Origin of the sequence: Rubrivivax gelatinosus (assembly GCF_004340905.1) — a bacterium.
Lineage (GTDB): Bacteria > Pseudomonadota > Gammaproteobacteria > Burkholderiales > Burkholderiaceae_C > Rubrivivax > Rubrivivax gelatinosus.
The window spans coordinates 1-54,505 of the sequence record NZ_SLXD01000007.1 but is presented as its reverse complement, the minus strand read 5'-3'; the positions used below and the strand labels follow the sequence as shown (position 1 = coordinate 54,505).

The 54,505-nt window shown below is 70.8% G+C and carries 57 protein-coding genes and 3 tRNA genes (1 of these 60 cut by a window edge); 27 read left to right on the top strand and 33 right to left on the bottom strand.

Annotation, left to right across the window (positions count from 1 at the left end):
- The 21 genes from EV684_RS11990 to EV684_RS11885 form a co-directional block, all read left to right on the top strand.
- Positions 1 to 173 carry the end of an SRPBCC family protein gene (locus tag EV684_RS11990; protein WP_132647519.1) on the top strand. The gene continues 274 nt to the left of window position 1, outside the view, so only the last 173 of its 447 coding nucleotides appear in the window; its start codon lies off the left edge, out of view; the stop codon is at positions 171 to 173.
- A gap of 26 nt (positions 174 to 199) precedes the next feature.
- Positions 200 to 640 carry an NUDIX hydrolase gene (locus tag EV684_RS11985; protein WP_132647518.1) on the top strand — a complete coding sequence of 147 codons (441 nt, stop codon included), beginning with the start codon at positions 200 to 202 and terminating at the stop codon, positions 638 to 640.
- Positions 630 to 983 carry a hypothetical protein gene (locus EV684_RS11980; protein ID WP_132647516.1) on the top strand — a complete coding sequence of 118 codons (354 nt, stop codon included), beginning with the start codon at positions 630 to 632 and terminating at the stop codon, positions 981 to 983. Before EV684_RS11985 ends, EV684_RS11980 begins: the two co-directional genes overlap by 11 nt.
- Before the next feature lie 49 nt (positions 984 to 1,032).
- A complete protein-coding gene (locus EV684_RS11975) occupies positions 1,033 to 1,509 on the top strand; it encodes a DUF2127 domain-containing protein (protein ID WP_132647514.1) in 477 nt (158 codons plus the stop codon).
- An 8-nt stretch (positions 1,510 to 1,517) separates the two neighbouring features.
- Positions 1,518 to 2,138 (top strand): class I SAM-dependent methyltransferase, encoded by a 621-nt coding sequence (locus EV684_RS11970; RefSeq protein ID WP_132647512.1) that lies wholly within the window; start codon positions 1,518 to 1,520, stop codon positions 2,136 to 2,138.
- Positions 2,139 to 2,244: 106 nt separating this feature from the next.
- Entirely contained in the window at positions 2,245 to 2,703 is a 459-nt protein-coding gene (locus EV684_RS11965; protein WP_132647510.1) for a hypothetical protein, read from the top strand.
- On the top strand, positions 2,700 to 3,122 hold the full coding sequence (locus EV684_RS11960) for a nucleotide triphosphate diphosphatase NUDT15 (RefSeq protein ID WP_132647508.1): 423 nt from the start codon (positions 2,700 to 2,702) through the stop codon (positions 3,120 to 3,122). Before EV684_RS11965 ends, EV684_RS11960 begins: the two co-directional genes overlap by 4 nt.
- Positions 3,123 to 3,163: 41 nt before the next feature.
- Positions 3,164 to 4,210, top strand: coding sequence for a histone deacetylase family protein (locus EV684_RS11955; protein WP_132647506.1), 1,047 nt, complete (start codon positions 3,164 to 3,166; stop codon positions 4,208 to 4,210).
- A complete protein-coding gene (locus EV684_RS11950) occupies positions 4,207 to 4,803 on the top strand; it encodes a GNAT family N-acetyltransferase (RefSeq protein WP_132647504.1) in 597 nt (198 codons plus the stop codon). Before EV684_RS11955 ends, EV684_RS11950 begins: the two co-directional genes overlap by 4 nt.
- A complete protein-coding gene (locus tag EV684_RS11945; protein ID WP_132647502.1) occupies positions 4,800 to 5,207 on the top strand; it encodes a hypothetical protein in 408 nt (135 codons plus the stop codon). Before EV684_RS11950 ends, EV684_RS11945 begins: the two co-directional genes overlap by 4 nt.
- Positions 5,208 to 5,218: 11 nt before the next feature.
- The gene (locus EV684_RS11940; protein ID WP_132647500.1) at positions 5,219 to 6,217 is read left to right on the top strand and encodes a GNAT family N-acetyltransferase; all 999 of its coding nucleotides are present in this window, start codon (positions 5,219 to 5,221) and stop codon (positions 6,215 to 6,217) included.
- Between the two features lie 4 nt (positions 6,218 to 6,221).
- A complete protein-coding gene (locus tag EV684_RS11935; RefSeq protein WP_132647498.1) occupies positions 6,222 to 6,749 on the top strand; it encodes a DUF523 domain-containing protein in 528 nt (175 codons plus the stop codon).
- Between the two features lie 121 nt (positions 6,750 to 6,870).
- Entirely contained in the window at positions 6,871 to 7,269 is a 399-nt protein-coding gene (locus EV684_RS11930; protein WP_132647496.1) for a hypothetical protein, read from the top strand.
- A 41-nt stretch (positions 7,270 to 7,310) separates the two neighbouring features.
- The gene (locus EV684_RS11925) at positions 7,311 to 8,039 is read left to right on the top strand and encodes an SIR2 family NAD-dependent protein deacylase (protein WP_132647494.1); all 729 of its coding nucleotides are present in this window, start codon (positions 7,311 to 7,313) and stop codon (positions 8,037 to 8,039) included.
- A gap of 321 nt (positions 8,040 to 8,360) precedes the next feature.
- Entirely contained in the window at positions 8,361 to 9,152 is a 792-nt protein-coding gene (locus EV684_RS11920) for an EthD domain-containing protein (RefSeq protein ID WP_132647492.1), read from the top strand.
- Positions 9,153 to 9,177: 25 nt separating this feature from the next.
- Positions 9,178 to 10,080 carry a DAPG hydrolase family protein gene (locus tag EV684_RS11915; RefSeq protein WP_050985585.1) on the top strand — a complete coding sequence of 301 codons (903 nt, stop codon included), beginning with the start codon at positions 9,178 to 9,180 and terminating at the stop codon, positions 10,078 to 10,080.
- A 572-nt stretch (positions 10,081 to 10,652) separates the two neighbouring features.
- On the top strand, positions 10,653 to 11,990 hold the full coding sequence (locus EV684_RS11905) for an outer membrane beta-barrel protein (RefSeq protein WP_242478651.1): 1,338 nt from the start codon (positions 10,653 to 10,655) through the stop codon (positions 11,988 to 11,990).
- Between the two features lie 283 nt (positions 11,991 to 12,273).
- Positions 12,274 to 12,960 (top strand): TetR/AcrR family transcriptional regulator, encoded by a 687-nt coding sequence (locus EV684_RS11900; protein ID WP_165908475.1) that lies wholly within the window; start codon positions 12,274 to 12,276, stop codon positions 12,958 to 12,960.
- A gap of 75 nt (positions 12,961 to 13,035) precedes the next feature.
- A complete protein-coding gene (locus tag EV684_RS11895; RefSeq protein ID WP_132647484.1) occupies positions 13,036 to 13,254 on the top strand; it encodes a DUF3079 domain-containing protein in 219 nt (72 codons plus the stop codon).
- A gap of 100 nt (positions 13,255 to 13,354) precedes the next feature.
- Positions 13,355 to 14,248, top strand: a complete 894-nt coding sequence (locus EV684_RS24365; protein WP_132647482.1) for a tetratricopeptide repeat protein — start codon at positions 13,355 to 13,357, stop codon at positions 14,246 to 14,248.
- Positions 14,249 to 14,325: 77 nt separating this feature from the next.
- Complete coding sequence (locus tag EV684_RS11885) at positions 14,326 to 14,694, top strand: VOC family protein (RefSeq protein ID WP_132647480.1); 369 nt, start codon at positions 14,326 to 14,328, stop codon at positions 14,692 to 14,694.
- 24 nt (positions 14,695 to 14,718) lie between these two features.
- Here the strand turns inward: EV684_RS11885 and EV684_RS11880 are convergent, their stop codons facing one another.
- Positions 14,719 to 15,552, bottom strand: coding sequence for a DUF72 domain-containing protein (locus EV684_RS11880; protein ID WP_132647478.1), 834 nt, complete (start codon positions 15,550 to 15,552; stop codon positions 14,719 to 14,721).
- Between the two features lie 59 nt (positions 15,553 to 15,611).
- Here EV684_RS11880 and EV684_RS11875 point away from each other — a divergent pair, with 59 nt between their 5' ends.
- Positions 15,612 to 16,121 (top strand): hypothetical protein, encoded by a 510-nt coding sequence (locus EV684_RS11875; protein ID WP_242478675.1) that lies wholly within the window; start codon positions 15,612 to 15,614, stop codon positions 16,119 to 16,121.
- On the opposite strand, the gene EV684_RS11870 is transcribed toward EV684_RS11875, so the two are convergent.
- A complete protein-coding gene (locus EV684_RS11870; RefSeq protein WP_132647474.1) occupies positions 16,109 to 16,639 on the bottom strand; it encodes a DUF3280 domain-containing protein in 531 nt (176 codons plus the stop codon). The two genes, EV684_RS11875 and EV684_RS11870, sit on opposite strands and share 13 nt — an antisense overlap.
- Before the next feature lie 212 nt (positions 16,640 to 16,851).
- Between EV684_RS11870 and EV684_RS11865 the strand changes: the two genes are divergently transcribed.
- Together EV684_RS11865 and EV684_RS11860 are read left to right on the top strand one after the other, a co-directional pair.
- A complete protein-coding gene (locus tag EV684_RS11865; RefSeq protein WP_242478674.1) occupies positions 16,852 to 18,636 on the top strand; it encodes an ATP-binding cassette domain-containing protein in 1,785 nt (594 codons plus the stop codon).
- A 102-nt stretch (positions 18,637 to 18,738) separates the two neighbouring features.
- Positions 18,739 to 19,161, top strand: a complete 423-nt coding sequence (locus EV684_RS11860) for a DUF1810 domain-containing protein (RefSeq protein ID WP_132647472.1) — start codon at positions 18,739 to 18,741, stop codon at positions 19,159 to 19,161.
- 88 nt (positions 19,162 to 19,249) lie between these two features.
- Here the strand turns inward: EV684_RS11860 and EV684_RS11855 are convergent, their stop codons facing one another.
- Both EV684_RS11855 and EV684_RS11850 read right to left on the bottom strand, forming a co-directional pair.
- Positions 19,250 to 19,498: a hypothetical protein gene (locus tag EV684_RS11855; RefSeq protein ID WP_207184601.1), complete on the bottom strand. Its 249-nt coding sequence runs from the start codon at positions 19,496 to 19,498 to the stop codon at positions 19,250 to 19,252.
- A 76-nt stretch (positions 19,499 to 19,574) separates the two neighbouring features.
- Positions 19,575 to 20,270 (bottom strand): DAPG hydrolase family protein, encoded by a 696-nt coding sequence (locus EV684_RS11850; protein WP_132647470.1) that lies wholly within the window; start codon positions 20,268 to 20,270, stop codon positions 19,575 to 19,577.
- A 120-nt stretch (positions 20,271 to 20,390) separates the two neighbouring features.
- Here EV684_RS11850 and EV684_RS11845 point away from each other — a divergent pair, with 120 nt between their 5' ends.
- Positions 20,391 to 21,038 (top strand): TetR/AcrR family transcriptional regulator, encoded by a 648-nt coding sequence (locus tag EV684_RS11845; protein WP_375138648.1) that lies wholly within the window; start codon positions 20,391 to 20,393, stop codon positions 21,036 to 21,038.
- 43 nt (positions 21,039 to 21,081) lie between these two features.
- Here the strand turns inward: EV684_RS11845 and EV684_RS11840 are convergent.
- The 29 genes from EV684_RS11840 to EV684_RS11700 all read right to left on the bottom strand — a co-directional run bounded on the left by EV684_RS11840 (position 21,082) and on the right by EV684_RS11700 (position 52,943).
- Positions 21,082 to 21,157: transfer RNA gene (locus EV684_RS11840), tRNA-Glu, on the bottom strand.
- Positions 21,158 to 21,251: 94 nt separating this feature from the next.
- Positions 21,252 to 21,327 (bottom strand) — tRNA-Glu (locus EV684_RS11835).
- Between the two features lie 37 nt (positions 21,328 to 21,364).
- A tRNA-Ala gene (locus EV684_RS11830) sits at positions 21,365 to 21,440 on the bottom strand.
- A 52-nt stretch (positions 21,441 to 21,492) separates the two neighbouring features.
- On the bottom strand, positions 21,493 to 22,881 hold the full coding sequence (gltX, locus tag EV684_RS11825; RefSeq protein ID WP_132647466.1) for a glutamate--tRNA ligase: 1,389 nt from the start codon (positions 22,879 to 22,881) through the stop codon (positions 21,493 to 21,495).
- Entirely contained in the window at positions 22,878 to 24,083 is a 1,206-nt protein-coding gene (locus EV684_RS11820; protein ID WP_132647464.1) for an O-succinylhomoserine sulfhydrylase, read from the bottom strand. Before EV684_RS11820 ends, gltX begins: the two co-directional genes overlap by 4 nt.
- A gap of 4 nt (positions 24,084 to 24,087) precedes the next feature.
- Positions 24,088 to 25,596 (bottom strand): amidophosphoribosyltransferase, encoded by a 1,509-nt coding sequence (gene purF / locus EV684_RS11815; protein ID WP_132647462.1) that lies wholly within the window; start codon positions 25,594 to 25,596, stop codon positions 24,088 to 24,090.
- A gap of 11 nt (positions 25,597 to 25,607) precedes the next feature.
- Complete coding sequence (locus EV684_RS11810; RefSeq protein WP_132647460.1) at positions 25,608 to 26,105, bottom strand: CvpA family protein; 498 nt, start codon at positions 26,103 to 26,105, stop codon at positions 25,608 to 25,610.
- Positions 26,105 to 26,875 (bottom strand): SPOR domain-containing protein, encoded by a 771-nt coding sequence (locus EV684_RS11805; protein ID WP_132647458.1) that lies wholly within the window; start codon positions 26,873 to 26,875, stop codon positions 26,105 to 26,107. Before EV684_RS11805 ends, EV684_RS11810 begins: the two co-directional genes overlap by 1 nt.
- Positions 26,876 to 26,881: 6 nt before the next feature.
- Positions 26,882 to 28,165, bottom strand: a complete 1,284-nt coding sequence (gene folC, locus EV684_RS11800; RefSeq protein WP_132647456.1) for a bifunctional tetrahydrofolate synthase/dihydrofolate synthase — start codon at positions 28,163 to 28,165, stop codon at positions 26,882 to 26,884.
- A 55-nt stretch (positions 28,166 to 28,220) separates the two neighbouring features.
- Complete coding sequence (gene accD, locus EV684_RS11795) at positions 28,221 to 29,093, bottom strand: acetyl-CoA carboxylase, carboxyltransferase subunit beta (protein ID WP_132647454.1); 873 nt, start codon at positions 29,091 to 29,093, stop codon at positions 28,221 to 28,223.
- 14 nt (positions 29,094 to 29,107) lie between these two features.
- Positions 29,108 to 29,917 (bottom strand): tryptophan synthase subunit alpha, encoded by an 810-nt coding sequence (gene trpA, locus EV684_RS11790; RefSeq protein WP_132647452.1) that lies wholly within the window; start codon positions 29,915 to 29,917, stop codon positions 29,108 to 29,110.
- Positions 29,914 to 31,161: a tryptophan synthase subunit beta gene (trpB, locus tag EV684_RS11785; RefSeq protein ID WP_132647450.1), complete on the bottom strand. Its 1,248-nt coding sequence runs from the start codon at positions 31,159 to 31,161 to the stop codon at positions 29,914 to 29,916. The genes trpA and trpB overlap by 4 nt, the downstream gene beginning before the upstream one ends.
- Positions 31,155 to 31,811 carry a phosphoribosylanthranilate isomerase gene (locus EV684_RS11780; RefSeq protein ID WP_132647448.1) on the bottom strand — a complete coding sequence of 219 codons (657 nt, stop codon included), beginning with the start codon at positions 31,809 to 31,811 and terminating at the stop codon, positions 31,155 to 31,157. The genes trpB and EV684_RS11780 overlap by 7 nt, the downstream gene beginning before the upstream one ends.
- A 130-nt stretch (positions 31,812 to 31,941) precedes the next feature.
- The gene (gene truA, locus EV684_RS11775) at positions 31,942 to 32,766 is read right to left on the bottom strand and encodes a tRNA pseudouridine(38-40) synthase TruA (protein WP_132647446.1); all 825 of its coding nucleotides are present in this window, start codon (positions 32,764 to 32,766) and stop codon (positions 31,942 to 31,944) included.
- On the bottom strand, positions 32,759 to 35,332 hold the full coding sequence (locus EV684_RS11770; protein WP_132647444.1) for a FimV/HubP family polar landmark protein: 2,574 nt from the start codon (positions 35,330 to 35,332) through the stop codon (positions 32,759 to 32,761). The genes truA and EV684_RS11770 overlap by 8 nt, the downstream gene beginning before the upstream one ends.
- Positions 35,333 to 35,560: 228 nt before the next feature.
- Entirely contained in the window at positions 35,561 to 36,691 is a 1,131-nt protein-coding gene (gene asd / locus EV684_RS11765; protein WP_132647442.1) for an aspartate-semialdehyde dehydrogenase, read from the bottom strand.
- 94 nt (positions 36,692 to 36,785) lie between these two features.
- Positions 36,786 to 37,877, bottom strand: coding sequence for a 3-isopropylmalate dehydrogenase (leuB, locus tag EV684_RS11760; RefSeq protein ID WP_132647440.1), 1,092 nt, complete (start codon positions 37,875 to 37,877; stop codon positions 36,786 to 36,788).
- A gap of 25 nt (positions 37,878 to 37,902) precedes the next feature.
- Positions 37,903 to 38,553: a 3-isopropylmalate dehydratase small subunit gene (gene leuD / locus EV684_RS11755; RefSeq protein ID WP_132647438.1), complete on the bottom strand. Its 651-nt coding sequence runs from the start codon at positions 38,551 to 38,553 to the stop codon at positions 37,903 to 37,905.
- Positions 38,554 to 38,558: 5 nt separating this feature from the next.
- A complete protein-coding gene (locus EV684_RS11750) occupies positions 38,559 to 38,690 on the bottom strand; it encodes an entericidin A/B family lipoprotein (RefSeq protein ID WP_009855913.1) in 132 nt (43 codons plus the stop codon).
- Between the two features lie 19 nt (positions 38,691 to 38,709).
- A complete protein-coding gene (gene leuC / locus EV684_RS11745) occupies positions 38,710 to 40,134 on the bottom strand; it encodes a 3-isopropylmalate dehydratase large subunit (RefSeq protein ID WP_132647436.1) in 1,425 nt (474 codons plus the stop codon).
- A gap of 13 nt (positions 40,135 to 40,147) precedes the next feature.
- The gene (locus tag EV684_RS11740; protein ID WP_132647434.1) at positions 40,148 to 41,038 is read right to left on the bottom strand and encodes a LysR family transcriptional regulator; all 891 of its coding nucleotides are present in this window, start codon (positions 41,036 to 41,038) and stop codon (positions 40,148 to 40,150) included.
- Positions 41,039 to 41,140: 102 nt separating this feature from the next.
- Positions 41,141 to 42,001 (bottom strand): DUF481 domain-containing protein, encoded by an 861-nt coding sequence (locus tag EV684_RS11735; protein ID WP_243651146.1) that lies wholly within the window; start codon positions 41,999 to 42,001, stop codon positions 41,141 to 41,143.
- A gap of 73 nt (positions 42,002 to 42,074) precedes the next feature.
- A complete protein-coding gene (locus tag EV684_RS11730) occupies positions 42,075 to 42,536 on the bottom strand; it encodes a VOC family protein (protein ID WP_132647432.1) in 462 nt (153 codons plus the stop codon).
- A complete protein-coding gene (gene bioB, locus EV684_RS11725) occupies positions 42,533 to 43,516 on the bottom strand; it encodes a biotin synthase BioB (protein WP_132647430.1) in 984 nt (327 codons plus the stop codon). Before bioB ends, EV684_RS11730 begins: the two co-directional genes overlap by 4 nt.
- Positions 43,517 to 43,520: 4 nt before the next feature.
- Positions 43,521 to 45,551, bottom strand: a complete 2,031-nt coding sequence (accC, locus tag EV684_RS11720) for an acetyl-CoA carboxylase biotin carboxylase subunit (protein ID WP_132647428.1) — start codon at positions 45,549 to 45,551, stop codon at positions 43,521 to 43,523.
- 125 nt (positions 45,552 to 45,676) lie between these two features.
- Positions 45,677 to 47,209, bottom strand: a complete 1,533-nt coding sequence (locus tag EV684_RS11715) for an acyl-CoA carboxylase subunit beta (RefSeq protein WP_132647426.1) — start codon at positions 47,207 to 47,209, stop codon at positions 45,677 to 45,679.
- 17 nt (positions 47,210 to 47,226) lie between these two features.
- Complete coding sequence (meaB, locus tag EV684_RS11710) at positions 47,227 to 48,207, bottom strand: methylmalonyl Co-A mutase-associated GTPase MeaB (protein WP_132647424.1); 981 nt, start codon at positions 48,205 to 48,207, stop codon at positions 47,227 to 47,229.
- A 27-nt stretch (positions 48,208 to 48,234) separates the two neighbouring features.
- Positions 48,235 to 50,406, bottom strand: coding sequence for a methylmalonyl-CoA mutase (gene scpA / locus EV684_RS11705; RefSeq protein WP_132647422.1), 2,172 nt, complete (start codon positions 50,404 to 50,406; stop codon positions 48,235 to 48,237).
- Positions 50,407 to 50,543: 137 nt separating this feature from the next.
- Positions 50,544 to 52,943: a chemotaxis protein CheW gene (locus EV684_RS11700; protein WP_165908474.1), complete on the bottom strand. Its 2,400-nt coding sequence runs from the start codon at positions 52,941 to 52,943 to the stop codon at positions 50,544 to 50,546.
- A gap of 404 nt (positions 52,944 to 53,347) precedes the next feature.
- On the opposite strand from EV684_RS11700, the gene EV684_RS11695 reads away from it, so the two are divergent.
- Together EV684_RS11695 and EV684_RS11690 are read left to right on the top strand one after the other, a co-directional pair.
- Complete coding sequence (locus tag EV684_RS11695; protein ID WP_132647418.1) at positions 53,348 to 54,004, top strand: GntR family transcriptional regulator; 657 nt, start codon at positions 53,348 to 53,350, stop codon at positions 54,002 to 54,004.
- A gap of 67 nt (positions 54,005 to 54,071) precedes the next feature.
- Positions 54,072 to 54,505 (top strand): ATP-grasp domain-containing protein (locus EV684_RS11690; RefSeq protein WP_207896857.1); only part of this gene is annotated, 434 nt, incomplete at its 3' end.

Below are 54,505 nucleotides of genomic sequence, written 5' to 3'. Positions count from 1 at the left end.
TGCCCGGCGAGATGCGCACCACGGTCAGCTTCGCGACGGTCAGCTGCGGCACGGCGCTGGCCGTGCAGCAGAGCGGCATCCCGGACGCGATCCCGCTGGAGATGTGCCACCTGGGCTGGCAGGAGTCGCTGGCCCAGCTCGCCTGGCTGGTGGAGCCCGAGATCCCGGCCTGAGCGGCGGGATCGGTTAGCGTCGCCGCATGGCACGCTTCTCCCTGATCCCCGAAGTCCACCTCGTGCTCGTGCGCGATGGCCACGTGCTGCTGCTGCAGCGCGCCAACACCGGTTATGCCGACGGTCTGTACAGCCTGGTCGCCGGCCACGTCGACGGTGGCGAACCGGCACGCGCCGCGATGGCGCGCGAAGCGCTCGAGGAGGCCGGCCTCGTCATCGCACCCGAGGACCTGCGCCTGGTGCACCTGATCCACCGCCGCAGCGACAACGAACGTCTGTCGATGTTCTTCGCCGCCGAGCGCTGGCAGGGCGAGCCCGAGAACCGCGAGCCGCACAAATGCAGCGAGCTCGCCTGGTACCCGCTGCAGGCGCTGCCCGAGGCGATGGTGCCCTACGTGCGCCACGCGCTGGCTCGCATCGCCGACGGCGAGCCGTACTCCGAGTTCGGCTGGGACGATGGGCGCTGAACACGCGCCCCCCGCCCGGGTGCGCATCGGTGGCCTCGACGGCGCCGGGCTGCTGGCCGAGCTGCAGCGTGCCGGCGTCGCGCTGAACGAGCGTGCGCTGGCGCTGCTGGCATCGCCGGCCTTCCAGGACCTTGTGCCGCAGCAGACGGTCGTGCCGGGCATCGACGACGTCGCCGGGCTGGGTTTCGCGCAAGGCGCCACCTGGCCCGAGCTGCTGGCCGCCGCCGCACGCCGCGGCTGGCATCCGGCACCGCTGGCGCTGGCGCCCTGGCTGCGCGGCGACCAGAGCGACGACCTGCACGTCTGGGATCCGGCCGACCGGCTGGCCTTCGCGATCGATTGAACCTCGCCCAGGGGGGCCGCCAGCCTCGGGCGGCGGTCAGAATCCCGCAATGCCCAGAGCGTCGAGCGCCCGCCGAGCCATCCGCACCATCGCCGCCATCGAGGCCGCCAAGGGCGTGGTGGTGCTGCTTGCCGCCACCGGGCTGCTGTCGCTGCTGCACGCCGACCTCGGCGCGCTGGCAGCGCGGCTGGTGCGCTACTCGCACCTGAACCCGGCGTCGCACTACCCGCGGATCTTCATCGACGCGGCCTCGCAGCTGCAGACGCCGCGGCTGCTGTGGCTGGCGCTGGGCGCGATCGCCTACGCCGTGCTGCGCCTGCTGGAGGGCTGGGGGCTGTATCACGAACGGGCCTGGGCCGAGTGGCTGGCCGCCGGCAGCGGCGCGGTCTACGTGCCGATCGAGCTGGCCGAAGTGCTGCACCAGCCCACGGCCCTCGGCCTGGGCGTGATGGCGGCCAACATCGCCGTCGTCGGGGTGATGGTGATGGCGCTGCGGGCGCGGCGCGCGGCGGCACACGTTCGCTGAGGAAGGCCATGCACGACGCGCACGAACTCAACCGCCGCTCCTACGACGCCATCGCCGCCGACTGGGAGGACGCACGGACGAGCCTGTCGGACGCCGAAGCGCGGCTGCTCGACGGCCTGCTCGACGGGCTGCCCACCGGGGCGCGGGTGCTCGACCTGGGTTGCGGCACCGGGCGGCCGATGGCCGAGGCGGTGGCCGCGCGCGGGCTGCAGGTCACCGGCATCGACCAGTCGGCGGCGATGCTGGCGCGCTCGCGCGCTCGCCTGCCGGGCCACGACTGGCGGCTGGCACGGCTGGAGGACTTCGAGCCCGACGGGCCTTACGCCGCGGCACTGGCCTGGGACTCGCTGTTCCACGTCCCGCGGGAAGCCCACGCCGGCATCCTGCGCCGCGTGCGCGCCGCGCTGGCGCCCGGCGCAGGCTTCATGCTGACGGTGGGCGGCTCGGCGCACCCGGCCTTCACCGACACGATGTTCGGCCACGAGTTCTTCTACGACTCGCACCCGCCCGAGACCGCCTGCGCGCTGCTCGAGGCCGAAGGTTTCGCCGTCGTGCTGCACGAGTTCCTGAACCGGCCGACCGAGGGCCGCGACAAAGGCCGCGTCGCGATCGTCGCGCGGGTCGCCTGAAGCGGGGTCACACCGAGTCACGGCCGGGCTATCCTGCGCGCCGCGGCCCGCGCCGCCGGGGCCGACAGTCGGCGCCGGGCGCGAGCCGCCAACCCACCACACCGCGATGAAGCTCCGTAACGCCGCCCGCGCGGCCGCCGCGCTGGCCCTGGCCGGCACCGTCTGCGCCCCCGCGCTGGCCAGCCCCGCACTCGATGCCGTGTCGACCTGCATGACCGACAACACCACCGGCAAGGACCGCAAGGACCTGACGCGCTGGATCTTCATCGCGATGGCCACGCACCCGAGCCTCGAGGACCTGAGCCAGGTCAGCATGGCCGCGGCCGACGAGTCGCAGCGCCGCGTCGCCGAGATCGTCACCCAGCTCGTCACCGTGCGCTGCGCCGACCCGGTGCGGGCGCTGATGAAGGCCGAAGGCGGCGAGTCGCTGGGCAAGGCCTTCGAGGTGCTGGGCCGGGTCGCGTTCATGGAGCTGACGACCAACCCCGCGGTGGCCCAGTCGCTGCAGGGCTACATGCGTTACCTCGACCGCCAGCGTTTCGAGCAGGCGTTCGCGCCGCGTTGAACACGCCGCGACAAGAAGCGCCGCGCGTCGGCGTCGGCGTCATCGTCGTGCGCGACGGCCTCGTGCTGCTGGGCCGGCGCCTGGGCGCGCACGGCCTGGGCACCTGGGCGCCGCCGGGCGGCCACCTGGAGTTCGGCGAGACGCCGGAGGACTGCGCGCGCCGCGAGCTGCAGGAGGAGACCGGCCTGGTCGCGCGCGAGGTGCTGGCCGCGACCTGGGTGAACAACGTCTTTGCCGACGTCGGCCGGCACTACGTGACGCTGATCACCGTCGTGCCCGCGGCCGACGGCGAGCCGCGCGCGATGGAGCCCGAACGCTGCGCCGAATGGCGCTGGTTCTCGTGGGACGCGCTGCCCCAGCCGCTGTTCGCGCCGGCGGCCAGCGTGCACGCCTCGGGCTGGCGGCCACCGGGCGTCTGACGCGGCGTAGCATCGGCGGCTTTGCCTCGTCTGCCTGCGCGATGCTGATCTACGCCAACCCCCGCCACGCGGCCCACGACGGGCGCCAGGAGATGTTCCGCGGCAAGCTCGTGCCCTGCCACGAGGTGCCGGCGCGGCTGGAGCACGTGCTGGCCGAACTCGGCCGCCGGCCGCTGGGCGAGATCCAGGCGCCGCCGCCGCTGCCGCGGGCGCTGCTGGAGTCGGTGCACTCGCCGCGCTACCTGCGTTTCCTCGAGACCGCCTGGGACGATTGGCTGGCGCTGGACCCGGCCCACGCCGCGCTCGACGCGCTGCCCTCGGTCTGGCCGGTGCGCGGTTTCCGTGCCGATGTCGAGCCCGAGAACTTCGCCGCCCGGCTGGGCCTGTACTCCTTCGACGCCGGCACGCCGCTGACCGCCGGCACCTGGGCCGCGGCCGAAGCCGGCGCGGCATGCGCCGCGGCGGCGGCCACGGCGGTGACCGGCGGCGCCCGCGCCGCGCTGGCGCTGACGCGCCCGCCGGGCCACCACGCCGGCCACGATTTCTTCGGCGGCTACTGCTTCGTCAACAACGCCGCGGTCGCCGCGCAGGCGCTGCGCGACGGCGGTGCACACCGCGTCGCGGTGCTCGACGTCGACTACCACCACGGCAACGGCACGCAGAGCCTGTTCTACGAACGTGCCGACGTGCTCACGGTGTCGATCCACGGCGACCCGCGCACCGAATACCCGTTCTACCTCGGCCACGCCGACGAGACCGGCGCCGGCCATGGCCTGGGCTGCAACCTGAACCTGCCGCTGCCCGCCGGCACCGACTTCGCCGGCTGGCGCCAGGCGCTGGACGCGGCGCTGGCGCGCATCGCCGCCTTCGCGCCCGACGCGCTGGTCGTCGCGCTCGGTGTCGACACCTACGAGGGCGACCCGATCTCGCGTTTTCGCCTCGCCAGCGCCGACTACCTGAGGGTCGGCGCGGCCGTCGCCGGCGCCGGGCTGCCGACGGTGTTCACGCTCGAAGGCGGCTACGCCGTCGCGGCGATGGGCGTCAACGTCGTCAACGTGCTCGAAGGCTTCGAGACGGCGGCCCGGTGAACGCCACCGACCCGCTGTTCACGACACCGCGTCTGGCGGTGCGGGCACTCGCGGCCGGCGAAGTGCCGGCCTTGCAGGCGCTGCTGGAGGCCTGCAGCGACTTCTACGTCCTGGTCGGCGGCTTGCCGCCGGGGCCGGACGAAGCCGCCGAGATGTTCGCCGAACGCCCGCCCGAGCACCTGAGCTGGACGCGCCACTGGTGCGCCGGCGCCTTCGAGCCCGACGGCGCGCTGGCCGGGGTGCTGCTGGTGATCGCCGACCTCGGCACGCCGGGCTGCTGGCACACGGCGCTGTTCCTGCTGCACCCGCGCCAGCGCGGCACCGGCGCCGCGGCCGAGCTGCACGCGGCGCTCGAAGCCTGGGCGCGGGAGCAGGGCGCACGCTGGCTGCGCCTGGGTGTCGTCGTCGGCAACGAACGCGCCGAACGTTTCTGGCGCCGCTGCGGCTACGAGGCCCTGCGCACGCGGCCGGTGGAGGCCGCCGACGGCAGCACGCGCACGACGACGGCGATGCTCAAGTGCCTGGGCGACGCCGGCGTCGGCGAGTACCTCGAACGCGTGCCGCGCGACCAGCCCGGCTCGACGCTGCCATGAGCCTGCATCCGATCGGCGCCGTCGGCAGCCTGGTCCTGGAGGCCGTGGGCTGGCTCGTCGACCGCCTGCGCGCCTTCGCCTGGCGCGACCTCGAAGGCCGGCACCACGAGTTCCGCCACGTCCCGATCGACATCGTCGAAGGCAACGGCGCCGAACGCTGGCTGCGCCTGGACCACGTGCGCCGCGTCGTGCCCGACCTGCCGCTGTTCCCGTCGCTGCGCCACCGCCACCCGCGCGGGCTGCGGCGTGACGACGACGGCGGTGTCGAACGCATCGAGGCGCGCACGCTGCGCCGCGAGCTGACGCAGGCCCAGGCGCTGCGCACGCGGCGTTTCCTGGTCTGGCTGGACCGCGTCGTCATCGACCCCGCCGAACGCCGCGAGCGCATGCGTTCTCCCTCCTGAACCCTTCCCCTATGCAACTGCTGCCCGCCACCGCCGACGACCGCGAACTGATCGCGGCACTCGTCGCGCACTCCAACGCCGAAGTCGCCGCGCGTTTCGGCCTGACCCAGGCCAACTGCCCGAAACACCCGTCGTTCTGCACGCCGGAATGGATCGCCGAGGACAACGCGCGCGGCCAGCGCTACGTGCTCGCACGCGTCGACGGCGAGGCCGCCGGCTGCGTCGCGCTGGACTACCCGGCCGAACCGGGCACCGTCCACCTGAACCGGCTGTCGGTGCTGCCGCCGTGGCGCCGGCGCGGTGTCGGCCGCGCGCTGACCGAGGCCGTGCTCGCCGCCGCTGCCGGCTGGGGCGCCAAGCGCGTGAGCATCGGCGTCATCGCCGCGCACGGCGAACTGGTGCGCTGGTACGAGCGCCTGGGGTTCGTCGCCGGCCCGACGCGGCGTTTCGAGCACCTGCCGTTCGAGGTGCTGTACCTGACGCACGAACTGGCGCCCGTCGAGCCGGCGACGCTGTTCGAGACCGAACGCCTGCACTGCCGGCGCTGGCGGCCCGAGGACCACGAAGCGCTGCAACAGGTCTACGGCGACGCCGACGCGATGCGCTGGGCCGGCGACGGCCGCGGCATCACGCCGGCCGAATGCGAGGCCTGGCGGCGTGTCACCGCGATCAACGACGCGACACGCGGCTACGGCATGGCGACGCTGGAGCGCCGCGGCGACGGCCGCATCGTCGGTTTCTGCGGCCTGGTGCACCCGGGCGGCCAGGTCGAGCCCGAGGCCAAGTACGCCTTCGCGCGCGAACACTGGGGCCAGGGCCTGGCCAGCGAGGCGCTGCAAGGCCTGTTGGCCTGGGCCGACAAGCACGGCATCGGCCCGGTCATCGCCACCGTCGCCGAGCCCAACCTCGCGTCCCGGCGCGTCATCGAGAAGGCCGGCATGCACTGCGTCGAACGCCGCGACGAAGACGACGGCATCCCGACGCTGGTCTACGCCCGCCCGGCCGGCTGAGGCGATGGCACTGCCGGCCCGCGTGCTCGTCAGCGCCTGCCTGCTCGGCGACGCGGTGCGCTGGGACGGCGGCCACAAGCGCCTGGACGCCGCCGTGCTGCGGCGCTGGCAGGCCGAAGGCCGGGTCGTCGGCTTCTGCCCCGAATGCGCCGCCGGCCTGCCGGTGCCGCGGCCACCGGCCGAGATCGAACCCGGCGCCGACGCGGCCGCGGTGCTGGCCGGGCGGGCGCGTGTCGTCGCGCGCGACGGCCAGGATGTGAGCGCCGCCTTCGTCGCCGGCGCCGAGGCCGCGCTGCGGGCCGCGCACGAAGCCGGCGCCACCGTCGCGCTGCTGAAGGACGCCAGCCCCTCGTGCGGCAGCACCTGCGTGCACAACGGCTGTTTCGCCGGCGCGACGGTGTCGGGCCGCGGTGTCGCTGCCCAGCGGCTGGTCGCCGCCGGACTGGCCGTCTTCGCGGAGAACGAGGTAGAGGCCGCGGACGGGTGGCTTCGAGCGCTCGACCGCGAGCTGGCGCCGCCGGCGCGCTGCTGAGCACGCGCCCACCACGACACGCCCTCACGGGCGGGGGCACCACACCCCCCGGCGGTGGAGTGCCCGCAGGCCAGCACGTGGCGACCATGGGAGCCCCACCGCTTCGCCGAGGTCGATACCCATGATCACCAGAACCGCACGCGCCGCCTGGACGGTCCTGCTGCTGGCCGCTTCGCAGGCCGCCACCGCGCAGTCGCTCTACACCGGCAGCGTCGAACGCGACGGCTCCAGGCTGGTCCTGCGCAGCTGCGATCTGATCGCCCATCGTTTCGTGCTCCTCGACGCCCCCGGGCACGAGAACACCCTGAGCCGGGAACTGCCCGAACGGCTGGGCAGCGGGCGCGATCAGGTCGTCGTGTCGGTCGTCGCCCAGTATTCGGAGGCGGATGGTCGCAGCGTGCTCAGCGTCACCCGGGTCACGGACGTGGCGCGCGGTGCACCGTGCCGGCTGCTTGACGCGCTGGACGCGCGTTTCCAGGAGGCGGAAGCGGCGGCGCAGCCACCGGCGAAGGCACGTTGATCGACGCGGTGCGGCCGGTCGCTGAGGCCGACAATCGCCGCATGGCACTCGACCTTTCGCGCTACCGCCGCATCGTCTTCCTCACCGGCGCCGGCATCTCGGCCGCGTCGGGGCTGCGCACCTACCGCGGCCCGGGCGGCATCTGGGACGACGCCGAGGTCGCCGAGTGCGCCCACGTGCACACGCTGCAGCGCCAGCCACGGCGCACCTGGGCGCTGTTCGGCGGCATGCGCGAGCCGGTGGCGGCCGCCGCGCCCAACGCCGCGCACCTCGCGCTGGCGCGCTTCGAGGCCACGCTCGGCCCCGAGCACGACTTCCTGCTGATCACGCAGAACATCGACGGCCTGCACCAGCGCGCCGGCAGCCGGCGGGTCGTCGAGCTGCACGGCAACGTCAGCACGACGCGCTGCAGCCACGACGGCTGCACGCTCGTGCCTTATCCGGACACGACGACGCACGCCGGCACGGTGCCGCACTGCCCGCACTGCGGTTCGGCACTGCGCCCGGACATCGTGCTCTTCGGCGAGATGCTGCCGATGCAGGCCCTGCGCCAGGTGCAGCAGGCGCTGCAGGACTGCGACCTCTTCGTCGCCGTCGGCACCTCGGGCACCGTGACCCCGGCGGCCGAGTTCGTGCGCGGCGCGCGCTACGCCGGCGCCCACACCGTCTACCTCAACCTCGAGCCGATGCACCCGCGCCACCCGGCTTTCGCCGAAGAGCTGATCGGCCCGGCCGAGGAACTGCTGCCCCGCTGGCTGGGCACCGCCTAAGCGCGAGCCCATAGCGGCCCTTGCGCGCAGCCTCCGGCCCAGGCGCCGGGCGCTGCGCGCTGCGCCGCGCATTCGCAGCGCCCCGTCGGGCGCCATGCCGCCCCGGGCACGCCTCCCCCACGCACTCGTCAAGCGCTGCGGCGCATGCCGCGGGGCCACGCGCCTTCGCGATGGAGCAACTCGGGCTTGCGAAAGCGTGTTGACCCCGCGATGCAACAGGCATACGATGGCCTCACCAATCGTTCTCACGGGTACGATTGGTAATTACGGGCTTAGCTGACAACCCAAAAAGCTCGGCCTTCATTCATGAGGTGAAATGACATGCTGAAACTACTCGCCGCCTCGCGTAGACGGCCCGGCCTGACGCGAGCGGACTACCAACGCTATATCGAGTTCTATCACGGCACGCTCGCGCGGGAACATCGCTCGTCGCTCCGCGCCTATATCCAGAACCACGTCATCGACAGCGCGTTCGGGACGCTGCAGGATTCTACGCACCAGCAGATCGCGGATCGCGACGCGGTCGTCGAACTGATGTTCGACACCTTCCCGGACATGATCAACGCGCTCGAACCGAAGGAGCCGACGCCGGTGGGCCCGGACGGCCAGTTCTTCGCCGACGAATGCAACAGCATCACCGTCATGGCCGAAGAGGAAGAAATTCCGGTGGCCTGTCCGACGCCGTCGTTCAACCCCGGCCTGGCGGGACTCAAGAACCAGGGCGGGATGAAGGTCATGCATTTCGTCATGCGTGACGACAGCATCTATCCGGAAGACTTCCAGAAGTACTGGCGCGAAGCCCACGACGAAGCGCTGGACAAGGCACCGTATGCCAAGAGCCAGCTCCGCCGCTGCCAGGCCAACTGGCGTTTGCGCCTGAACGACAACGACGCCGCGGCGCGCAAGCACTTCAAGCAGGTGAATCCGCCGGTCTACAACCTGGTGTCTTGCCACTGGTACGACACGATGGAACAGGCAGGCGCCTTCCGCGAATACCACGAGGCACTGCAGAAGTCCTCGCGCAAGTTCGCCAACTGGTCGAAGTCGTTCTTCCTGATGACCAAGCAGATCGTCATCATCCGCGACACCGACGGTTATCGCCCGGCGGCCTGAGGGCCACTCAACGGAGTATCAAGAAATGGCAACCAGCGAAACTCTGCGCGAGCTCGCCGTGCAGCAGACCTACACGGAGTATCTCGCCCACACCAAGGTCAAGGCCTCGCTCCTCGAACTGACCGAGGAAGAACGCGCGCGGCCCTTCGCGAAATATCTCTTCGACGAGATCCCGCAGCCCGATCCCAAGGCCATGGCGGTGATGGACCAGCCCTGCGACCCCGACAAGGCGCTGCTCCCCGAGGACATGAACCGCCTGCTCGACCCGGGCTACCTCGAGGTCGAGGCCGGCTGGTGCATCCTGCGCAACGGCGCCGGCTTCATCGCCAACAAGTCGGTGTACCCGGACGTCACCGCCGACATGATCGACTGGTGGTTCGCCTGGCACCCGCTGGAGGACCTGCGCTACCGCATCTGGTACCCGCCGCAGCACGCCGGGATCATGGTCAGCCCCGAGAACCGCAAGCGCCTGCTCGACGAGTCGATCCCGATGTCGCAGCGCAACTGGGGCGTCACGCACCACGTCACCGAGAACTGCAACTGCGGCATGGACAACGTGGACATCCACTTCAAGTCGCCCGAGGACTTCGGCTTCGACATGGCGCGCTGGAAGCGCCCGGCCGTCGCCACGGTGGCCTGCGGCCAGGGCTGGGCGGTGTCGGTGAACAAGACCGACGACAGCGTCACGGCGCCGGCGATGATGTGCCACATCTTCCGCGAGACGCCCCAGGGGCTGGAGCACCGCACCCGCTTCTGGATGGGCTACCGCCTCGTCGGCAAACGTCCCGAGCTGACGCTGCCGCCCGGCGTGCGCGTCCCGGCGGAAAGCGTGCAAGGCCTTGCACGACACAACGTCAGCGAGTTCACGCGCTATGCGCAATTCCTCCCGAGAATCTACAAGGAACTCGGCGGAAAGATGCTCGCCTGAACGATCGCGAGATATTCCGGCGGCCTTTTTTCGGGAAGGTTAAAAGGTCTTAAAGCGCCCCTTCTAGGGCTATTCACAGGCTGTGGAACGCTGCTGCGTCCCACAGCCTTTTTTTCGTCCTCAATCGCCGCCGGATATCACCACGCGCCGCCCAGCCGTTTGCGGCGGCTCAAATTCCAAATGTCAACGCTTGACATTTGGCGCGCGATACAGAGCTTTCAGCATCTTATCGTACCCGCCAGAACGATACATCGACACGTTGTCGCCGGCGGTCCCCGGCGGTCAGCTGTGGAGATTCGAAGAATTGCATTCGCGACCCGCACCAATTTCCACAAAGGCGCGGGCGCCTGGTCAGAAAAATATTCTTGAAATCGACCAGCGGGTATCCGGCGGCAGCGTCGGCACCAGCTGGAACCGCGGGGAAGAGCCGTCGACCTGCACGACCGGAAAACAACCGGCGACGCCGCAGGAAAACAGCACAACAGCCGAAAGATCGCCAACCCGCGGCCCCGGATACGGGCATCGAAAGGCGACGACGGCATCAAGAAGCATGAAGCAAGAGGTAGATGATCATGAACGCCAGCATTCGACGCGCCGTCTTCGGCGTGACATTGACCGTGGCCGCGGCCGCGGCCCAGGCGGAGGGTGACGGGAACAAGCCATATCGCATGTTCGAGAACCCAGAACCGCACACCGGAATTTCCTCTTCAGGTTATGTCTGGCTGGGCTTCTCGACCAACAGCAACAGCCATCACGATACCGCCACGGGCGCCAACAGCACCGGCCCGATGGTCGGCCCGGCAGACGAAGGATTGCAATTCAACCGTGTCCAATGGACGCTGGAACGACGCCTGAAAGCCAATCTCCTGTCGCGAATGGGCCCGCTCCCCGGCCCGACCTCGACCGAATGGGACTGGGGCATGCGCATGGACATGGTCTATGGCCGTGACGGCATCCACACCCTGGTCAATGGTTTCGACGCCGATTGGGGCGTCAATCGTGCGCCGAGCGACGACCCGAATGGCAAGACGCGCCAGAACTACCTCGGGTTCGCCAACCTGTACGCGCAGATCTATGCGCCCTACGGCGACGGAGCCGTTCTGACGATCGGCCGCTTCATGAGCGGCATCGGCCACCTGCTGCCGACCACCGGCGGCTACGACCCGAGCCAGTTCTATTCGCGAACCTACGCTTTCGCCTCGCAACCGATCGAAGTCGTCGGCGTCCTGGCCTCGGCGAACGTGATGCGCGGCGATCACGGCCTGCTCGCAGCCGAACTCGGCGTCGTCAACGGCCGGGCCAACTGGCAGGACAACAACAACGACAAGAGCGTCATCGGCGCGCTGCGCTGGCGCAGCACGGACATGCGCTGGCGCGTCGACTACGCGTTCATGACCGGCGACGAACAGACCGAGCCCGGTTATCCGACGCAGATGCCGTTCCACCGCATCAGCTCGCCGCGAGACCAGAACCGCCAGCACCACTCGCTGACACTGCTCTACAACGCCAGCGAGGCGCTGGGCATGCACGTCGAGTACCTGCGCGGCCGCCAGGACGCCGACGGCAAGGCCGACACCGTCGACATCTTCGACGGCGCGAACTACAAGGGCGGCGCCTATTACGGCATCAACGCCGGCCTGCGGTACCGGCTTTCGCCGCAGATGACCGCGGGATTCCGTGCCGAGGTCTTCAACGATCTCGACGGCGTGGCGACCTTCCCCAACACGATGGCCCGCGGCCGCTTCCACGGCGTCACCACCGGCATCTCGTACACGCTGACACCGAACGTCGTGCTGCGGCCGGAACTGCGTTACGACTGGCAGACCGATCGCGGCGCCCTCAAGGCCTTCGGCGACCACACCAAGCAGCAGCAGACCACGCTGTCGGTCGACGCGCGGATCTACTTCTGACGCTGCCGTCGGCCCTGGCCGCCACCTCCGGGCCTATCGCCCCGGGTGCGGTCCGGGGTGCGGTCCGGGGTGCGCTCCGGGGCGCGCCCCGGGATGGCCGCCACGAGGCAGCCGATACAATTCCGCCGGACCGGAGCCTGGACGAAATCGTCCGCAACAGGCTCCGCCTCCGGCCCGGACGCCCATGCGCCGTCGCGGTGCCGGGTTCCGCCGTCAGGTTGTTCATGCGCGACGCCAGGTCGCACGCCGGCGTCGCAGCGCGCATGGACTTGCCGAGACCGAGATGGAACCCTCCCCGCCGAAGAACGTCAGCCCACGACGAACCCGTCGTCCGGGGCGGCCGACCGTCGCCGAGGCGGAACACAAGTCGGCGGAGTTGCTGGAGATCGCGGCCGAGGTCTTCCTGGAGCACGGCTACCGCAACACGAAGATCGCCGACATCATCGCCCGGCTCGGCGGCTCCAAGGGCACGCTGTACGCGCGTTACGCGACCAAGGGCGAACTGTTCGGCGCGGTCATCGAGCACCAGATCGAGCAGGTGGAGCAGGTGTTCAGCAGCCAGCTGGCGGGCGGCGCCGGCCTGATCGAGGTGATGACGGCCTTCGGGCACACCTTGTTCGCGACGATGTACGACCCGCGCATGGGCTCCCTGTTCAGGATACTGGTCGAGGAAGCCGCCGAGTTCCCCGAACTCGCGCTGAAGCTGCTGCGTTCCGGGCCGCTGCGCGCGACCTTCCTGTTGAAGAGCTACCTCGAGTCGCAACCGGGTTTCGACGCCACGCGGGCCGAAATCGCCGCCGACAGCTTCTGCTCGCTGTGTCTGGGCCTGCCGGTCATCAACTCGCTGCTGAACCCGACCGACCGGCCCAGCCCGGCCGAGGTCGCGCGCAAGGTGGCGATCGCGGTGGACACCATCCTCGCCGCGCACTGCCCCGAGCAGCGGCGTCCTGGCGGGCTCCCGTCGGCTTGACGGAACTCAAAACCACGCTGCGAAATGCGCGGCGACACTGGCCCGGCGCCGTGCTCCCGGCCGGCGCCTCCGCGCATGGCCACCAAACGTTTCCCGATCAACCCGCCGCACCCTGAGCGCACCTGCTGGGGCTGCGACCGCTACTGCGCCGCCGACCAGCTGATCTGCGGCAACGGCTCCGAGCGCACCCAGCACCCGGTCGAGTTCTTCGGCCCCGACTGGCACGACTGGGTGCCACCATCGGGCGAGAACGCCCCCGACACCACGCCGGCCGACGAGACGCCCGCCGGCTGAGCACCACGCCGCCGGGGCGACGACGCGACACCTGCTGAACGCGGGGTCGCCGCGCCGGCACCACCGCACAGAATCGGGCCAGGTTCACGCCGAGGTTTCGATGCAACGTCTTCCCACCCTGCCCCGCCCGCTGCGCGTCCTCGTGGCCGCGATGTTCGCCGCGTCGGCGCTGCCGGCCGCCGCGCTGGACCTGGACGCGCTCTGGGACTTCGGCCAGCCGGCGCTGAGCGAGCAGCGTTTGCGCGCCGCGCTGGCCGACGCACGCGGCGACGACGCGCTCGTCCTGCGCACCCAGATCGCGCGCACCCAGGGCCTGCGCGGCGACTTCGACGGTGCGCTCGCCGAACTGGCGGCCGTCGAGCCGGCGCTGGCCACGGCCGGTCCGCAAGCGAGCGTGCGCTTTCATCTGGAGCGCGGCCGGGCGCGGATCTCGCCGGTGCACGACGACGCGGCACGCACGCCGCAGGCGCTGGCGGCGGCGCGTGCCGACTACCTGGCCGCCGCCGAAATCGCGCGCCGCAGCGGCCTGGACGACCTGGCTGTGGACGCGCTGCACATGATGGCTTTTGTCGACCGCGAGCCGGCCGACGCGATGCGCTGGACGCAGCAGGCGCTGGACCTGGCCCTGGCCTCGCCGCAGCCCGCCGCGCGTCGCTGGGAGGCCTCGCTGCGCAACAACCTGGGTTATGCGCTGCACGACCTGGGCCGCCACGACGAGGCCGTCGCCCAGTTCCGGGCCGCCCTGGCCCTGCGGATCGAGCGGGGCCAGCCGGAACGCGTCCAGGCCGCACGGTTCTCGCTCGCCTGGGCGCTGCGCGAAGCCGGCCAGCTCGACGAGGCGCTGGCGATCCTGACCGCGCTGGACCGGGCCGCGGCGGCCGCCGGCCGGCCCGATGCCGGCGTGCTGGAGGAACTCGAGGCGATCCACAGCGCACGCGGCGATGCCGCGGCCGCCGCCGAGGCCGCCGCGCGCCGCCGGGCGCTGCGCCCTTGACGGCGATGCGCCTGCACCAGGCGCCGCAGCCCTAGCATCGCCTGACCACGCGGCCCTCGCCGCGAGCGGGAGATCCCATGTTCGACCACCTCGGCTTCGGCGTTCGCGACCTCGAAGCCAGCACCACCTTCTTCCTGGCGGCACTGGCGCCGCTGCGCGTCGAGCTGGTGATGAAGGGCCCCGACGGCAGCGTCGGCCTCGGCCGCGACGGCAAGCCCTCGCTGTGGCTGTACGAAAGCCGCACGGCGCCGGCGCCCTTGCACCTGGCCTTCGTCGCCGAAAGCCGCGCCCAGGTCGACGCCTTCCACGCCGCGGCGCTGGCCGCCGGCGCGCAGGACCACGGCGGCCCCGGGCTGCGCCCGCACTACCACCCGAACTACTACGCCGCCTTCGTCATCGGCCCCGACGGCCACAACGTCGAGGCGGTGATCCACCGGCCGGCCTGACGAGCGGGCCGGCCCCGGGGCCGGCTAAGCCACTTGCGGCGACGCGGGCGGTTCGCCCTGAGCCGCGGCCAGGCAGCGGCGCAAGGCCATCGCCGCGGCCGGCGCACGTTCCTTGGCGCCGGCGATGAAGAACAGGAAGACGTCGCGCGGCGGCCCGGCGGGCAACGGCGGCAGCACGCGCGGCAGGCCCGCGGGCTCGCCGCCGTCGCGCCAGTGGCGCGCGCAGGCGGCCAGCGCCGGGAACAGGCGCGGCGGCAGGCCTTGCGGCTCGGCCGACTGCGTGCGCATCAGCCGGGCGTAGACGAAGTCGCCGCTCGGGTCGGCGAACGAAGGGTGCTCGTCGGAGTCGGTGAAGACGGTCGCGACACCCAGCCGGCGCGCCAGCTCGACGTACTCGGGGCAGCGAAAGCAGTCGTGGCGCGGCTCCAGCGCATGGCGCAGCGGCCGGCCGTGCGCCTCGCGCGGCAGCAGGCGCACGAAGGCCTCGATCTCGGCGGCGTCGAAACGTTTGCTCGGCGCGAACTGCCAGAGGATGGGGCCGAGCTTGTCGCCGAGTTCGCCGATGCCGCTGGCAACGAACGCCCCGATCGACTCGCCGGCGTCGGCCAGCACCCGCCGGTGGGTGGCAAAACGCGGCGCCTTCAGCGCGAAGACGAAGCCCTCGGGCGTCTGGTCGCGCCAGGCGGCGAAGGTCGAGGGCCGCTGCGTGCTGTAGAAGGTGCCGTTGACCTCGATCGCGTCGAGGCGCGTGCTGGCGTAGCGCAGCGCCTGCGCCGCAGGCAGGCCCGGCGGGTAGAAGGTCTCGCGCCAGGGTTCGTAGACCCAGCCGCCGATGCCCACGCGGATCGTCGCGCTCATCCATTGCTCCTCTCGGTCAGCGTGGCGGAGATACTCGGGAGATGTCCCTGCCTGTTCGAATGCTCCTGCCCGCCCTCGCGGCCTGCCTGCTCGGCGCCTGCGCATCCAAGGAAGTCGGCCGCGCCGGCGATGCGGCAACGGCCCCGCTGAAAGACCTCAACGTCGTGCGCGAAGCCATCCCGCAAGCCCTGCTCGGCGCCCGCAAAGCGCCCTACCGGCTGGCGCCCGACACCAGTTGCACGAGCACCGCAGCGGAGATCGCCGCGCTTGACGACGCGCTCGGCCCCGACCTCGACGCCCCCCCGAGCGACGGCGAGCGCGGCCTGCTGGAACGCGGCGGCGACGCGGCTGGCGACGCCGCCATCGGCGCGGTGCGGCGTACCGCCGAAGGCATCCTCCCGTTCCGCGGCTGGGTGCGCAAGCTCTCCGGTGCCGAGCGCCATTCGCGCGAGGTGACGGCGGCCGTCATCTCCGGCGGCGCGCGGCGGGCCTTCCTGAAGGGCTGGCGCAGCGCCCAGGCCTGCCCGGCGGTCGAGGCGACGGCCACCAACACCGCTCAGCGCCCGTAGCCCGGGTCGAGTGCACGGCGCTCGGCGAGGTCGCGCACCAGGAAGTGCACGGCGCGGCGCCAGGACTCGTCGCGGTTGCCGCGCATGTCGGCCGACTTCGTCAGCACGAGGCGGCCGGTCTCGACGTCGCGCACCTGCAGGTTGACGTTGAGGATCAGCTCGCTGACCTTCTGCACCCATGCCGTCATCACGAGGCGCGTGCCGAGCGCGCGGCCGACCTGGTCGGCACAGTCGTCACAGCGGTAGAGGTACTCGTGCTGCGCACGCAGGCGTGCGATCAGCGGCGCGGCCGGCGCGGCGTCGACGACGCGGTAGGCGCCAACGGCGACGAGTTCGCGCCGCAGCTGCTCACCGGCTTCGGCCAGGCGGCGCTGCTGGTCGGCCAGCGTCGCCGGGTTGTGGTGCTCGTCGACGAGTTCCAGGTCGAGCACGGCCAGTGGCGGCGCATCGGCCGCCCCCGCGTCGGCCGGTAACGGCAGCAGGCAGGCGGCAAGCAACAGGAGCAGCAGGTGTCGCATCGGGTGTGGGGGCAGGTGCAGGCCGGCGACGCAGCCGGCGTGCCGATCTTCGCGGCAGGCCCGCACCCCGGCCACTGGCGTTGTCCCGCGAATCACGTCGCTGGATTCCTGTCGGCCGGATTCCGACAAGGTGTGCCTCGCCGCCCTGACTGACGCCGCTTCCGGCGGCCTCCTACAGTCGGCGTCGAGGTCACACCCGCCCCTGCCTGCCGATGAGCGACACCCCGACACCGGTCCGCCCGGCCCCGCTGGCGCAGATGTACCGCCACCTCTGGCACCACGCCCAGGGCATGCGTGCGCGGCTGGGCGCGGCGCTGGCGATGCAGACCGGCGCGCAGCTGCTCAAGCTCGCCCTGCCCTGGCTGGCCGCCCAGGCCATCGACACGCTGCAGACGCGCGGCGCCTCCGGGCTTGCCGACGCCGGGCTGTGGATCCTGGCCATCGTCGGCACCAGCCTGGCGCTGTGGGCACTGCACGGGCCGGCGCGGGTGCTGGAGCGTTCGGTCGCGGTGCGCGTGCGCGCCGGTGTCGCCGATGCGATGTACACGCAGCTGGTGCACGCGCCGCTGGCCTGGCACGAACGCCACCACTCGGGCGAGCTGCAGCACCGCGTCGCGATGACCGGCACCGCGCTCTACGACTTCACGCAGAGCCAGTTCATCTACCTGCAGAACACGATCAACGTCGCCGGCCCGCTGGTCGCGTTGGCGCTGCTGTCGCGCCAGACGGGTGCGTTGGCGCTGGTCGGCTTCGTCGCCATCGGCACGGTGATCCTGCGCTTCGACCGCGCGCTGATGCGCCTGGCCGCGGACGAGAACCTCGCCGAACGCCGCTACGCCGCGCGGCTGCTGGACTTCGTCGGCAACATCTCGGCGGTCGCCAGCCTGCGCCTGCAGGCCGCGACACGCGGCCTTCTCGCCACGCGCCTGGCGGCGGTGTTCGTGCCGCTGCGGCGCGCCATCGTGCTGACCGAATGGAAGTGGTGCGCGGTCGACCTGCTGGGGCTCGGACTGAGCTGGGGCCTGGTCGTCGCCTACGCGCTGTCGGCCGCCCCGGCGGCAGGCGGCACGCTGCTGATCGGCAGCCTGTTCATGGTCTACCAGTACGCCCAGCAGGCGTCGGGCGTGATGGGGTCGATCGCGGCGAACTACCAGAACCTGGCGCGCATGCGCACCCACTTCGCCAGCGGCGAACTGATCCGCGAAGCGCCGCCGCCGCGGCCCTCGGGCCCGGCGCCGGACACCCGCTGGCAGACGATCGAGCTGCACGGCCTCGTCTTCCAGCACGCCGGCGCCGCACGCGGCGGCCTGCACGGCGTGAGCCTGACACTGCGCCGCGGCGAACGCCTGGCGCTCGTCGGCCCCAGCGGCTCGGGCAAGAGCACCTTGCTGCGCGTGCTGGCGGGGCTCTACGACGCCCAGGGCGGGCGCGTGGCGGTCGACGGCACCGTGCAGGCCGGGCGCCGCCATCTCGGCGAACTGGCGACGCTGATCCCGCAGGAAGCCGAGATCTTCGAAGCGACGATGCACGAGAACATCACGCTCGAGCGCGCCGTGACCGAGGCCGCGCTGGCGCAGGCGGTGCATGCCAGCGCGCTGGACACGGTGCTGCAGGGCCTGCCGCACGGGCTGGCGACGCCGATGAGCGAACGCGGCTTCAACCTCTCCGGCGGGCAGCGCCAGCGGCTGGCGCTCGCGCGCGGCGTGCTGGCCGCGTGCGACAGCTCGCTGCTGCTGCTCGACGAGCCGACCAGCGCCCTCGACGCGCTGACCGAGCAGCGTGTGCACCAGCGCCTGGCGGCGGCGTTTCCCGGCGCCTGCATCGTCTCGGCAGTGCACCGGATGTCGCTGCTGGCGCACTTCGATCGCGTCGTCTTCATGGTCGGCGGCGGTGTCGTCGACGTCGGCAGCGTCGAGGAACTGCGCATGCGCCAGCCGCTGTTCGCGGCGATGCTGCTCGGAACCGAAAGCGAGCCGGCGGCCACCACGACCGCTTGACGGCAGTCAACCCGAGCGACGGCACAAGCGGCATCCTCGTGCACGAGGGGCGCGGCGGCCGAGGCTCGCCGCGCCGGGTTCGACGCTTGCCTGGGGCCGACGATGGAAGACCGCCACGACCTGCAACGTTTCGTCGATGCGCAGGGCCCGGTCATCGACCGCGTGCTCGCCGAGATCGGCGCCGGTCGCAAGACGACGCACTGGATGTGGTTCATCTTTCCGCAGCTGGCGAGCCTGGGGCGCAGCTCGATGGCGCGGCTGTACGGCCTGCACGGGCGGGACGAAGCGCTGGCGTACTGGCAGCACCCGGTGCTGGGGCCGCGCCTGAAGCGCTGCTGCGAGGCGCTGCTGGCAGTGCCCGGCCACCCGTCGGCGCTGCAGGTCTTCGGCAGCCCCGACGACCTGAAGCTGCGTTCTTCGCTGACCCTGTTTGCCGCGGTGGCGCCCGAGGAGCCGGTGTTCCGCCAGCTGCTCGAACGTTTCTACGACGGCCAGCCCGATCCGTTGACGGCCGGGCAGATCTGAAGCGGCCGCGCGTGCGCGGCTTGCCGGCGTCCGAGCCGTCGGCGGCCTTGCTGTCGGTCTGCCCTTCGCGCGTCGAGCGCAGCGGTGTTCATCGGCTCTTCCCGCGGGTGAAGCGCCGGAGGCCGTCGCGGCCACTGGCGGCGCGCCAGAGCAGCGCCGCGCCTGCCGCGAACACCAGCACGCGCGACAGCGTCGAGCTTGTCCGGGGCGCCTGGCGCAGCAGCGCCAGCCCGGCGCCCAAGGTCGCCAGGTGCTCGCCGGGCAGGCTGGGGCGTCGCTCGTCGAAGTCGCGCACGGCCTGCCAGGCGCCGACGACACGGTGAGGAATCTGGGCCATCTGGCGCTCCGGCTCGCGCCGGCACATGCCGGCCAGCCCCGGCGGCAAGTCTCGCACCCGCCGAGCGCGGCGCGGCTTACCAGGGCAGCGGCGCCGCCTCGCCGTTGGCGTGCTCGCCGTAGTACAGCGACGGCAGGAAACGCGACAGATAGCTGAACTCGGTGTAGCAGTGACGCAGCAGCGCGAGGCCCAGCGCGTCGGGCAGTTCGCGGGCCGGGTCGGCGCTCGAGCGGCCGAGCAGGAAGCGGCTGCGCAGCACGCAGCCGAAAGGCGTGTCGCGCGCCAGGTGCACCATCTGGCCGTCCTGCGGGTCGCCCTGGGCGTCGAGCTGCACGTGGTCGCCGAAGCCGATGCGCGCGTAGACGGCGGCCGAGGCGCGCTGCTCGGCAAACGCCAGCTCCAGCTGCGCCGGGTCGAACAGCTCGCGCGGATCGTGGAACTTGAGCCTGGCCGTCACGGGCGGGATGTCGGCCAGCGACTCGACGGCCTCGATGCAAGCGCCGATGTAGTTCTCGCCCTTCTTCCAGCGTGCGTCCCAGCCGTGATGGGCGACGTGGTCGTGCGGGTGCCACCACTTGATGTGCTGCGTGGTCTCGAAGAACTTGAACCACCAGTCCAGCATGCGGCCGCTGCAGCCGTGCATGTCGGTGCGGCAGGCGACCACCAGGCAGCCGCTGGGCAGGCGGCAGATGCCGGTCTCCAGGCGCAGCGGGGTGATCTGCAGCAGTTCGTCGATGCGCGAGATGTCGGGTTCGAAGGCGTGGTCGTTCATGGTGTTTCCGTTGTCGGTCGGCGGGAAGCACCATCGTACATTAAAGAAACGTTGATCGTTTCTTTAATGACGGATAATCGTGCACCGCCCACGACCCGAAGCCCGATGCCAGCCGACCTCATGCCTGCCCCCGCCCGGCCACGCGGGCGCCCCGCCCGTCCCGAACACGAGGCCCACGACGCCGCCGTCGACGCCGCGACCTGGCTGCTGCTGCACGAGGGTTATGCGGCGACGACGATGGAAGCCGTGGCCAGGCGCGCCGGGCTGGCGAAGAAGACGCTGTACCGCCTGGCGGCCAACCGCGAGGAGCTGGTGGCGCTGGTCGTGCGCAGCTGGACCGACGCTTTCCGCCCCGCGATGGCGGCCGACGCGGGCTCGGCCGCGGAGTTGCAGCCGGCGCTGGCGGCGATCCTGCGGCAGGTGGCCGAACGCGTGCTGTCGGCCGACGCCGTCGGGCTGTTCCGCCTGCTGAGCACGGATTTCCCGGCCAAGCCGGACCTGCTGGAGGTCTACCAGCGCAACGGCATCGAACGCGGCCGCGCGATGCTGGCGGACTGGCTGCGGCGCCAGTGCGCCAAGGGCTTGCTGAAGGTCGAGGCGCCGGAGCTCGTCTGCGACCTGCTGCTGTCGATGGTGATCGCCGAACCGCTGCGGCAGATGGCCCTGGGCCTGACGCCGCCAGTGCCCGGGTGGGATCCGGGGCCGCGCATCGAACAGGCGCTGCAGCTGCTGGCCGGGGAGGCTTGCGAGTGGTCGCCGCGGCCCTGAAATGACAAACGGCACCTTGCGGTGCCGTGTGCTGCCTCCTGAATGGCGTCCCCTAGGGGATTCGAACCCCTGTTACAACCGTGAAAGGGTCGTGTCCTAGGCCTCTAGACGAAGGGGACAGGACTTTGCGTCGCCTCGTGCGAAACCGATTCTCCCGACGCGGAAAACCGGCCTTGAAAAGACAAACGACACCTTGCGGTGCCGTCTGCTGTTTGGCGTCCCCTAGGGGATTCGAACCCCTGTTACAACCGTGAAAGGGTCGTGTCCTAGGCCTCTAGACGAAGGGGACTGATTCTTCGCACTTCTCGAACGGCGCCGATGACTTTTGGTGGAGGTAAGCGGGATCGAACCGCTGACCTCTTGCATGCCATGCAAGCGCTCTCCCAGCTGAGCTATACCCCCTTGTGAGTACGTTCAACGCCGTTCAAGCGAGACCAAGAGTATAGAACGTATTTCAGGCGGATTGCAAGCGTTCGATGACGATTTTTCGATCGAACAGCGCCAGGACCGCGTCGATCGACGGCGTTTGCGGCCGACCGCAGACCAGCACACGCAGCGCCGGCGCCAGTTGCGGCATCTTCAGGCCGAACTCGCCCAGCGCCTGCTTCATCGCCGCGGCGATCGTGGCCTTGTCCCATTCGAGGGTTTCGAAACGCTCGCGCAGCGCGCGGATCGCCGGTTTGACCGCCTCGGTGACATGGGCCTGCAGGTCCTCGTCGCGCGGGGTGATCGGCACGTAGAGCATCTCGACCCAGTCGGCGAGTTCGACGACCGTCGTGCAGCGGTCCTTGAACAGCGCCGCGGCGCGGGTCAGCTGGTCCAGGTCGGCCACCGCGACGCCGCGCGACGCGAGTTGCTGCTGCACCAGGCCCGCCAGGCGCGAGTCGTCGGCCTGCTTCATGTAGTGCGCGTTGACCCAGGCCAGCTTGGCCGGGTCCCATTGCGCCGGGCTCTTGGCGAGGTGGCTGCCGTCGAACCAGCGCACCATCTGGTCGCGCAGAAACAGTTCCTCGTCGCCGTGGCTCCAGCCCAGGCGCGCGAGGTAGTTCAGCATCGCCTCGGGCAGGTAGCCCATCTCCTGGTAGGCGGTGACGCTGACCGCGCCGCGGCGCTTGGACAGCTTCAGACCGTCGTCGCCGAGGATGATCGGGCAGTGGCCGAACCGCGGCAGCGGCGCACCCAGCGCGCGGAAGATGTTGATCTGCCAGGGCGTGTTGTTGATGTGCTCGTCGCCGCGGAAGACGTGGGTGATCTTCATGTCCCAGTCGTCGATCACCACCGCGAAGTTGTAGGTCGGCATGCCGTCCGGGCGCAGGATGATCAGGTCGTCGATCTCGGTGTTGGAGATCATGATCGGGCCCTTGACCAGGTCGTCCCAGGCGACCATGCCCTGCGGCGGATTGTGAAAGCGCACCACCGGCTTCACGCCCTCGGGCACCGGCGGCAGCACCTTGCCCGGCTCGGGGCGCCAGCGGCCGTCGTAGCGCGTCTTCTCGCCGCGTGCGCGCTGCTCCTCGCGCATCGCGTCCAGTTCCTCGGGCGTGCAATAGCACTTGTAGGCCGTGCCTTCGGCAAGCATCTGCTCGATGACGGCGTGGTAACGCTCCAGGCGCTGCGTCTGATAGAACGGGCCTTCGTCGTATTCCAGGCCCAGCCACTTCATCGCGTCGAGGATCTGGTCGACCGATTCCTGCGTCGAGCGCTGGACGTCGGTGTCCTCGATGCGCAGCACGAACTGGCCGCCGAAGTGTCGGGCGTAGGCCCAGGAATACAGCGCGGTGCGCGCGGTGCCCAGGTGCAGGAAACCCGTCGGCGACGGGGCAATGCGGGTGCGGACGTTCATGCCAGTTTCAGTTGATCCAGGCCGCGCGCGAGGTCGGCCTTCAGGTCTTCGATGTCTTCGAGGCCGACCGCGACACGGATCATGCCCTGGGTGATGCCGGCGGCCTGGCGCTGATCCTCGCTCAAGCGCCCGTGCGAAGTGCTCGCCGGGTGCGTGATCGTGGTCTTGGTGTCGCCCAGGTTGGAAGTGATCGAGCAGATGCGCGTCGCGTCGATGACGGCGAAAGCGCCGGCACGTTCGCCGCGTGCGATGAAGGACACGACGGCGCCGCCGCAGCCGTCCTGCTGGGCCATCGCCAGCGCGTGCTGCGGGTGCGATTCGAGCCCCGGGTGGTAGACGCGTTCGACGGCCGGGTGCGCCTCCAGCCAGCGCGCCAGCGCCAGTGCCCGTTCGCTCTGCGCCTTCAGCCGGATCGACAGCGTCTCCAGGCCCTTCAGCACCACCCAGGCGTTGAACGGCGACAGCGCCATGCCGGCGCTGCGCATCACCGGCACCAACTGGCCGTCGATCGCCTCGGCCGGGCCGCAGACGGCGCCGGCGACGACACGCCCCTGGCCGTCGAGGAACTTGGTGCCCGAGTGCACGACGAAGTCGGCGCCGAACTCGACCGGGCGCTGCAGCGCCGGCGTGCAGAAGCAGTTGTCGACGGCCAGCTTGGCGCCGCCGGCATGCGCGATCTCGGCCAGCGCGCGGATGTCGCAGGTCTCGGTCAGCGGGTTGCTGGGCGTCTCGGCGAACAGCAGCTTGGTGTTCGGGCGCATCGCGTCGCGCCACTGGGCGACCTCGGTCTGCGAGACGAACGTGGTCTCGATGCCGAACTTGGCGAAGTCCTGGAACAGCTTGATCGTCGAGCCGAAGACGCTGCGCGAGCAGACGACGTGGTCGCCGCCCTTCAGCAGCCCCAGCACCAGCAGCAGGATCGCCGACATGCCGCTGGCGGTGCCGATGCAGCCGCTCGTGCCTTCCAGCGCCGCCAGCCGGCGCTCCATCATCGTCACCGTCGGGTTGGAGAAGCGGCTGTAGACGAAGGCCTCCTCCTCGTTGGCGAAGCGGCGCGCGGCGGTCTCGGCGTCGGGGTGCACGAAGCTGCTGGTGATGAACAGCGCCTCGGAGTTCTCGCCCCATTCGGTGCAGGGCAGGCCCTCGCGCACGGCCAGGGTGTCGCGGCGCGCGTCGGCGGGCAGGTCGGTCTTGCGGATCATCGGATCATTCCTCGGCGCTTTGCAGCGCCAGTCGGGAGCGGGCCGGGCCGTCTTCCTCGTCGAACTGCAGCTTGCGCTGCGTCTCCATCGCCTGGAAATCGGCGGCGCTGACGTCGCCGGTGACGTAGACGCCGTCGAAGCAGCTCGCCTCGAAGCCCTGCACGTTCGGGTTGAGCGCGCCGACGACGCGCTTCATCGCGTCGACGTCCTGGTAGATCAGCGCGTCGGCGCCGATGAACTCGCGGATCTGCTCGATGCTGCGGCCGTGCGCGATCAGCTCTTCCTTTGTCGGCATGTCGATGCCGTAGACGTTGGGGAAACGCACCGGCGGCGCGGCGCTGGCCATGTAGACGCGGCGGGCGCCGGCCTCGCGCGCCATCTGCACGATCTCCTTGCTCGTCGTGCCACGCACGATGGAGTCGTCGACCAGCAGCACGTTGCGGCCCTTGAACTCGACGCCGATCGCGTTGAGCTTCTGGCGCACGCTCTTCTTGCGCACCGACTGGCCCGGCATGATGAAGGTGCGGCCGACGTAGCGGTTCTTGACGAAGCCTTCGCGGTAGGGCTTGCCGATCTTGTGCGCCAGCTGCATCGCGCTCGGCCGGCTCGATTCGGGGATCGGGATCACGACGTCGATCTCGCTGGGCGGCATCGTCGAGATCAGGCGCTGCGCCAGCGTCTCGCCGAGGTTCAGCCGCGCCTGGTAGACCGAGATGCCGTCCATCACCGAGTCGGGCCGCGCGAGGTAGACGTACTCGAAGATGCAGGGGTTCAGCCGCGGCGCCTCGGCGCACTGGCGGGTGTGGGTGTTGCCGGCCTCGTCGATGAAGACCGCCTCGCCCGGCGCGATGTCGCGCACGAAGCGAAAGCCGCTGCCCTCGATGGCCACCGACTCGCTGGCGAGCATCGTCTCGCCGTCGGCGCCGACGCCCAGGCACAGCGGGCGGATGCCGTGCGGGTCGCGGAAGGCCAGCAGGCCGTAGCCGGCGACGAGCGCGATCACCGCGTACGAGCCGCGCACACGCTTGTGCACCGCGGCGACGGCGGTGAAGATCTCCTGCGGCGTCAGCGGCAGGCCGGTGGCGGCCTTGTCGAGTTCGTGCGCCAGCACGTTGATCAGCACCTCGGTGTCGCTCTCGGTGTTGATGTGGCGCCGGTCGACGTCGAACAGCTCCTGCTTCAGCGCGGGGGCGTTGGTCAGGTTGCCGTTGTGCACCAGCACGACGCCGAACGGCGCGTTGACGTAGAAGGGCTGCGCCTCTTCCTCGCTGTAGGCGTTGCCGGCGGTCGGGTAGCGCACCTGGCCCAGGCCGACGTTGCCCGGCAGCGCGCGCATGTTGCGCGTGCGGAAGACGTCGCGCACCATGCCGCGCGCCTTGTGCATGAAGCACTTCGTGCCCTGCATCGTGACGATGCCCGCGGCGTCCTGGCCGCGGTGCTGCAGCAGCAGCAGCGCGTCGTAGATCAGCTGGTTGACGGGCGTCTTCGCGATGACGCCGACGATGCCGCACATGGGAGTTCCTTTCAGGCCGGCAGGTGCCGGGCCAGATCGACCGGCAGCACGGGCTTGAGCCCCTGCATGGCGGTATTGAGCCACAGCGCGCCCTGCGACTGGCGCCAGGCGACGGATTGAGACGCCGGCGTCAAGGCGACGACGGTCGCCAGCGCCAGCAGCAGGACGCCACCGCGAAGCAGGCCGAAACCGGCGCCGAGCGCGCGGTCGGCCGGCGACAGCGGCGTCGCGTGCACGATCAGGCGCACCAGGCGCGACAGCAGCGACCACACGACGAGCGCGGCGACGAAGGTGAGCACGAAGGCGGCGACGTGGTTCAGCGCGCCGCCCGGCGTGCCGACCGGCAGGTGGCGCGCCAGGTCGGCGGCGAACCACTGCGCGGCGAACCAGGAGACGACCCAGCCGGCCAGCGACATCGCCTCGAAGACGAAACCGCGCACCAGGCCGATGACGGTCGACACCGCGAGCACGGCCAGCAGCGTCCAGTCGACCCAGCCGAAATCGGGCATCACAGCGTCAGCACCGCCGCCGGCAGGCCTTCGGCCTTGAGCTTGGCGGCGGCACGGTCGGCGGCCTCGCGGCTGTCGAAGGGGCCGACGCGCAGCCGCGTGCGTTTGCCGGCGCTGGTGTCGACGACCTGGGTGTAGGTCTTGAGCCCGCTCTTGTCGGCACGCGAACGCGCCTGGTTCAGCGCCGCGTTGTCGGCGAAGGCGCCGATCTGGACGACAAAACGCGCTTCCTTCGGCGCCGCGGCGCCGTCGAGCAGGGCCTTGGCACGTTCGGCCTCGGCGCGTGCGGCGGCCGCCGGCTTGGGCGCGACGGCGGAAGCCGGCTTGGCGATCGTCGCCGCGGCGTCGGGCTTGACGACCGGAGCCGACGCCACCGGAGAGGGGGGCGCCGGCGGCGCCGGCGGCGTCTCGGCCTTGGGCTCGGGGATGTCCCGTGACTCGGACGCCGGCGGCGAGACCTCCTCATCCACCGGCGCGTCGGCCACGACCACGCCGCTGGAGCGGGCGCTGCGCGGCGGCAGCAAAGCCCCCGGCGCCGACGCCGCGCTGCCGCGCAGCTCGATCGGCACGTCGACCGGGACCGGGCGCGGCTGGGTGTCGAAGACGATCGGAAAACCGATGACGCCGGCGACCAGCAGCACCGCGGCGCCGATCAGGCGGCGGCGGGCGCGGGTGCGCGCGGCCTGGACGTCGGCGCCGTCGGCGGACGGGGCGCCACGGCGCTCGGTCGCGGGAGAGGTCTTTCGCTTCAGGAACGAAGGCAGGGGCATCGGGTGTCAGCCGGCGTGCGGCGCCGACAGCCGCGGCAGGCCGTCGCGCAGAACGCCGCCCACGGTGTAGAACGATCCGAAGACGACGATTCTATCGGCAGGGTCGGAGGCCGCCAGCGCGGCGCGCAAGGCCTCGCTGGGCGTGGCGTGGCGCAGCACCGGCGTCGCTTCGCCCAGCACCGCAGCGAGTTCGTCGGCCGTCGCGGCGCGCGCCGTCGGCAGCGCGCAGACGTGCCATTCGTCGATCAGCGGCCGGATCTTCGCCAGCGCGCCGGCGATGTCCTTGTCGCGCATCGCGCCGAAGACCGCGCGCGTGCGCGGGTAGAAACCCATCGTGTCGAGGTTGAGCGCCAGCGCGGCGACGGACTGCGGGTTGTGCGCGACGTCCAGCACCAGCGCCGGCTGCCCCGGCACGACCTGGAAACGCCCCGGCAGGTCGACCAGCGCCAGCCCGGTGCGCACCGCCTGGGCGCTGATCGGCAGGCGCTCACGCAGGCTCTCGAAAGCCGCCAGCGCCGCCGACGCGTTGAGCAACTGGTTGGCGCCGCGCAGCGCCGGGTAGCCCAGGCCGTTGTAGCGCCGGCCGCGGCCGGCCCAGTTCCACTGCTGGCGGTCGCCGTCGTGACGGAAGTCGCGCCCGGCCCGCCAGAGGTCGGCGCCGATCTCGCGCGCGTGGTCGACGACGCTGGCCGGCGGCAGCGGGTCGCCGACGATCGCCGGGCGGCCGGTGCGCATGACGTGGGCCTTCTCGAAGCCGATGCTCTCGCGGTCGGGGCCGAGGAACTCGGTGTGGTCCAGGTCGATGCTGGTGATGACCGAGCAGTCGGCGTCGAAGGCGTTGACGGCGTCGTAGCGCCCGCCCAGGCCGACCTCGAGGATCACCAGGTCCAGCGGCGCCTGCGACAGCAGCCGGGCGATGGCCAGCGTCGTGAACTCGAACTTGGTCAGCGTGATGTCGCCGCGCGCCTGCTCCACCGCATCGAAGTGCGGCAGCAGCGCGTCGGCATCGACCGGGCGGCCGTCGACGCGGCAGCGTTCGGTGAAATGCACCAGCTCGGGCTTCTGGTACAGGCCCACGCGGTAGCCGGCCTGCAGCGCGATCGACTCCAGCATCGCGCAGGTCGAGCCCTTGCCGTTGGTGCCGGCGACGACGACCAGCGGCATCGTGAAACCGATGCCCAGCCGGCGGGCGACCTCGACGGTGCGCTCCAGCGACAGGTCCATCGAGATCGGGTGCATGCGCTCGCAGTGGGCGAGCCAGTCGTCGAGCGTGGCGGGCAAGGCGGTCATGGAAGCAAAACCGGGCCGCGAAGGGCCCGGTGTCCGGTCAGACGGATGGCGGCGATCAGGCGACCGCGTCGGCGCTCTGGCGCTGCAGCTTGGCGAGCAGGCGCGCGACGGTGGCGCGCATCTGCCGGCGGTCGACGATCATGTCCAGCGCACCCTTGGTCAGCAGGAACTCGCTGCGCTGGAAGCCTTCGGGCAGCTTCTCGCGCACCGTGTTCTCGATGACCCGCGGGCCGGCGAAACCGATCAGCGCCTTCGGTTCGGCGATGACCACGTCGCCGACGAAGGCGAAGCTGGCCGACACGCCGCCCATCGTCGGGTCGGTCAGCACGCTGATGTACGGCAGCTTCGCGCGCGCCAGCCGCGTCAGCGCGGCATTGGTCTTGGCCATCTGCATCAGGCTCAGCAGGCCTTCCTGCATGCGCGCGCCGCCGGTGGCAGCGAAGCTGACGAAGGGCACCTTCTGCTCGACCGCGGCCTCGACGCCACGCACGAAGCGCTCGCCGACCACCGAGCCCATCGAGCCGCCCATGAAGTCGAACTCGAAGCAGGCGGCGACGAGCGGCACGCTCATCACCGCGCCGCCCATGACGACCAGCGCGTCGGTCTCGCCGGTGGTCTCCAGCGCCGACTTCAGCCGCTCGGGGTACTTCTTGCTGTCCTTGAACTTCAGCGCGTCGACCGGCAGCACCTCCTGGCCGATCTCCCAGCGCCCTTCGGCGTCGAGGAAGTGGTCCAGGCGCTCGCGGGCACCGATGCGGTGGTGGTGGCCGCACTTCGGGCAGACGTTGACGTTCTGCTCGAGGTCCGTCTTGTAGAGCACCGTCTCGCAGGACGGGCACTTGATCCACAACCCTTCGGGCACCGTGCGGCGCTCGCTCGGGTCGGTGGGCTGGATCTTCGGCGGCAGCAGCTTTTCCAACCAGCTCATCGGTTCACTCCTAGTTATGCGTCCAGCGCGGCGCGGATGCCGGCGATGAAGTCGCGCGCCGCGGCGGCCACGGCCTCGCGCGGCTGCTCGGCGAGCAGCTGCACCAGCCGCGAGCCGATGACGACCGCGTCGGCGACCTCGGCGACCGCACGCGCCGTGGCGGCGTCGCGGATGCCGAAGCCGACGCCGACCGGCGTCTGCACGTGCGCGCGGATGCGCGGCAACATCGCCGCCACCGCCGCGGTGTCGAGGTGACCCGCGCCGGTGACGCCTTTCAGCGAGACATAGTACACATACCCGCTGGCCAGCCGGCCGACCAGGCGCATGCGCTCGTCGGTCGAGGTCGGCGCCAGCAGGAAGATCAGGTCCAGCCCCGCGGCCTTCAGGCGTGCGGCGAAGTCCTCGCACTCCTCGGGCGGGTAGTCGACGATCAGCACGCCGTCGACACCGGCGGCCGCGGCGTCGCGGATGAAGGCGCCGTCGCCGTGGCGGCCGTCGTAACGCTCGACCGGGTTGGCGTAACCCATCAGCACGACCGGCGTGCGCTGGTTGCGCTCGCGGAAGGCGCGCACGGCGGCGAAGACCTGCGGCAGGCCGACGCCGCGTGCCAGCGCGCGTTCGCCGGCCTGCTGGATCACCGGGCCGTCGGCCATCGGGTCGGAGAACGGCACGCCGAGCTCGATGACGTCGGCGCCGCCCTCGGCCAGCGCGGCCATGATCTCGGGCGTCGCGTCGGCATACGGGTCGCCGACGGTGATGTACGGGATCAGCGCCTGGCGGCCGTCGCGCTGCAGCGCGTCGAAGGTAGCGGCAATTCGGCTCATTGCGCACCTCCCTTCACCGTCTGGCCGCGGCACGAGGGACGGCAATAGAAGTCGGCACCGGACAGGTCGGCGACGGTGCCGATGTCCTTGTCGCCGCGGCCGGAGAGGTTGACCAGCAGGATCTGGTCGGGGCGCATCGTCGGCGCGATCTTCATCGCGTGCGCCAGCGCGTGGCTGGACTCGAGCGCCGGGATGATGCCCTCGGTGCGGCAGAGGTGGTGGAAGGCCTTCAGCGCCTCGTCGTCGGTGATGCCGACGTACTCGGCGCGGCCGATGTCCTTCAGATAGGCGTGCTCGGGGCCGACGCCGGGATAGTCCAGGCCGGCCGAGATCGAGTGCGTCTCGGTGATCTGGCCGTTGTCGTCCTGCAGCAGGTAGGTGCGGTTGCCGTGCAGCACGCCGGGCGAGCCGGCCGACAGCGACGCGGCGTGTCTGCCGGTCTCGATGCCCTGCCCCGCGGCCTCGACGCCGATGAGGCGCGTGGCTTCGTGGCGGATGTACGGGTAGAAGATGCCCATCGCGTTGCTGCCGCCGCCGACGCAGGCGATCACCGCGTCGGGCTGGCGGCCGGCGAGTTCGGGCATCTGCTCCAGGCATTCGTCGCCGATGACACGCTGGAAGTCGCGCACCATCGCCGGGTACGGCGCCGGGCCGGCCACCGTGCCGATGATGTAGAAGGTGTTCTCGACGTTGGTGACCCAGTCGCGCAGCGCCTCGTTGAGCGCGTCCTTCAGCGTCTTGCTGCCGCTCTCCACCGGCACCACCTTGGCGCCCAGCAGGTGCATGCGGTAGACGTTCGGGCTCTGCCGCTTGACGTCCTCGCTGCCCATGTAGACCACGCACTCCAGGCCGTAGCGCGCGCAGATCGTCGCCGTGGCGACGCCGTGCTGGCCGGCGCCGGTCTCGGCGATCACGCGCGGCTTGCCCATGCGGCGGGCGAGCAGCGCCTGGCCGATGACGTTGTTGATCTTGTGCGCGCCGGTGTGGTTCAAGTCCTCGCGCTTCAGGTAGATCTGCGCGCCGCCGAGTTCGCGGCTGGTGCGCGCGGCGTGGTAGATCGGGCTCGGGCGGCCGACGAAGTGCTTGAGTTCGTAGCGGTACTCGGCGACGAACTCCGGGTCCTCGCGGTAACGCGCGTAGGCGTCCTGCAGTTCGTGCAGCGCGTGGGTCAGGGTTTCGGCGACGAAACTGCCGCCGTAGGGCCCGAAATGCCCGCGGGCATCGGGCTGGTCGTAATTCAGCATGGTGGGGTGTCCTTCGATTCAGCGGCGCGGGCATCGGCCTCGCGCACCGCCTGGCAGAACCGGCGCATCAGCGCGGCATCCTTGATGCCTTTGTCGCGCTCGACGCCGGAGCTGACGTCAACGGCCCAGGGCCGGACGCGAAGCACCCCATCGGTCACGTTGGCAGGATTCAACCCACCAGACAAAACGACCGGAATGGGCACGCTTGGTGGTATCAGTGACCAATCGAAGACCTTTCCGCTCCCGCCGTAAGCCTCGACATGGGTGTCGAGCAGCAGGCCCGTCGCGCCGGGATGGCGCCGGGCGAAGTCTAACAAATCGAACCCCGGCGCCATGCGCGCGGCCCGCAACCAGGGGCGGCCGACGGCGGCGCACTGCTCGGGCATCTCGTCGCCGTGGAACTGCACGAGCGCCTGCGGCACGAGGCCGACGGCCCGCGCGATCGTCTCCGGCGCGGCGTTGACGAACAGCAGCACCGGCGTCACGAAAGGCGGCAGCCGGCGCGCCAGTTCGGCGGCACGCTCGGGCGTCAGCGCACGCGGGCTCTTCGGGTAGAGCACGAAACCCAGCGCGTCGGCGCCGGCCTGCACGGCGTCGTCGACGTCGGCCTCGCGCGTCAGGCCGCAGATCTTGATCCGGGTGCGGCTCACGGCCTTTCCATCATGGTGATCGCCAAGACAGGTGCACGACGCCGGCTCTCCAAGCGGCCGCCGTGGCCCGGCTTCGCCGGGGCACCGGCGGCGCCCCCTGGGGGGAGCGCCGAAGGCGCTTCGGGGGGAGTCACGGACTCCATTGCATGGCCGGCGTGTGCTCGGGGATGGCGAAGGCCGGATCGTAGTACGGGCCCACGAAGTACAACCCGTCGGGCGGGAAGGTCGGCGCGGCGGCGTCGCGGCGGCGCGCGGCCAGCACCTCGGCCATCCACTCGGGCCGCTGGCGCCCGCTGCCGACGGCGACCAGGCAACCGACGATGTTGCGCACCATGTGGTGCAGGAAGGCGCTGGCGTCGAACTCGATGCGCCAGTAGGCGCCGCGGCGCTCGACGCCGATCGAACGCATCGTCTTCACCGGCGTCAGCGCCTGGCAGCCGGCGGCGCGGAAGGAGCTGAAGTCGTGTTCGCCGATCAGGTGCGCCGCGGCGGCGCGCATCGCGTCGCCGTCCAGCGGCCGGAAGACCCAGCCGCAGGCGCCGGCCTCGATCGCCGGGCGCACCGGCGCTTCGAGGATGACGAAGCGGTAGCGCCGCCCGTGGGCGCTGTTGCGGGCGTGGAAACGTGCGTCGACGCGCCGGCACCACTGCACCGCGACGTCGTCGGGCAGGTAGCGGTTGGTCCCGCGCACCCAGGAGAACTCGTCGCGCTCGACCGGCGCGTCGAAGTGCACGACCTGGTTGAAGGCGTGCACGCCGGCGTCGGTGCGGCCGGCGCACAGCGTCGAGACGGGCGTGGCGGCGAACTGGCCCAGCGCGCGTTCGAGCACGTCCTGCACGGTGCGGCCGTCGGGCTGCGACTGCCAGCCGTGATAACGCGCGCCGCGGTAGGCGATGCCCAGCGCGATGCGGCCGCCCGGCGCGACGGCCGGGCCGCCAGCGTCGTGTTCAGCCAAGCGAGGACAGCATGGACTGGGCCTTGGCCTTCAAGGCGCCGTCGGCCTTGGCGATGACCTCGTCGAGCAGGTCGCGTGCGCCTTCGAGGTCGCCGATCTGGCGGAACTCCTCGGCCAGTTCGAGCTTGCGCGCCAGCGGGTCGCCGTCGCCGATCGGCGGCAGCGAGTCCGGGCCGAGGCCGAAGTCGCTGAAGTCGAGCGCCGGCTCGCTGGTGTCCAGCGCCGAGGGCTGCGAGGCCGAGGGCGCCGGCGGGGCAAGGTCGCCGAGGTCGAAGTCCAGCGCATCCAGGCCTGCCGGCGGCGGGGTGTCGGCACGCTCGTCGAAGGTCGGCATGTCAGGCGTCGGGATCGGCTCGTCCAGCGGTGCCGGGTTGGTGTCGACCAGCGGCAGTTCGAAGTCCAGCGGCGTGTTGTCCGAGACCGGACCTTCGTCGCGCGGGATCGGCTTGGTCGCCTCCATCGCCAGCGGCGATGGCGTGGCCGGGGCGTCGAGGTCCAGGTCGAGATCCAGGCCGGCCGGTTCCGGCTCGGGCGGCAGCGAGGACTCCTCGGGCGCGAACGGCGCCGGCTTCGCGGCGTGCGGCAGCGTCGTCGCGGCCAGCGGCTCGATGACCTTGCCGCCCGGGCCGACTTCCAGCGTCGGCGCGCCGCCCGGCTGATACAGCGGGTTCTCGGGGTCGATCTGGCGGCCCAGTTCCTGGGCCTTCTCCCAGTCCTCGCCGCTGCCCTGGGTCATCGTGTAGACCTGGGTGGCGAGCAGCTCGAAGCCCTTGATGTCGCGCCGCTTGACGTAGACCTCGAGCAGCTTGACGCGGATCGCCATGCGCTCGGGGTTGGCGCGCATCGCCTCCTTGAGGATCTCCTCGGCCTGCAGGTCACGGCCGTAGGCGAGATAGACGTCGGCCTCGGCGACCGGGTCGACGTCGCCGATCGCGTCGAGCTGCGACAGCGAGTAGCTCATCGACGACGGCGCGCCCGAGGGCGTGGCCTCGCGCGTGTCCACACGCTGGCCGCCGCTGCCGCCGAAGAACGAATCGGGCTGCAGCCGGCTTTCGAGGAACGAGGTCTCGCCCCCGCCCTGCTGGCCGGCCTGGCGACGACGCCAGATCAGCAGCCCCGCCAGCATCGCCGCGAGCAGGCCGGCGGCCGGCAGCAGCATCGGGTTCTCGAGCAGCGAATCGAGGAAGCTCTGTTCCTCCTGCACCGGCATCGGCGGCGGCGGCGCCTTGCGCGGCTTCTTGGCCGGCGCCGACGCAGCAGAGGCCGCCGCGGCGGCCGACGCCGCCTCGGGCGCCGAGGCGACGGGCGGCGTTGCGGCCACGGTCACCGCAGGCGTCGAGGCCGGCTCCGGCCTGGCTGCCACCGCCGGTGCGGGTGCCGGCTGCGCCGGCGCGGAGGCCGCGCCCTGCAGCTTCTTCAGTTCATCGACGTTGCGGGCCAGTTCGGCCAGACGCAGGTCGGCGGCACGGCGCTCGGCCTCCTTGGACAGCTTGGCCTCGGGAGCGGCGGCCTTCACCGCGCCCTGCGACAGCTTGAGCTTGTCCGGCGTCGGCGCCGCCGCCTGGCGGCGGTCCTCGACGCTGGCCTGGACCTTGCCCTTGGCCTGGCGGGCCGGCTCGTCGGCCGCGGCGGTGGTGCCGGCGGCCAGGCGCTGGCGGTAGGCGGCGAAATCGGCCGCCTGGGCCACGATCAGCCCCCGCGCCTCGGCGGGCTCGACCTTGGCCGCGGCGTCGGCCGAGGGCACGGTCAGCACCGCCCCCGACTTCAGCCGGTTCATGTTCTCGCCGACGAAGGCCTCCGGGTTGCCCCGGAACAGCGCGACCAGCATCTGATCGAGCGAAACGCCCGCCGCCTGCGTGCGCGAGGCGATGCCGAACAGCGTGTCGCCACGGCGAACGCGGATCTGGTCGCCGGCCTCGGCGGCACGCGGGGCGCGTGGCGGCTCGGCAGCTTTGGCAGCCGCCGGCGCGGGCCGCGGCGCCGGCTTCAGCGCCGGTGCCGGAGGCTGCGCCGCGACGGCAGGCGCAGGAGGCGGCACGACGGCCGGCGCCGGCACCGGCGTGGCGACGGCCGGTGCACGTGCAGGCGCCGGAGCCGGCGAGATCGACGGTGCCGCGGTCGGGGCCGGCGGCGTCTGCGCCGAACGTGTCGCCGGCGGGTCGAACAGCATCGTGTACTCACGCACCAGGCGGCCGGTGGCCCAGTTCGCTTCGAGGATGATGTCGACGAAGGGCTCGACGATGCTGCGCTCGCTGCTCAGGCTGAGCACCTGGCGGCCGTCGGGACGGCGCTGCAGCGAAACCTGGGCGCCGCCCAGCACGGCGTTGTACTCGACCCCGGCGGCACGGAAGGCGTCGGGTGGCGCGATGCGCAGCTTCAGCGTGCCGGCTTCCTCGGGCGTGAGACTGGTGACGTCGATCTCGGCACGCAGAGGCTCGCCCAGTGCCGACTGCACGTTGAGCCGGCCCAGACCGAGCGCCCAGGCGGGCGTGCCCCAGAGGCAGGCGGCGGCCAGCGCCACGCCGGTCAGCGCGAAACGCGCTGCGTTCGTCGAACGGTGATTCAAGGCGTCTCCCACAACACGTCCCGGAAGGCGCACCCGAGCGGGCCGCCTCGATTTCTGTCGCCGGCAAAACGCGGATTATGGCGGGGCCTTGCGACGGAAATCACAACGACGTCAAGCATATAGGCAGACAAGCTCACCCAAAGCCTGACATTCGGGAGCGAAGTGCGCCCAATTCCGCGGCTCGCACGCCTTGTTGCCGGCCGGCAACGCGCCGGCCGGCGCCTCGCATCACTGCTCGAGCAGGATGCGCAGCATGCGGCGCAGCGGTTCGGCCGCGCCCCAGAGCAGCTGGTCGCCGATCGTGAAGGCGCCGATGTACTCCGGGCCCATCGCCAGGGTGCGAATGCGGCCGACCGGGATCGTCATCGTGCCGGTGACGGCCACCGGCGTCAGGTCGCGCAGCGTCGCTTCACGCGTGTTGGGCACGAGCTTCACCCACTCGTTGTCGGCGGCGATCATCGCCTCGATGTCGGCGACCGGCACTTCGCGCTTCAGCTTGAAGGTCAGTGCCTGCGAGTGGCAGCGCATCGCGCCGACGCGCACGCAGAAGCCGTCGACGGGCACCGCCGGCGAACCGAAGCCATCGCCCTGGCCGAGGATCTTGTTCGTCTCGGCCATGCCCTTCCACTCTTCCTTGGACTGGCCGTTGCCGAGATCCTTGTCGATCCACGGGATCAGCGAGCCGCCCAGCGGCACGCCGAAGTTGGCCGTCTCCTCGGGCGTCAGCGCGCGCTGCTTGGCGATGACCTTGCGGTCGATCTCCAGGATCGCGCTCTTCGGGTCGTCGAGCAGGCTGCGGACCTCGGCGTTGAGCGTGCCGTACTGCGTCAGCAGCTCGCGCATGTGCTGCGCGCCGCCGCCCGAGGCCGCCTGGTAGGTCTGGGTGCTCATCCACTCGACGAGCCCGGCCTTGTACAGCGCGCCGACGCCCATCAGCATGCAGCTGACGGTGCAGTTGCCGCCGATCCAGTTGCGCCCGCCGTTGGCGAGCGCGTTCTGGATCACCGGCAGGTTGACCGGGTCGAGCACGATGACCGCGTCGGCGTTCATGCGCAGCGTCGACGCCGCATCGATCCAGTGACCGTTCCAGCCCGCGGCACGCAGCTTGGGGAAGACCTCGGTCGTGTAATCGCCGCCCTGGCAGGTCAGCACGATGTCGCAGCGCTTGAGCGCGTCGATGTCGTACGCGTCCTGCAGCCGCGTCTCGTTCTTCGCCAGCTCGGCCGGGGCGCTGCCGCCGGCGTTGCTGGTGCTGAAGAAGAGCGGTTCGATGAGCGCGAAGTCGTTCTCGGCGCGCATGCGATCCATCAGCACGGAACCGACCATCCCGCGCCAGCCGACCAATCCTACGAGTGCCATGTGTCCACCTTTTCGACGTGTCCCGGACCCCTGCTGCCCTGCCCCGGCTCGCTTCGCCGGGGTCCTGGGGTGGGGGCGAGACGATCCGAGAGCTTCAGCTCTTGGTAATCGTTTTGCCGGTGATCGCCGCGACGACGGCGTCGCCCATCCGGGCGGTGCCGACGCGCTGCGTGCCTTCGGACCAGATGTCGGCCGTGCGCAGACCTGCGGCCAGCACGGCGCGCACGGCCGACTCGATGCGGTCGGCGGCTTCGGGCTGTGCGAGGGTGTAGCGAAGCATCATGGCGGCCGACAGGATTGTAGCCAGCGGGTTGGCGATGCCCTGCCCCGCGATGTCCGGCGCGCTGCCGTGGCTGGGCTCGTACAGGCCCTTGTTGTTCTGGTCCAGCGAGGCGCTGGGCAGCATGCCGATCGAGCCGGTGAGCATCGCCGCCTCGTCGGACAGGATGTCGCCGAACATGTTGCCGGTGACGACGACGTCGAACTTCTTCGGCGCCTTGACGAGCTGCATCGCGGCGTTGTCGACGTACATGTGGTCGAGCTCGACGTCCGGGTACTGGGCGTGCACCTCGGTGACGACGTCCTTCCAGAACTGGAAGGTCTCGAGCACGTTGGCCTTGTCGACGCTGGTCACCTTGCCGCGGCGCTTGCGCGCCGCCTGGAACGCCAGGTGGGCGATGCGCTCGATCTCCGGGCGGCTGTAGCGCATCGTGTCGAAGGCTTCTTCCGCACCGGGGAAGTGGCCGTCGACGGCGATGCGCCGGCCACGCGGCTGGCCGAAGTAGATGTCGCCGGTCAGCTCGCGGATGATGAGGATGTCCAGGCCCGCCACCAGCTCGGGCTTCAGGCTCGAGGCATGCGTCAGCTGCTCGTAGCACAGCGCCGGGCGCAGGTTGGCGAACAGGCCCAGGTGCTTGCGCAGGCCGAGGATCGCCTGCTCGGGGCGCAGCGAGCGCTCCAGCGTGTCGTACTTCCAGTCGCCGACGGCGCCGAACAGCACCGCATCGGCGGCCTTGGCCAGCGCCAGCGTGGAATCCGGCAGCGGATGGCCGTGCGCGGCGTAGGCGGCGCCGCCGACGAGCGCGGTCTCGGTCTCGAACGGCAGGTCCAGCACGTTCAGCACCTTGACGGCTTCGGCGACGATCTCGGTGCCGATGCCGTCACCCGGGAGGATGGCGATCTTCATGGTCTTCCTTGGCGATTGACGGGGCTCAGCCGACGAGGCGCTGGTCGAGCCAGGGCATCCTGGCCAGGCGCTCGGCTTCGAAGGCGCGGATCTTGTCGGCGTGGCGCAGCGTCAGGCCGATGTCGTCGAAACCGTTGACGAGGCAGTACTTGCGAAAGGGCTGCACGTCGAAGGGCAGTTCGCTGCCGTCGGGCTTGACGATGACCTGACGCGGCAGGTCCACCGTCAGCGCATAGCCCGGGAAGGCCGCGACTTCGTCGAACAGGCGCGCGACCTGCGACTCGGGCAGCTGAATCGGCAGCACGCCGTTCTTGAAGCAGTTGTTGAAGAAGATGTCGGCGAAGCTCGGCGCGAGGATCGCGCGAAAGCCGTACTGCTGCAGCGCCCAGGGCGCGTGCTCGCGGCTGGAGCCGCAGCCGAAGTTCTCGCGCGCCAGCAGCACCGAGGCGCCGGCGTAGCGCGGCTGGTTGAGCACGAAGTCCGGGTTCGGCTTGCGCGCGGCCGGGTCCTGGCCGGGCTCGCCGCGGTCCAGGTAGCGCCACTCGTCGAACAGGTTGGGGCCGAAGCCGGTGCGCGCGATCGACTTCAGGAACTGCTTGGGGATGATCGCGTCGGTGTCGACGTTGGCGCGGTCCATCGGGGCCACGAGCCCCTGGTGCACGGTGAAGGCTTGCATGGCGGTCACTTCTTGGCTGCGCCTTCGATGGCCTGGCCGGCTTTTTGAATGTCCTGGCCGACGCCCTTGACGGTGTTGCAGCCGGCCAGCGCGACGACGGCGAGGCAGGCCAGCAGTGCGGCGAACGAACGCTTCATGACGTTTCTCCTCGGGAGATCAGGCGACGCGGCGCACGTCGACGAAATGGCCCGCCAGCGCGGCCGCGGCGGCCATCGCCGGGCTCACGAGGTGGGTGCGGCCGCCGGCGCCCTGGCGGCCTTCGAAGTTGCGGTTGCTGGTCGAGGCGCAGCGCTCGCCCGGCTCGATGCGGTCGGCGTTCATCGCCAGGCACATGCTGCAGCCCGGCTCGCGCCACTCGAAACCGGCACCGCGGAAGACCTCGTGCAGGCCTTCGGCCTCGGCCTGGGCCTTGACGCGGCCCGATCCCGGCACGACCAGCGCCTGCTTGACGTTGGCCGCGACCCGCCCACCGGCGCGCCGCACGACCTCGGCGGCCGCACGCAGGTCCTCGATGCGGCTGTTGGTGCAGGAGCCGATGAACACGCGGTCGACCGCGATGTCGGTCAGCGCCTTGTTCGGCTCCAGGCCCATGTAGACCAGCGCACGCTCGATCGCGGCGCGCTTGCCGGCGTCCTTCTCCTTGTCCGGGTCGGGCACGCGGCCGTCCACGGGCAGCACCATCTCCGGGCTCGTGCCCCAGGTGACCTGCGGCAGGATCTGCGCCGCGTCGAGCTCGACGACGGCGTCGAAGTGCGCGCCCGGGTCGCTGTGCAGCGTGCGCCAGTGGGCGACGGCGTGGTCCCAGGCGACACCGCTCGGCGCGAACGGCCTGCCTTTGACGTATTCGATCGTCGTGTCGTCGACGGCCACCAGCCCGGCGCGCGCGCCGGCCTCGATCGCCATGTTGCAGACCGTCATCCGGCCTTCCATGCTCAGCGAGCGGATCGCCGAGCCGCCGAACTCGATCGTGTAGCCGGTGCCGCCGGCGGTGCCGATGCGGCCGATGATCGCCAGCACCACGTCCTTGGCGGTGACACCGCGGCCCAGGCGGCCCTCGACCTTCACCAGCAGGTTCTTCGCCTTCTTGGCCAGCAGCGTCTGCGTCGCCAGCACGTGCTCGACCTCGCTGGTGCCGATGCCGTGCGCCAGCGCGCCGAAGGCGCCGTGGGTGCTGGTGTGGCTGTCGCCGCAGACCACCGTCATGCCCGGCAGCGTGGCGCCGTTCTCCGGGCCGATGACGTGCACGATGCCCTGGCGCTGGTCCAGGAACGGGAAGTAGGCAGCGGCGCCGAAGGCGCGGATGTTCGCATCCAGCGTCGTGATCTGCTGCTTGGAGATCGGGTCGCGGATGCCGTCGTAGCCCTCGGCCCAGCCGGTGGTCGGCGTGTTGTGGTCGGCGGTGGCGACGATGGAGCTGACGCGCCAGACCTTGCGCCCGGCCAGGCGCAGGCCTTCGAAAGCCTGCGGGCTGGTCACCTCGTGCACGAGGTGGCGGTCGATGTAGAGCACGGCAGTGCCGTCTTCCTCGGTGTGCACGACGTGCTCGTCCCAGAGCTTGTCGTAGAGCGTGCGGGCGGTCATCGGGTCTCCTCGGTCAGGATTCGGAGGTTCGCAGCGCCTGGACGAAACGCTGCACGACGGTGGGCAGGACCTCCTGCGTGCGCACCGCCAGACGGTATTCACGCGCCGCCCAGGGTTCGTCGAGCGCGAGCACGCGCACCGCGAACACCTGCGCCAGGCGCTCGGCCACGGCCGCCGGCAGCACGGCGACGCCGAGCCCGGCTTCGACGAGCTGGGCGATGGCGTCGAAGCCGCGCACCTGCAGCCGCGCCTTCAGCGTGCGCCCGCGCGCCTCGGCCTCGGCGCGCATCGTCTCCTGCGCCGCGGCGCCGGCGTGCAGGCCGACGATGTCGTGGTCCAGCAAGGCCTCGAAACGCACGCGCGTCTCGGTGGCCAGCACGTGGTCCTGCGGCACCATCGCGGCCAGCGAGCCGCTGCGGTAGCGCCAGGTGGTCAGGCGGTTGTCCAGTTGCGGCGGCACGAAGATGCCGACGTCGGCACGGCCTTCGGCGACCGCGGCCTGGACTTCGGAGCTGGTCTGGTCTTCCAGGCTGATGCGGATCTGCGGATGGGCCTGCGAGAAGCCGGCCAGATCCGGCGGCAGGCATTCGGCGATCGCGCCGGCGTTGGCGACGACACGCAGATGGCCCTTGATGCCGCGCGCGAACTCGGCGACCTCGCTCTCCAGCGCGTGCAGCGAGGCGTGCAGGCCGCGGATGTGGCGCACCAGCGCGCGGCCGGCCTCGGTGGGCTCGACCCCGCGCGCGCGGCGTTCGAACAGCGGCACGCCGAAACGCGCCTCCAGGTCCGACAGCCGGCGGCTGGCCGCGGCCAGCGCGAGATGCTCGCGCCGGGCGCCGGCGGTGATGCTGCGGGTGTCGGCGATCGCCAGCACGAGATTGAGGGTGACGAGGTCGAATCGCATGAGGTGGCGCGCAGTCTAATCCTTCGCCAAAGACAGAACCATGCCTATCGAGCGAATGAAGACTTCGCGCCAAGCGAAGCCAAAGGCATCAACAAAGCGCCTTCAGCGCGACGGAACCGACGCCGCCGCGGGCTCTGGCGGCTGTGGCCCGAACTTCAGGTTCAGGCCGGTGAACAGCGTCAGGTCGTTGCGCCGCACGCCGTCGGGCGGGCGGCTGTTGAACTGGTCCGACAGCGTCACCGTCAGCCCCAGCGTCGTGTTCAGCGCCACCGCCAGCGTGGAGCTGAAACGCACGAGCGTCGTGCGGTCGCCCGAGATCGTCGGCGCGACGTCCAGTCGCTGGCGCAGCTCGACGGCCGGCGTCAGCCGGTGCACCGACTCCTCGCCCAAGGTCAGCGTCGTGCGCGCGAAGCGGCTGGCGCTGCGGTCGGCGATCGTCTGGGGGCGCGAATAGCGGTCGACCGAACGCCCGAGGCCGGCGAAGACGCTGACGTTGGCGTCGGCCCGGTCGACGAGTTTCCAGCCCAGGCCGGCGTCGACGGTGTCGCGGCGGTCGAGCTCGATGACGCGGTCGCGCTCGACCGCGCCACGGCCGTAGACGAAGCTGCGCGGCGTCAGGTTCAGGTCGTAGCGGCCGCTGGCGTTCCAGCGGTCGGCGGTGGTCTGGACCTCGCCGTCGAGTTCGCTGCGGCCGTAGTTCAGCGAACCGCCGAGCGTGATGCGGTGTTCCGGCGTGGCCTGCACCGCGTCCAGGCTCAGCGACACCGCCGCGCCGTCGGTGTTGCCCGAACTGACGGTGGCCGCGGCTCCCCCGGAACCGCGCCAGAGGCCGTCGCTGACGGGCAGCTGCGGCGGCGGCACCAGCCACTGGGCCTGGGCGCCCGCGGCGGCGAGCAGACACGGGAGGAACACCACACGCAGCGCGCGGCGGCCCGGACGGAAGAAGCGGCACGAACACGTCACGCCGCCGATGCTCGCGGCCCGGGGCCGCGAGGGAATTAAGCACTTGTGACCGGCAGCCGCCGGCCAGCGGGGCTCAGGACAGCGCGGCGACGACCTCGGGCGGCGCCTGGACGAGCTCGATCAGCACGCCCTCGCCCGAGAACGGGAACTCGTCGTTGGACTTCGGGTGCACGAAGCAGATGTCGTGACCGGCCGCGCCCTTGCGGATGCCGCCGGGCGCGAAGCGAACGCCCTGGGCCGTCAGCCACTGCACGGCCGTCGGCAGGTCGTCGATCCACAGGCCCACGTGGTTCAGCGGCGTGGCGTGCACGGCCGGCTTCTTCTCCGGGTCCACCGGCTGCATCAGGTCGACTTCGACGGCATGCGGGCCGCTGCCCAGCGCGCAGATGTCCTCGTCGACGTTCTCGCGTTCGCTGACGAACGTGCTCTTCACGGTCAGGCCGAACATGTCGACCCACAGCGACTTCAGCCGCTGCTTGTCGGGGCCGCCGATGGCGATCTGCTGGATGCCCAGCACACGGAACGGACGGGTCATGCGGACACCTCCTTCTTCGTCGGGGACAGGTTCAGGCGCGCGAGCAGCTTGCGGTCGTCCCCGGCGTCGGCATTGCCGGTGACGAGCAGCTGGTCGCAATAGAAGATCGAGTTGGCGCCGGCCAGGAAACACAGCGCCTGGATGCCGTCGCCGAGTTCGCGCCGCCCGGCCGACAGCCGCACGCGCGAACGCGGCATCACGATACGCGCCGCGGCGACGACGCGCACGAGTTCGAACGCATCGACCGGCGGCGCGTCGGCCAGCGGCGTGCCGGGCACGCGCACCAGGCTGTTGATCGGCACCGAGTCGGGCGCCGGGTCCAGCGCGGCGAGTTCGGCGATCAGCCCGGCGCGGTGGGCGCGCGTCTCGCCCATGCCGACGATGCCGCCGCAGCAGACCTTGAGCCCGGCGTCGCGCACGTGGCGCAGCGTCTGCAGCCGGTCTTCGTAGACGCGGGTGCCGATGACCTCGCCGTAGAACTCGGGCGCGGTGTCGAGGTTGTGGTTGTAGTAGTCCAGCCCGGCCTCGCGCAGCGTGCGCGCCTGCTGCGGCTCGAGCATGCCCAGCGTCGCGCAGGTCTCCAGCCCCAGCGCATGCACCTCGCGCACCAGCGCCGCGACCTTCTCGACGTCGCGGTCCTTCGGCGAGCGCCAGGCCGCGCCCATGCAGAAGCGGGTCGCGCCGGCGGCCTTGGCGGCACGCGCCTTGGCCAGCACCTCGTCGACGTCGAGCATCCTGGCCGCCGCGACGCCGGTGTCGTGGCGCGAGGACTGCGGGCAGTAGCCGCAGTCCTCGGGGCAGCCGCCGGTCTTGATCGACAGCAGCGAGGCCAGCTCGATGTCGCCCTGCGGCCAGTGCCGTGCGTGGACCTCGGCGGCGCGGCGCACGAGGTCCATGAACGGCAGTTCCAGCAGCGCGAGCACACGCTCGCGCGTCCAGTCGGCGGAAGTCTTCGGGGTGGTCTCGTCGGTCAGGGTCATGGAGTCAGGCGAAGCGGATGATCGGCTGGTCGACCGCCAGGCTCTCGCCCTGATCGGCCAGCACCTCGGCGACGGTGCCGTCCTGCGCCGCCGTGAGGATGTTCTCCATTTTCATCGCTTCGATGACCGCCAGGCGTTCGCCGGCCACGACGGCCTGCCCGGGCTTCACCGCGACCTGCACCAGCAGGCCCGGCATCGGCGAGAGCAGGAACTTGCTCATGTCCGCGGGCGGCTTGAACGGCATCACGCGCAGCAGTTCGGACGCGCGGGCGCGCATCACCATCGCGTCGATGCGGCGGCCGTTGTGCGCCACGCTGTACCAGACGCCGTTGCGCTCGGCCTGCGCCGTGAACGGGCGGCCGTTGCAGGTGCCGGTGGCGCGGATCGAGCCGAAGCGCCATTCCTTGACGATGCCGTAGCTGCGGCCGTTGACGCTGACCGTCGTCGTGTTGCCCGCGACCTCGATCTTCACCGGCACGTGGGTGTGCTCGCCGGCCTCGCCGCGCACGACGACGACGAAGTCGGTGCCGATGCGCAGGTTGTGGCCCGCGAGCTGGCCGCTGATGCTGGCGGCGCGGCCGAGGTAGCGGCGGTAGACGGTGGCCACCAGCGCGACGAGGAAGTCGGGGTCGTCGTGCGGCACGTCCTCGGCGCGGAAGCCCTTGCCGTAGTGCTCGGCGATGAAGCCGGTGTTGAACTGGCCGGCGACGAACTTCGGGTGCGCCAGCAGCGCCGACTGGAACGGGATGTTGCTCGACACGCCGCGGATGACGAAGCCGTTGAGCGCTTCGCGCATGCGGGCGATGGCGTCGTCGCGGTCCAGCCCGTGCACGATGAGCTTGGCGATCATCGAGTCGTACTGCATCGGGATCTCGCCGCCTTCGTAGACGCCGGTGTCCACGCGCACGCCGCCGCCGGCAGGCACCGGCAGCGCTGCTTCCATCGTCTGCGCCGGCGGCATGTAGCGCACCAGGCGGCCGGTGGACGGCAGGAAGTTGCGGAACGGGTCCTCGGCGTTGATGCGGCACTCCATCGCCCAGCCGCGGCGCGGGATGTCGGCCTGCTTGAACGGCAGCGGCTCGCCCGAGGCCACGCGCAGCATCTGCTCGACGAGGTCGATGCCGGTGATGCACTCGGTGACCGGGTGCTCCACCTGCAGCCGCGTGTTCATCTCCAGGAAATAGAAGCTCTGGTCCTTGCCGACGACGAACTCGACGGTGCCGGCCGACTGGTACTTCACCGCCTTGGCCAGCGCGACGGCCTGCTCGCCCATCGCACGGCGCGTGGCGTCGCTGATGAACGGCGACGGCGCTTCCTCGATGACCTTCTGGTGGCGGCGCTGGATCGAGCACTCGCGCTCGTGCAGGTAGACGACGTTGCCGTGGGCGTCGCCGAGCACCTGGATCTCGATGTGGCGCGGCTCCTCGACGAACTTCTCGATGAAGACGCGGTCGTCGCCGAAGCTGTTCTTGGCCTCGTTGCGACAGGAGGCGAAGCCCTCGTGCGCTTCCTTGTCGTTGAAGGCCACGCGCAGGCCCTTGCCGCCGCCGCCGGCGCTGGCCTTGATCATCACCGGATAGCCGATGTCGCGTGCGATCTGCACGGCCTGCTCGGGCGACTCGATGGCCTCGTTCCAGCCCGGGATGGTGCTGACGCCGGCCTCGTTGGCCAGCTTCTTGGAGGCGATCTTGTCGCCCATCGCCGCGATGCTGTAGTGCTTCGGGCCGATGAAGACGATGCCTTCCTCCTCGACACGGCGGGCGAAGTCCTCGTTCTCGGACAGGAAGCCGTAGCCGGGGTGGATGCCCTCGGCGCCGGTCTGCTTGGCCGCGGCGATGATCTTGTCGGCGACCAGGTAGCTCTCGCGGCTGGGCGCCGGGCCGATGTGCACGGCCTCGTCGGCCAGCTCGACGTGACGCGCGTCGCGGTCGGCGTCGGAATAGACGGCCACCGTCGCGATGCCCAGCTTCTTCGCCGTCTTGATGACGCGGCAGGCGATTTCGCCCCGATTGGCGATCAGGATCTTCTTGAACATGGAGTTCTCTCCGGAATTCGGTTCGGCGCCCTCTCCCGCTCGCGGGAGAGGGTTGGGGTGAGGGTCGCGGTACGCAGGCACCCTCACCCCTGCCCTCTCCCGCGCGCGGGAGAGGGAGAAGGCGATCAGAGGGGAATGTTCCCGTGCTTGCGCCACGGGTTTTCCAGCTTCTTGTCCTTGAGCATCGCCAGCGAGCGGCAGATGCGCTTGCGCGTCTCGTGCGGCTGGATGACGTCGTCGATGTAGCCGCGTGCGCCGGCCACGAAGGGGTTGGCGAAGCGCTGCTTGTATTCGGCTTCGCGCGCGGCGAGCTTGGCCGGGTCGGCCTTGTCTTCGCGGAAGATGATCTCGACCGCGCCCTTGGCGCCCATCACCGCGATCTCGGCGTTGGGCCAGGCGAAGTTGACGTCGCCGCGCAGGTGCTTGGAGCTCATCACGTCGTAGGCGCCGCCGTAGGCCTTGCGCGTGATGACGGTGATCTTGGGCACCGTGCACTCGGCGTAGGCGTAGAGCAGCTTGGCGCCGTGTTTGATGATGCCGCCGTACTCCTGCGAGGTGCCGGGCATGAAGCCGGGCACGTCGACGAAGGTCACGACCGGGATGTTGAAGGCGTCGCAGAAGCGCACGAAGCGCGCCGCCTTGATGCTGCTCTTGATGTCCAGGCAGCCGGCGAGCACCAGCGGGTTGTTGGCGACGATGCCGACGGCCTCGCCGTTCATGCGGCCGAAGCCGACGACGATGTTCTTGGCGTTGTCGGGCTGGATCTCGAAGAACTCGCGGTCGTCGACCACCTTCGTGATCAGCTCCTTCATGTCGTAGGGCTTGTTCGGGTTGTCCGGAACCAGCGTGTCCAGCGACTCGTCGATGCGCTCCGCGGGGTCGCCGCTGGGGCGCACCGGGGCGCGCTCGCGGTTGTTCAGCGGGATGTAGTTGAAGAAGCGGCGCAGCATCAGGATCGCCTCGACGTCGTTGTCGAAGGCGAGGTCGGCGACGCCGCTCTTGGTCGTGTGGGTGATCGCGCCGCCCAGCTCCTCGGCGGTGACTTCCTCGTGCGTCACGGTCTTCACGACCTCGGGGCCGGTGACGAACATGTACGAGCTGTCCTTCACCATGAAGATGAAGTCGGTCATCGCCGGCGAGTAGACCGCGCCGCCGGCGCAGGGGCCCATGATCAAGCTGATCTGCGGCACGACGCCGGAGGCCATCACGTTGCGCTGGAAGACCTCGGCATAACCGCCCAGCGAGGCCACGCCTTCCTGGATGCGCGCGCCGCCCGAGTCGTTCAGGCCGATGACCGGGGCGCCGACCTTCATCGCCTGGTCCATGATCTTGCAGATCTTCTCGGCGTGCGCTTCCGACAGCGCACCGCCGAAGACGGTGAAGTCCTGGCTGAAGACGAAGACGAGGCGGCCGTTGATCATGCCGTAGCCGGTGACGACGCCGTCGCCGGGGATGGTCTTGCCGGCCATGCCGAACTCGCTGCAGCGGTGTTCGACGAACATGTCCCATTCCTCGAACGTGCCGTCGTCGAGCAGCAGCTCGAGGCGCTCGCGCGCCGTCAGCTTGCCCTTGGCGTGCTGCGAATCGATGCGCTTCTGGCCCCCGCCCAGGCGGGCGGCGGCGCGCTTCATCTCGAGCTGTTCGATGATGTCGTGCATGAAGTCTGTCTCCTCGTTCAGTCCATCAGGTCGAGCAGACGGCGCGCCGCCACCGAGGCGGCCAGCCGCCCGGAGAGCACGTCGTCGGTGATCGTCGGCAGGGCCTCGCGCACCGCCAGGTGTTGCTTGAAGCGCTGGCGCAGGCCGGCTTCGATGCGGTCCCACATCCAGGCCTCGTCCTGGGCGCGGCGCCGTGCGGCCAGCCGGCCGCTGTCGCGCTGGCGCTCGTTGAAGCCCGAGACCGCGGCCCAGAACTCGTCCAGCCCGCTGCCCTTCAGCGCGCTCAGCTGCAGCACCTGCGCCGGCACCGCCGTGTGCGGCCCCAGGAAACGCAGCGCGCTGGTGATCTGGGCGCGCGCGCGCGTCGCGGCGTGCGGGTCGAGGTCGGCCTTGTTGATGACCACCAGGTCGGCCAGCTCCATCACACCCTTCTTGATCGCCTGCAGGTCGTCGCCGGCGTTGGGCAGCTGCAGCAGCACGAACATGTCGGTCATGTTGGCCACCGCGGTCTCGCTCTGGCCGACGCCGACGGTCTCGACGATGACGACGTCGTGGCCCGCGGCTTCGCAGACCAGCATCGACTCACGCGTCTTCTCGGCCACGCCGCCCAGCGTGCCGCCGGCCGGGCTGGGACGGATGAAGGCACGCTCCTGGGTCGACAGCCGCTCCATGCGCGTCTTGTCGCCGAGGATGGAGCCGCCGGAGACGCTGGACGAGGGGTCGACGGCCAGCACCGCGACGCGGTGGCCGCGGCTGATCAGGTGCAGGCCCAGCGCCTCGATGAAGGTGCTCTTGCCCACGCCCGGCACGCCGCTGATGCCCAGGCGCAAGGCGCGCCCGGTGTGCGGCAGCAAGGTGTTGAGCAGTTCGTCGGCACGCAGGCGGTGGTCGGCGCGCGTGGACTCCAGCAGCGTGATGGTCTTGGCGAGCGCACGCCGCTGCAACGGCCCCGCGGGGCCGAGCAAGGACGCGAGCAGCGCCTGGTCGGGGTCAGGCATGGACGTCTCGAGACGGCGACGAAAGGCTCAGGCGAGCGCCTTCTTGATCTGCTCGAGCACGTCCTTGGCGCTGGCGGGGACGGGCGTGCCGGGGCCGTAGATGCCCTTGACGCCGGCCTCGAAGAGGAAGTCGTAGTCCTGCTGCGGGATCACGCCGCCGGCGAAGACGACGATGTCGTCGCCGCCCTGGGCCTTCAGCGCGTTGATGATCGCCGGCACCAGCGTCTTGTGGCCGGCGGCCAGCGTGCTGACGCCGACCGCGTGCACGTCGTTCTCGATCGCCTGGCGGGCGCACTCCTCGGGGGTCTGGAACAGCGCGCCGATGTCGACGTCGAAACCCAGGTCGGCGAAGGCCGTGGCCACCACCTTGGCGCCGCGATCGTGGCCGTCCTGGCCGAGCTTGGCGATCATCACGCGCGGGCGACGGCCCTGCTGTTCGGCGAACTCGTCGATCTCGGCCTTGAGCTTGTCCCAGCCCTCGGCGCTGTCGTAGGCGGCTGCGTACACCCCGGTCACCTTCTGGATGTCGGCGCGGTGGCGCCCGTAGATCTTCTCCAGCGCGTCGGACACCTCGCCGACGGTGGCGCGCACGCGCATCGCGTCGATGGCCAGGCCGAGCAGGTTGCCCTCGCCGCTGTGCGCGGCGGCGGTCAGCGCGTCCAGCGCGGCCTGCACCTTGGCGCCGTCGCGCGCGGCACGCACCTGCGCCAGGCGGGCGATCTGCGCGTCGCGCACCTTGACGTTGTCGACCTCGAGGATCTCGACCTTGTCCTGCTTGGTGCTGCGGTACTTGTTGACGCCGACGATGACGTCGTGGCCGGAGTCGATGCGCGCCTGCTTCTCGGCGGCGCTGGCCTCGATCTTCAGCTTGGCCCAGCCCGAGTCGACGGCGCGGGTCATGCCGCCCATGGCCTCGACTTCCTCGATGATCGCCCAGGCCTTGTCGGCCATGTCCTGGGTCAGCTTCTCCATCAGGTAGCTGCCGGCCCAGGGGTCGACGACCTTCGTGATGTGGGTCTCTTCCTGGATGATCAGCTGGGTGTTGCGGGCGATGCGCGAGCTGAACTCGGTGGGCAGCGCGATCGCCTCGTCGAAGCTGTTGGTGTGCAGGCTCTGCGTGCCGCCGAAGACCGCGGCCATCGCCTCGACCGTCGTGCGCACGATGTTGTTGTACGGGTCCTGCTCGGTGAGGCTCCAGCCCGAGGTCTGGCAGTGCGTGCGCAGCATCAGGCTCTTGGGCTTCTTGGCGTTGAAGCCCTTCATGATCCGGCACCACAGCAGACGCGCGGCGCGCATCTTGGCGATCTCGAGATAGAAGTTCATCCCGATCGCCCAGAAGAAGCTCAGGCGGCCGGCGAACTCATCGACGTCCAGGCCGCGTGCGGTCGCGGTCTTCACGTACTCCTTGCCGTCGGCGAGCGTGAACGCGAGCTCCAGCGCCTGGTTCGCGCCGGCTTCCTGCATGTGGTAGCCGGAGATCGAGATCGAGTTGAACTTCGGCATGTGGTGCGCCGTGTACTCGATGATGTCCGCGACGATCCGCATCGAAGGCTCGGGCGGATAGATGTAGGTGTTGCGGACCATGAACTCCTTGAGGATGTCGTTCTGGATGGTCCCCGACAGCTGGTCCTGCGCGACGCCCTGCTCCTCGGCGGCGACGACGTAGCCGGCGAGCACCGGCAGCACCGCGCCGTTCATCGTCATCGAGACGCTGACCTTGTCCAGCGGGATCGAGTCGAAGAGGATCTTCATGTCCTCGACCGAGTCGATCGCCACGCCGGCCTTGCCGACGTCGCCGGTGACACGCGGGTGGTCGCTGTCGTAGCCGCGGTGCGTGGCCAGGTCGAAGGCCACCGACACACCCTGGCCGCCGGCGGCCAGCGCCTTGCGGTAGAAGGCGTTCGATTCCTCGGCGGTGGAGAAGCCGGCGTACTGGCGGATGGTCCACGGGCGCACCGCGTACATCGTCGCCTGCGGGCCGCGGATGAAGGGCTCGAAGCCCGGCAGCGTGTCGGCGTGCGGCAGCTCGGCGGTGTCGGCCGCGGTGTACAGCGGCTTGACGGTCAGGCCCTCGGGCGTCTGCCAATTCAGCGCCTCGACGTCGCCGCCCGGCGCCGACTTGGCGGCGGCCTTGTGCCATTGTTCGAGGGACGACGGGGCGAACTCACCGCTCTTGAGCGGATCGGGGCTGTTGCTCATCGAGAAGTCTCCTGCTGTGCAAGCCGCCGGGCCCGCTGTCATGAATAATTATAAATTCCCGCCCCCGACATCTTCCTGACACGGCGGTTAACGGTGCCGCCCGGGCTGGCGTGAACACCCGCCCGGGGGGTAGCGCTTCAGTGCTGGAAGGCGGGCCGTTCCGAGGCGAGCTCGGCAACCAGGCGATCAGCGCCGCCAGGCGGCGCCACCCCGGTGCCGGCCATCGAGGCCAGACGCGCGACGCTGTCCAGCCCCAGCAGCTGGGCCAGGATCTCGGCGCCGACCTCGCCTCCGGCCATCAGGCGCAGCAGCCCCGACAGCAGCGGCGAATGCGCGCGCAAGCCCTCCGGCACGGGCTGCAGGTGTTCGTGGCCCGCGTCGACGACGGCGAGCACCTCGTCGACCCACAGCGCCACCACCGGTTTTGCCGGCGCGGCCGGCACCGACAGCACCAGCAGCACGCCGTCGCTGGCACGTGCCGCGTAGTTGACGCCGAACAGCGAGCGGGCGCAGAGCACCGGCACGACGACGGCGCCGGCCCCCTGGGGCACCTCCAGCAGGCCCAGCGCATGGGGCACGCCAAGCCGCGCGCGTACCAGCCCGTCGCGCGGGCGCGCCTCGAGCACCACCGAGGTCGGCAGGCCGAACCGGCCGGCGCCGACGTGGAACAGCGCCCAGCCGGCGACGGCTTCGCGGCGCGCGGGCGGCAGCGCGTAGACGGGGGTGTCGTGCAGGTTGCGGCCGCGGCGCTCGCGCTCACCGAGTTTCACGGCAACGAGCGCCCGCACCCGGTTGTCGTAGCCGTCGGCGTGCTTGAACTCGCGATAGCCCTCGGCACGCACCGAGGCCACGGCCCAGGTCGAGTCGCGGTACTCGGCCAGCCCGGGCGCCAGGGCCTTGGGCAGCAGCGAACCCGGCGCGAACTCGGGATCGGTGCACGCGAGCACACGGCCGTCGGCGTCGACGAAGGCAGCCAGCCCGGCGCGTTCGCCGAGCACGTCGCCGAGCATGGTCCGAAGTTCGCCCGCGGCGTCGAAGACGGCCGCGATGCCGCCCACCGTCCTGCGCTGTGCGTCGCGCACGGCGGCGCAGAAGACGTAGGTCGGCGCGTCGCCGGACAGCGCCGAGGCGGCAAACGGCGACACGGCGTAGCGTTGCGAGTCCGTCAGCCCGCGCACCGCGTCGAGCAGCCAGGCATCGACCTCGCGGCCGACGAGCGTGGCGTCGTCGGCATCGCGCGAGACCGCACGGATGCGGCCGTCGGCACCGAACGCCACGAGCCGCGTGTAGACGGTGTAGAGGCTGTTGACGTGGCGCAGCACCGCGCCGAGCCCGGCCTCGGCGGCGGCGTCGGGCGGGCCGGCAAGCACACGTTCCACCACCGGCGACAGCGCCCACCAGCGGCAGTCGTTCGCACGTTCGTAGAGACTGCGGTCCATGATGTCGGCGGCCAGCCGCGCCAGATCGTGCGCGGCATTGCGCTGGCGTGCCAGGCCGCTGCGCTGCAGCGCGACGATGGCCTCGTCGACGCGGTCGCGCGTGCGCCGGCCGGCCTCCTGCACCTGCGCCAGCAGCGCCTTCAGGCGTGCACTGGCCTGCTGCTGCGCGCCGGCGAACAGGCGCCCGTTCCAGACCACACGGCGCAGGTCGCCGTTGATGGCGTCGAGCTCGCCGCGGATGCGCGCGAGTTCGGGCGTGTCGGGCGCCAGTGCGGCGTCGGCATTGCTGTCGTCGCGGCCACCGAAGGCGGTCAGCAGCGAAACCATCGCGTGGGCCCGCCAGCCCGGGCCGGGATAGCCCTGGAAGCCGGCACCGGCCCGCGTCACGGCCAGGTACTCGCGCCCGCCGAAGGCGACCAGGCCGACTTCGCCGCCGTGCGAAGCCTGCAGGCGGGCGCCGACCGGCACGTGCGACTCGTCGGCGCTGGCGATGACACGGTCCTCGGCATCCAGCAGCACCAGCGCCACGTGGCGCCCGGATTGCTCGACGCTGGCGAAGATGCGCTGCATCTCGTCAACCAGGCGAAAACGCAGCACCAGCACGCCGACGCAGCGCCCGCCGTCGGCGTCGATGCGATGCGCATACAGCAGCGCCGGCTGTGCGCCCCGGGCCAAGGGAGTGGGCCCGAAACGTTCGACGAAGCCGTGCCGCGAGATCGCCTCCTGCACCAGCGGGTCGCCGGCCAGCGAGACCGGGCCGCCCTCGTCCAGGCGCGCCAGCACGCGGGCGTCGGGCGCCAGCAGCACGATGTCGTCGTAGACGCTGTACTTCGCGCGGTACTCCGCGAGCCGGCGCTGCAGCGGCGCGACGTCGGCGGCGCCGCGCGCAGCCGATTCGCAGAAAGACCGAAGCACCGCGTCGGTGGCGAGGAAGCCGACGTCGGCAGTGCGCTCGAAGAGGTTGCGCACGAGGATGTCGATCGTGCACTGCGCCGCCGAAGCGAGTTCATCGCCCAGCTCGGCGAGGCTTTCGCTGCCGAGCTGGCGCACCAGCCGCGCCTGCAGCGCGATGAAGCGCTCGCGGGTGCGTGTGAGCATCGGCAGGATGTCCTCCGCTTCCTCCGGACACGCGATCGCGGAAGTGGCTTCGATCATCTGCCAGAGCAGCCCGAGGTCGCGGAGGTCGCGCTCTGCGCAGAGCACGTGCCGCATGTGGGGGACGAGGTCGTCGACGAGACTCATGGAGCGCGGCCTGCACCAGAACCTGTGAGTTAGGGGTGGAGCGCAGGCTATGGCGACTCGCCGGTCGCAATCAAGCGAAGAAAGCGGCCTATGTCCACCAGTTCCAACACGGCACCAGTGGGGCGCGCGGGGCACCAGAAGCGGTCAGCGATTTTGGGGTTTCCCCTGCAACATCGGGGGCTGGCACGAGGATCGCGTGATGCAAAATTATGAATTCAGATTCGCCCTCGGCCTCGCCGACCACCCTGCCCTGCTCGCCTGTGGCCGACGTTCCGCAACGCCCCGATGCCCGCCCGCTGTCACCCCGCGCCCTCTACGAGGAAGTCGCGGAACGGCTGCGACACCAGATTTTCGCCCGCCAGCTCGAACCGGGCAGCTGGATCGACGAACTGCGCCTGTGCGCCGAGTTCGGCATCAGCCGCACACCGCTGCGCGAGGCGCTGAAGGTCCTGGCCACCGAAGGCCTGGTGACGATGAAGGTGCGCCGCGGCGCCTACGTCACCGAGATGTCGACCGCCGACGTGGCCCAGGTCTACCACCTGCTGGCGCTGCTGGAAAGCGACGCCGCGGCCACCGTCGCCACCGGCGCCAACGACACCCATCGTGATCGCCTGCGCCGGCTGCACGCGCGCCTGGAAGCCGAGACCGGTGATCGCGACGTCTTTTTCGCGACCAACGAGGAGTTTCACATGGCGCTGCTCGACGCGGCCGGCAACCGCTGGGCGACGCAGGTGGTGACCGACCTGCGCAAGGTCATGAAGCTCAACCGCCACCATTCGCTGTTCAAGCAGGGGCGCATCGAGGAGTCGCTGGCCGAGCACCGCGCGCTCGTGGCCGCGATCCTCGCCCACGACGCCGAGGCGGCGCGGCGCTTGATGCGCGAGCACTTCGACAACGGGCTCGCAGCCGCGGCTTGACCGCCGTTAGGCTCGGGTCAGATGCGCGGCCCACACTCGCAAGACTTCACGACGAGGACCACCAGGCATGAAGATCCACGAATACCAGGCCAAGGAACTGCTGCGCGCGCACGGAGTGCCCGTGCCGCGGGGTTATGCGGCGTTCACGGTGCAGGAGGCGCTGGAGGCGGCGCAGAAGCTCGGCGGCTCGGTGTGGGTGGTCAAGGCCCAGATCCACGCCGGCGGCCGCGGCAAGGGCGGTGGCGTCAAGCTCGCGCGTTCGATCACCGAGGTCGAGACCCTGGCCTCGCAGATCCTGGGCATGCAGCTCGTCACCCACCAGACCGGCCCCGAAGGCCAGAAGGTGCGCCGGCTGCTGATCGAGGAAGGCGCCGACATCCGCAAGGAGTACTACGTCGCCGCGCTGACCGACCGCGCGACGCAGAAGGTGGCGCTGATGGCGTCCTCCGAAGGCGGCATGGACATCGAGGAAGTGGCGCACGCCACGCCGGAGAAGATCCT

Excerpts from the sequence above, each read along its gene's own strand:
- EV684_RS11985 (WP_132647518.1), top strand. The coding sequence starts at position 200 with ATGGCACGCTTCTCCCTGATCCCCGAAGTCCACCTCGTGCTCGTGCGC.
- EV684_RS11980 (WP_132647516.1), top strand. The coding sequence starts at position 630 with ATGGGCGCTGAACACGCGCCCCCCGCCCGGGTGCGCATCGGTGGCCTC.
- EV684_RS11975 (WP_132647514.1), top strand. The coding sequence starts at position 1,033 with ATGCCCAGAGCGTCGAGCGCCCGCCGAGCCATCCGCACCATCGCCGCC.
- EV684_RS11970 (WP_132647512.1), top strand. The coding sequence starts at position 1,518 with ATGCACGACGCGCACGAACTCAACCGCCGCTCCTACGACGCCATCGCC.
- EV684_RS11965 (WP_132647510.1), top strand. The coding sequence starts at position 2,245 with ATGAAGCTCCGTAACGCCGCCCGCGCGGCCGCCGCGCTGGCCCTGGCC.
- EV684_RS11955 (WP_132647506.1), top strand. The coding sequence starts at position 3,164 with ATGCTGATCTACGCCAACCCCCGCCACGCGGCCCACGACGGGCGCCAG.
- EV684_RS11945 (WP_132647502.1), top strand. The coding sequence starts at position 4,800 with ATGAGCCTGCATCCGATCGGCGCCGTCGGCAGCCTGGTCCTGGAGGCC.
- EV684_RS11940 (WP_132647500.1), top strand. The coding sequence starts at position 5,219 with ATGCAACTGCTGCCCGCCACCGCCGACGACCGCGAACTGATCGCGGCA.
- EV684_RS11935 (WP_132647498.1), top strand. The coding sequence starts at position 6,222 with ATGGCACTGCCGGCCCGCGTGCTCGTCAGCGCCTGCCTGCTCGGCGAC.
- EV684_RS11930 (WP_132647496.1), top strand. The coding sequence starts at position 6,871 with ATGATCACCAGAACCGCACGCGCCGCCTGGACGGTCCTGCTGCTGGCC.
- EV684_RS11925 (WP_132647494.1), top strand. The coding sequence starts at position 7,311 with ATGGCACTCGACCTTTCGCGCTACCGCCGCATCGTCTTCCTCACCGGC.
- EV684_RS11920 (WP_132647492.1), top strand. The coding sequence starts at position 8,361 with ATGCTGAAACTACTCGCCGCCTCGCGTAGACGGCCCGGCCTGACGCGA.
- EV684_RS11915 (WP_050985585.1), top strand. The coding sequence starts at position 9,178 with ATGGCAACCAGCGAAACTCTGCGCGAGCTCGCCGTGCAGCAGACCTAC.
- EV684_RS11905 (WP_242478651.1), top strand. The coding sequence starts at position 10,653 with ATGAACGCCAGCATTCGACGCGCCGTCTTCGGCGTGACATTGACCGTG.
- EV684_RS11900 (WP_165908475.1), top strand. The coding sequence starts at position 12,274 with ATGGAACCCTCCCCGCCGAAGAACGTCAGCCCACGACGAACCCGTCGT.
- EV684_RS11895 (WP_132647484.1), top strand. The coding sequence starts at position 13,036 with ATGGCCACCAAACGTTTCCCGATCAACCCGCCGCACCCTGAGCGCACC.
- EV684_RS24365 (WP_132647482.1), top strand. The coding sequence starts at position 13,355 with ATGCAACGTCTTCCCACCCTGCCCCGCCCGCTGCGCGTCCTCGTGGCC.
- EV684_RS11885 (WP_132647480.1), top strand. The coding sequence starts at position 14,326 with ATGTTCGACCACCTCGGCTTCGGCGTTCGCGACCTCGAAGCCAGCACC.
- EV684_RS11880 (WP_132647478.1), bottom strand. The coding sequence starts at position 15,552 with ATGAGCGCGACGATCCGCGTGGGCATCGGCGGCTGGGTCTACGAACCC.
- EV684_RS11875 (WP_242478675.1), top strand. The coding sequence starts at position 15,612 with ATGCTCCTGCCCGCCCTCGCGGCCTGCCTGCTCGGCGCCTGCGCATCC.
- EV684_RS11870 (WP_132647474.1), bottom strand. The coding sequence starts at position 16,639 with ATGCGACACCTGCTGCTCCTGTTGCTTGCCGCCTGCCTGCTGCCGTTA.
- EV684_RS11865 (WP_242478674.1), top strand. The coding sequence starts at position 16,852 with ATGAGCGACACCCCGACACCGGTCCGCCCGGCCCCGCTGGCGCAGATG.
- EV684_RS11860 (WP_132647472.1), top strand. The coding sequence starts at position 18,739 with ATGGAAGACCGCCACGACCTGCAACGTTTCGTCGATGCGCAGGGCCCG.
- EV684_RS11855 (WP_207184601.1), bottom strand. The coding sequence starts at position 19,498 with ATGGCCCAGATTCCTCACCGTGTCGTCGGCGCCTGGCAGGCCGTGCGC.
- EV684_RS11850 (WP_132647470.1), bottom strand. The coding sequence starts at position 20,270 with ATGAACGACCACGCCTTCGAACCCGACATCTCGCGCATCGACGAACTG.
- EV684_RS11845 (WP_375138648.1), top strand. The coding sequence starts at position 20,391 with ATGCCTGCCCCCGCCCGGCCACGCGGGCGCCCCGCCCGTCCCGAACAC.
- gltX (WP_132647466.1), bottom strand. The coding sequence starts at position 22,881 with ATGAACGTCCGCACCCGCATTGCCCCGTCGCCGACGGGTTTCCTGCAC.
- EV684_RS11820 (WP_132647464.1), bottom strand. The coding sequence starts at position 24,083 with ATGATCCGCAAGACCGACCTGCCCGCCGACGCGCGCCGCGACACCCTG.
- purF (WP_132647462.1), bottom strand. The coding sequence starts at position 25,596 with ATGTGCGGCATCGTCGGCGTCATCGCGAAGACGCCCGTCAACCAGCTG.
- EV684_RS11810 (WP_132647460.1), bottom strand. The coding sequence starts at position 26,105 with ATGCCCGATTTCGGCTGGGTCGACTGGACGCTGCTGGCCGTGCTCGCG.
- EV684_RS11805 (WP_132647458.1), bottom strand. The coding sequence starts at position 26,875 with ATGCCCCTGCCTTCGTTCCTGAAGCGAAAGACCTCTCCCGCGACCGAG.
- folC (WP_132647456.1), bottom strand. The coding sequence starts at position 28,165 with ATGACCGCCTTGCCCGCCACGCTCGACGACTGGCTCGCCCACTGCGAG.
- accD (WP_132647454.1), bottom strand. The coding sequence starts at position 29,093 with ATGAGCTGGTTGGAAAAGCTGCTGCCGCCGAAGATCCAGCCCACCGAC.
- trpA (WP_132647452.1), bottom strand. The coding sequence starts at position 29,917 with ATGAGCCGAATTGCCGCTACCTTCGACGCGCTGCAGCGCGACGGCCGC.
- trpB (WP_132647450.1), bottom strand. The coding sequence starts at position 31,161 with ATGCTGAATTACGACCAGCCCGATGCCCGCGGGCATTTCGGGCCCTAC.
- asd (WP_132647442.1), bottom strand. The coding sequence starts at position 36,691 with ATGGCACTCGTAGGATTGGTCGGCTGGCGCGGGATGGTCGGTTCCGTG.
- leuB (WP_132647440.1), bottom strand. The coding sequence starts at position 37,877 with ATGAAGATCGCCATCCTCCCGGGTGACGGCATCGGCACCGAGATCGTC.
- leuD (WP_132647438.1), bottom strand. The coding sequence starts at position 38,553 with ATGCAAGCCTTCACCGTGCACCAGGGGCTCGTGGCCCCGATGGACCGC.
- EV684_RS11750 (WP_009855913.1), bottom strand. The coding sequence starts at position 38,690 with ATGAAGCGTTCGTTCGCCGCACTGCTGGCCTGCCTCGCCGTCGTCGCG.
- leuC (WP_132647436.1), bottom strand. The coding sequence starts at position 40,134 with ATGACCGCCCGCACGCTCTACGACAAGCTCTGGGACGAGCACGTCGTG.
- EV684_RS11740 (WP_132647434.1), bottom strand. The coding sequence starts at position 41,038 with ATGCGATTCGACCTCGTCACCCTCAATCTCGTGCTGGCGATCGCCGAC.
- EV684_RS11730 (WP_132647432.1), bottom strand. The coding sequence starts at position 42,536 with ATGACCCGTCCGTTCCGTGTGCTGGGCATCCAGCAGATCGCCATCGGC.
- bioB (WP_132647430.1), bottom strand. The coding sequence starts at position 43,516 with ATGACCCTGACCGACGAGACCACCCCGAAGACTTCCGCCGACTGGACG.
- accC (WP_132647428.1), bottom strand. The coding sequence starts at position 45,551 with ATGTTCAAGAAGATCCTGATCGCCAATCGGGGCGAAATCGCCTGCCGC.
- EV684_RS11715 (WP_132647426.1), bottom strand. The coding sequence starts at position 47,209 with ATGCACGACATCATCGAACAGCTCGAGATGAAGCGCGCCGCCGCCCGC.
- meaB (WP_132647424.1), bottom strand. The coding sequence starts at position 48,207 with ATGCCTGACCCCGACCAGGCGCTGCTCGCGTCCTTGCTCGGCCCCGCG.
- scpA (WP_132647422.1), bottom strand. The coding sequence starts at position 50,406 with ATGAGCAACAGCCCCGATCCGCTCAAGAGCGGTGAGTTCGCCCCGTCG.
- EV684_RS11700 (WP_165908474.1), bottom strand. The coding sequence starts at position 52,943 with ATGCTCACACGCACCCGCGAGCGCTTCATCGCGCTGCAGGCGCGGCTG.